We start from the raw sequence: 56,023 nt of genomic DNA, 5'->3' as shown, positions 1-56,023 counted from the left end.
GGATCCTGCGCCGGTGATGAGAATCGTCTTGGTATTGCTCATGGGACTTCCTTTCGTACTGGGGTGAAGAACTTCGTGATTCAGTCGCGGATGGCCGCCTCGAACGCGGCGAGGCCCGCTTGGGCGACCTCGACGTCCTGCGAGACGGCACCGCCGGAGATGCCGAGCGCGCCGATCAACCTGCCGTCTCGCGCCCGAAGGGGCATGCCGCCGCCGAACGGCGCCAGACCCGAGTTGGTGAGCTCCAGCGCGTGCGCCGGTGCGCCGGGCTTGCAGTACTCCCAAACCGATTCGCTGTCGGCTTCGAACAGCGCCGCAGTCTTTGCCTTGCGGACCGCGATGTCGATGGAACCGAGCACGGCTCCGTCCATCCGCTCGAAGGCCTTGAGATGCGTGCCGGCATCGATGATCGCGATAACGACAGGCAGGCCCATTTCGCGCGCCTTGGCCTGGGCGGCGGCGATGACGGACTGCGCATGTGCAGAGGTGAGGTGCATTTCATTGAGCTCCGGTGGTGATCAATGCGTCATCGTTGCAGGCCGCCTCACATGCTGCTCGGCCCCGCTTGCGCGCACCGGTGCCGATTGCGAGCCATTGCAATTTCACTAGGTACTCCTGCCTTGAAACTGGCGGCGGTAAGCCACAGGCGTGGTGCCGCGCCGCGCGCGGAACACTCGCAGCAACGGGTTCGGGTCGTCATAGCCCACGAAGGCAGCGATCTCCGTGACCGACTCACGCGTGGTACGCAGCAGCTCACACGCCTTCTCGACTCGCTGCCCGACCAGCCATTGGTGTGGAGCGAGGCCCATAGACGCCTTGAAGGCGTGGCAGAAGTGGTGGTACGAGAGCCCGACCGCGGCTGCGAGTTCGCTCAGGGGGACTTCCTCGGCCAGGTCCTGGGTCATCAGCTCGCATACGCGATGGAGCTGGTAAGGAGCCAAACCGCCGCTGCGGCGTACGCGACGGCCCTTCTGGGCCAGCGCCGAATGGCGCTTGAGCAGTTGAAGCATCACGAGGTGAGCGCGGCTGTCCATTTCCAGCCGAGTTGGCGGCTCCTCCTCGTCTAGTGCGCGCCGCAGGTAGTGGTCCAGCATGGGCTGGATCGATGCGTCGCTGCACATCACGCGCTCGATGCGCAGCAAGTCATCGCGATCCGCGGTGTCGCCCAGCCAGTCAACGGCCACAGTGCGAACGAACGTGTCACCAATGCAGAAGTGCACAAAGCGCGCAGGACCGCTGGCCACCAAGCCTAGCTGGGCGTGCGCTGGCCGCACAATGAAGCCACTGGGCGGCAGGGTCTCCATGACCTGGCCCGAGGGGAGGAGCCGACGCACTTTGGCGGGGGCAAGATGCCATTCGACGATGTGCGTCTGCGCCGCATAGGCCTGCGCGGTGTTGTCGTAGCCGTGAGGGGCATCACACACCTGCACGCCCATGAGCCAACGCGGAGACGCCGCGGGCATCCGGATACCGACGACGCCCGGCATGGCCGAGGTGGCGCCACGGGCTCCAGCGCCGATACAGCATTCCGACCCATGACCTGAAGCCTCCACTGGTGGCGCGGTCCCCGGCAGCCGAAATCTCGTGTGCGAGGCGTTGGGCGACAGGTGTGAGGGCAGACAGGCGTTCATGGCGTGCAAGCGGGTGATTGGGATCGATGACACGGATTCTTCGAGTCCCATCGAGGCAATGCGAGTTAAGACTTGCGAAGGCTCGCAAGGGTGCGGCCCTTAACAAGCCATAACTTGCGGTCCGGCATGCCGCTGAGCACGATGACGTCAGGCCCCAACCCAACCCAACCCAGCGCATCGCGGCGCGTTCCCATGCACTCGACCCCTGTCCGCAACCTGTTCACCCGGTTAAAGCTGGGCGCCCTGCAGCTCGGTCACGGGATTGTTCTGATCGGCCAACCCGGACTGGCCGGTACAGGCCAGCCCGGCGAAGCTCTCCGCTCGCTGGCCGACCACTATCGGACTCATACCCTCGAAGCCAGCCTCGTGATCTGCACCATTGCGCCGGTTCACGACTGTGCGAGTGGTCCCGTGCTGGGTATCCGATCTGCGCACGAAGTCAACGGCTGGCGCACCGTAGTCGAGGCCATTCACGCTGGCGGCGCCATCGCGGTCGCCCGCATTGGCGACGCGCGGTCAGTTGGCGAGCAGCTGCCAAACACTGATCAGGTCGACGACGCGCTTCTTGCCTACCGTGCTGCCGCAGACAACGCGAGCGACGCCGGATTCGACGGCGTGGAATTGGTGGGCACGCACGGTTCCCTTCCAGAACGCTTGCTGAGCGCATCTCGCGATCTGGCGGGTAACGCTGGCTGGCCTTCCGACGATCTATCGGGTGCGAACTTCCTCACCGGAGCGCTCCAGACCCTGTTCGGAACCTGGCCTCCGGACCGGGTGGGCCTGAGCCTTTCGCTGCCGCAGAGCGCAGGCCTGCTCGGGCTCGTCAGCCGCGCGTTGCGTTCCCTTGATGGCATCGAGCTGGCCTACATCCACCTGACGGCGGGAAACCGTCAGCCCGGGCCGATCATGCAGTCCATCGCGATGCAGGTGCGGCCGATCTTCCCCAACGGGCTGATCGTGAGTGGATCATGGACGCCCCAGGACGCCGAGGCCGCGATCGCTGCGGGAGAGCTCGATGCTGTAGGCGTGGATGAGGAATTCCTGAAACAGATCGACGCGTCCGGTGCCGGCGCCGTGAGCTGAGCGCCTTCACGCCAGGCTCTTGAGCATGGTCGCAGCCGCCTTCAGGTCGGCCGTCTCCCACCCCTCGGAGAAGGATTCGTAGACCGGCGCAAGCACGGAACGGGCGGCCTTGGCCGACTTGCTGGTGTGCAGCATGTCGGCCAGATCCATGGCGCAGCGCAGCGACCATGAGAGCGCCTCATGCTCGGCGGCAATCTTCAGGCCCTCGTTGAGTAGCCGCTCGGCAGTTTTGATATCGCCAGACCGGCGAGCGCGCGCGGCGAGAACGCGCAGTACCTCGGGCTTGTTCCAAGGCACTCTGCCGCCGAGTCCGCGCTCGAGACTTGATGCGTCTGCCAGTTCCGGGTGCACAGTGCACAGCATGTCACGCAGCATGTTCGACCACTGGCTCGGAAGAACGACCGGGGAGGGCTCACCGCGCAGAAGGCCGAGCGCGAGGCCATAACCTTCGCCGTAGGTGCCCCAAAGGGTCAGCGAGTACTCCTTGGAGCGGCTCTGTAGCAAGTGCGTATAGCGCTGTGCGCGCTCCAGGTCACCGCACCAGTAGGCGACGGGGCAACAGCCTATCGACAGCGCGAAGCACAGCGATAGCGAGTGATTGATCGAACGCGCTCGTTCTATGGCGCACTCGGCCTGAGCTAAGGCTTGATCAGGAAATCCGTGCACCCACAGGATTCGCGCCATTGTCATGAATGCGGTCGTGCGCTGATCGAAGTGGTAAGAGCTGTTGCGCGCAGCTGAATGGGCGCTCAGCGGCCGATCGAGCACGGCCTGCGCGTGTCGACGTGCCTGCGCGTGCCTTCCTATGTAGTGCGTGCTCAGCGTCATCATGCGGTGGTGCACGATCTCGTTTGCCGGATCCTTCGAAAGCGAGGCCAAGGCACCAAACTGCTCGGCGCGATGCAGCGTCAACGGATAGTCACCGGCAGAATGACCAACCAGCCACAGGCCCCAGAGTGCACGCATCTGGTCAGGCATGACATTGGCGCGCTCGGCTGCGTGGAGGGCCTTCTGGAATGCAGCGATGGCTCCGGTGCTGGCGCCACGAGTGTTCCATAAGGCGTGCCCGACTGATTCGTAGAGTGCGAATTCGCGCTGCGGCTCGAGCGGCCCCGCATCTTCCAGACGCTCGATGAAGCTTTCAACTAGACCGAGGTACTCGGCCATTCGTGAAAGTGCAAACCATAGCGGCGCCGAGGCGCCTGCGAGCGCCACGCCCAAGCGGATGTCACGCGCGGAGATGCTCCATTGCAACGCGGCGCGCACGTCCTCGATCAGGTGGGCGTGCAGGCCCAGCCAATCGCCGTCCGCAAGTTGCGCCCGGCGCTGCAGAGCAGCGTCCGCCCAATCCAGCATGTGCTCGGCGTGGCGTTGCGCGACTCGGCCTGTCTCCCCACGGCTCTCGAGCAGTGCCGCCGCGTATTCACGCGTGGTTTCAAGCAACCAGTACTGCACCACCTCCCCACTGATGTCCGACGTCAGAAGCGACTTGCTGACCAAGTTGTAAAGCAGGTCGTCGACGTCGGCGAAACCCCAGTCCCGCATCACGTCGAGCGCACCCTCGCGGGTGAAGCGACCGCGGAAAATCGACAGCACGCACAGCAGCACCTGTTCCTCGGACGAGAGCAGCGCGTAGCTCCAATCCAGGGCGGCGCGAAGCGTCTGGTGGCGCGGCAACGCGGTGCGGCGCCCGCGAGTAAGCAGCGCCATCCGGTTGCCAAGATGCGCAGCCACTCCCCGCACGCCCAATCGCTCGACGCCGGCAGCCGCCAGTTCCAGCGCCAGTGGAATACCGTCAAGTGAGCGGCAGATCTCTACCACCGGCTGCAACTCCGCCTCACCCAGTTCAAAGCGATCCAGCCCAGCGCGCACCCGTTCGACGAACAGTTCGACGGCGGAGTAACGCATCATGTCGTGCGTGCTCAGGCGCTCCAGCGTCGGCGGGACCTTCAGTGCATCCAAGCGCTGTACCCACTCGCCCTGGATGCGCAGTGGCTCGCGGCTGGTAGCTAGCAGGTAAACGCCTGGCGCACCCGCAAGAAGGGCCTCGGCAAGTTCCGCAGCGGCGGCAATCACGTGCTCGCAGTTGTCCAGCACGATCAGCAACCGGCGTTCACGCAGGTAGGCCAGCAGCCCGCGAAGTGGGTCGACGGCCAGAGCTTCCACGCCCAGCGCGGAGATCACAGTGTCGATGACCAACCGCGTGTCGTTGAGGGGCGCCAGGGTGATGAACACCGCATGATGGGCGAATTCCGGCGCGATCTGCCGGGCCGCCGCCAAGGCCACCGTGGTCTTGCCCATGCCGGCCGGCCCCACCAAGGTGATGCAGCGGCGCAGCGGCAGTTCACGAAGCAAGTCGGCCACGACTTCCTCGCGGCCGATCAGCCGTGCCACCTGCGCCGGCAACGGCACTCCCATGGGCGCATCGGAGTCCACAGCGCTCACGAGCGCCGGTGCGGCAGCATCGCGCCGGGGCAGCTGCCCCACGGTATCGGATGCTCGGACGCGCGTGACGACCGCCACGAAACAGTAGCCTTGTAGCGGCACGTTGACGATGTAGCGCTGGCCCTCGCGGCCGTCGCCAAGCACCTTGCGCAGCCCGGCCAGGTGGACACGAAGCGCCCCGGGCTCTACGACCACGTTAGGCCACACGCGCGCGATCAATTCCGCGTTGGAAATGACTTCGCCGGCTCGTTCGACAAGCGTGGTCAGCAGGTCGAAGGCGCGGCTGCCCAAGCGTACCGGCAGCCCGTCTTCGAGCAGCATTCGCTGCTCGGGCAGTAGAGTGAAGGGGCCGAAACCAAGTGCTGTGTCACCGACCATCGGTGTTTCTTGCCGGCAAAGGGCGCCCGCGTCGGTGGTGTCTATGCATGCTGTGTCGCCTGGCCTCATCGGTCGCTCGTCGACGCCAGCCGCTCCATCAGCACACGCTCGCTGGCTACGGTTCCGACAGCGAAGCGTCTGTAGTCGGCCGGGCTCATGTAAATCAACTGCTGGTCGAAACGAGCGAGGGCCTCGAGATGATTTGTCTGTTCCATGGCTCGCTTGAATACCTCGTGGATGCGCTCCACGAGCTGGCTGTCCATGCCACGGGGGCCGATCAGGCCATAGCGTGATTTTTGCCCCATGGGCAGGCCCAGGTCGCGCAAGGTGGGCACACCGGGAAATCGGGCCATGGACGTTTCACCAGTACACAGCAGGCGCAGCTTTCCAGCCTCGACATGCGGGATGAACCCGGAGGAATCGGCGGCAGCCATGACGTGGCCACTCAGGACGGCTTGCATCAGGTCGGCGCTGCCCTTATAGGGAACGTGGTTGAATCGCAGACTCAGACGCAGCGCGATGTCTTCCATGGCCACGTGAGGGCCGGTCAATACGCCGGTGGACCCGTAGTTCAGCCGACCGGGGTTGGCGCGCGCCCAGTCGATGAGCTGCGTCGCGCTCGTGAACGGCGAATCCGCCCTTACCACCACACCGAGTAGGTAACCCGAAATGCCGGCGATAAAGCTCAGATCCTGCAATGGGTCCCATTTGAGTCGCTGCATGTAGCCCAAACGAAGTACGCCCGACGTTCCCTGGCCCAGGGTGTAGCCGTCGGGCTCGGCGTTCTGTAGAAGGAAGGCTGGCATCGCGCTGGCCACGCCTGGTCGGTTCTCAACAATGAGGGGCTGACCCGTCTGCTGCGCGACGTTGTCGGCCAACACACGCAGGGTGTAGTCAGTCGGCCCCCCGGGAGGGAAGCCGATAACGAGCTTCACTGGACGGGAAGGCCATGTCTGAGTCTCACTGGCTGCCCTAACGGGCGTCCACGCTGCCAAGCCGCCGCTTGCGATAGCGGTCAGTACCTGGCGTCGTCTGAGCATGGCAGTTCTCCTGTGATGCACTCTGCGTTGGCCATCATCCATAGAGCGGCAATGCTAAGGGGGCCCACGGCCGCGTGCAATTCGTCACGAGGGACCGGCACTCTCCCCCGCGTCAGACTGGGTGACATGGCTGAAGTTCGAGGAGTCCCCGTCCGAGGATCACTGCCTATTTAAAGGCGAAGAGAAGGTAAAGGCGAAGAGAAGGCTGGCGCAATGGCTTGGCTGGTCGCAAGCCCAGACCAAGATCAACCAGCTGAGTAGCTAGACATGGTCACTCGCGGTGAGCTTTGTGTGGCTCGAACGCTCGATCTACGGATTAAGCGTCCGTGATCAACTCAGGAAAGTTGCGCCGCTTGCTGCTTGTCGACCGTGCAGCCGCTTCGATTTTCGCCTTAACTTGGGTTGTTACGCGCGGGATGCCCTTGCTTGAGACATTGAAAACGCGACCAGGCGCTGCCTTCGCTGCCTTTGCGGGCTTCTTGAGGGCTGTGGGGCTAGTCATGCGGACCTCCGACAGAAAAATTTTCACCTGCGTAGGTTAGCAGTTTGTGCCAAGACCTGCTGCCAGACCGCAAATCGAAGGTCATCAGGCGCTGCGATCCTTCCGCTTCCCACCATGCCGGGTCGACGGCCAGAATATCCTGCACGCTTTCACAGTTCCTTAGATGCGGCGCGTTGAGTTGCTCGCCGGGTACCAGATCGGCATCAAAACCAAGCTTCGGCCAAACCTTGAAACCGACGTGCCTCTGGTCAAATCCTTTGCCGCCCGCCGCAATCAGTGAAATTTGATCCAAGCCGGCCAGATGTGCGGTGATGGCGCCCAGGGTGAACGCGATCGCCCCCAGTCCCCGAGGTGTCTTGTGCTTGTCCAGGAAATAGTGGTCGATGTGTACTCCCTCGATGAAGAGGCCAGCGGTGCCAGTCTCTTGACTAAAGATCCCCAGCTTGTTCTTGTGGCCAGGCTGAATGACGGTCGGGTTGATCACGGTGAAGTACATGCCAGGCGGTGCGTCGTCGTACCCAGGCCGTTTCTCGGCCTGTTGGTGCACGCGGCTGCCATCAAACACGGAAAACAGGTGGACGAACTCCAGAGTCGACAGCGTACCGAAAGTGAATTCAAAACTGTTTGTTGGCCCCAACTCAACTCCGTCAAACCTGACGCGCGTGCCAGTCAGGTAAGTCTGCGTGGTTTCATGGGCAAGCAGAAGTCGGTGTAAGTCGGCAAGATGAGACCGGTAGAAGGGCGTCTGTTGAAGTGGCACGATCCGAAATCAAACTAAATTGAAGAGCTCATGCTGAGCGCTTCATGTTCATGGTGAGGCTTTGCAACTCGCGAGGAGGGGGCCGGATTGGCCTGTTGTGCTCGGCGCTCCGAGCTGCCCCACGCGCCCAAAGCGATGTCTGCAGGCGTGGGGCCGGTGGGTAAATCGAGCGACGGTGGGATGTTCTTTGGCCTGACGCCGCGCAGATGCTCTGGCCTCAGATGGGTGTATCGCTTGAGCATCTTCCAGTCTTTATGCCCAGTCACAAGCGCAGCCTGCTCGATGGTGAACCCCGCCTCGAAGAGGCGGCTGGCGGCTTCGTGCCGTAGATCATGGAACTTGAGGTCCTTGATGCTCAATTCCTTGCAGGCCCGACGGAAAGCGGTCCCGACAGAGCGGCCGTTGTAGGGAAAGACCAGGCTGCTGTTCCCGGAGAACGGTTTCTGCTCCTCAACAATGGCCCAGGCATCGAATCCCGTGACATCAAGCAGCGGCACTTTCTGGTCATTGCCGTTCTTGTCTCGTGGATCTTTTCGGTCACGCACGATCACGGTGTAAGCCTTGGCATCGATGTCCTCCCAGCGGATGCGGCAGATCTCGTCCTGGCGCATCGCGGTGGCGAGCGCGAAACGCATGATTCGTCCCAGAGGGATGATCTGCCGCGAATTGCTGGCGAAGTAATCGGCAAGTGCCTGCAGCTCATCCAGGGTAGGGCGGCGGTCCCGTTCTCGACCTTTTCCGACCAGGCCCAGGCGCTTGAGCGCGATGCGGGCCAGATCAATGGGCTCTACCTGAACGCGAACCCCGTGGACGGCTGCCGCGTGAGAAACTACCAGCTTGATGTAGCCGATGTCCATGCTGATGGTGACAGGACCGGCGCCTTCCTTGGCTCGGTCCTTGCCAAACTGGATGAGCCGCTCGCGCGTGAGGTCCTTCAGCTTCAACTTGCCCAGCTTCGTCTTCAGCGCATCGAGGGTGAAGGCCTTCGAGCGCCGAGGAGCTCGCAGCACTTCCTTCATGTCGGTGACATGCAGGTCGATCAGATCGCCGAAGGTGGTCGGATCCTTGATCTTTGAACGGCTGGCTGGTTCGCCCAAATCGATGCGGCGCTCGGTGGCGAGAGCCCATTCCTGGGCGTCCTTGTGCCGCCGGAAGGTCTCGCTCGCATAGACACCTTTGCGGCGGACTTGCGCGCGCCAGTTGCCGGACGGAAGCTGCTTGAAGGTGGGCATTTCGTGTGCGCTGTGTGTGCACTGACAGGGCGAAATGGGGCGTATTCGGGCGTTTTGGAGTGCACACGAGCGTGCACACGAGGGGTTCTAAGTGTATGAATGATAACGCTAAGTTGTTGAATTTAAAAGAGAAAATCGTCTCCGTCGCTCCGATGATGGATTGGACCGACCGCCACTGCCGCTACTTTCACCGGCTGCTGACGCGCCGCGCCTTGCTCTACACCGAGATGGTGACCACGGGCGCGCTGGTGCACGGCGACGTGCCGCGGCATCTTCGCTTCAACGCCGAGGAACATCCGGTCGCGCTGCAACTCGGCGGCAGCGAGCCGGCCGAGCTCGCGCATTGCGCCAAGCTCGGCGAGGAATGGGGTTACGACGAGATCAACCTCAACTGCGGCTGCCCAAGCGAGCGCGTGCAGCGCGGCGCTTTCGGCGCCTGCCTGATGAACGAGCCGCAGCTGGTGGCCGACTGCGTGAAGGCGATGGTCGACGTGGTGAAGGTGCCGGTCACCGTCAAGCACCGCATTGGCATCGACAAGACCGAGAGCTACGAGTTCGTGCGCGATTTCGTCGGCGCGCTGAGCGAGGCGGGCTGCCGCACCTTCATCGTCCATGCGCGCAACGCCTGGCTCAAGGGCCTGTCGCCCAAGCAGAACCGCGAGGTGCCGCCGCTGCGCTACGAGCTGGTGCACCGGCTAAAGCACGACTTCCCCGAGCTCGTTTTTTCGATCAACGGCGGCTTCGACGACAACGCGCAGATGCATGCGCACCTGCGCCTGCTCGACGGCGTCATGATCGGGCGCGAGGCCTATCACAACCCCTGGTGGCTCAGCGAATGGGACGCGGTCTTCTACAAGGAAGCGCCTTCCACGCTCACGCGCGAAGAGGTCGAGCTAGCGATGTGCGACTACATGGTGCGCGAGGCCGCCGAGCACGGCACGCCGTGGTCGAACATCGCGCGCCACATGCTGGGCCTGCGCAACGGCCTCGCGGGGGCGCGCCGCTGGCGTCAGGTGTGGAGCGACCACAGGCTCAAGGCGCTGGCGCCGCACGACGTGATGGCGCTCGCGCACGAGCCGGTGGCGCAGGCGGCCTGATCAGGCCGCCATCAGCCGCGCTTCGGGCACGTCCTCGATGGTGGTGCGGCGCAGCTCGCGGCGCTCGGCGATGTCGTAGCGCCTGACGCGGTGCAGGGTGCTGCTGAGCGGCTTCAGGTCGCGGCTTCCAAACCGTTCTTGAAGTGCTGCTGCATGCGCGCCATGGCAGCAGCCGGATCGCGCGCCTGGATCGCGGCCATGATCGCGCGGTGCTCCTTGAGCGACTCGGCGATGCGGCCCGACTTCAAGAGCGAGTTGTGCCGGTTGAGCTTCATCACCTTGCGCAGGTCGGCCACCATCTGGTCGCGCCAGCGGTTGTCGGCGATGGCCAAGAGCCGCATATGGAAGCGCTCGTTGACCGCGAAGAAGTGGGCGCGGTCCACCTTGCCGGGGGCGGCAGCGGCTTCGAGCTCGGCGTGCAGCGCTTCCAGCTCGGCCAGCTGCGCCTCGGAAACGTGTTCAGCCACCACGCCGGCGGCATCGCTTTCGAGCAGGCTCAGCAGGTGATAGACGTCGGCCAGGTCTTTCTCGGACACCTCGGTCACATAGGCGCCGCGGCGCACTTTCATCGTGACCAGGCCCTCCGCCGCCAGCACCTTCAGCGCCTCGCGCAGCGGCGTGCGGCTGATGCCGTATTCCTCCGCCAGCTTGAGTTCGTCGATCCAGCTGCCGGGGTCGAGCTCGCGGTTGAAGATGCGCTGGCGCAGCAGCTCCGCCACCTCTTCATAGAGGGCACGCGGGGTCAGGGTGAGGGCGGACATGTACGGAATGTACCGCAAGTACGGACTCTGAATTAATAATTACAGATGGGTTAGACTCGCCTTGAACTGTCTCGCCCCTGCGTGGACACTCCTCGACACTTGCACGACCTTGCAAAGCGGCGCCCATGAGCAAATCCGAACCGAACTTCAAAACCGCGACCCTCGAAGCCTGGACCCAAGCCGCTGCCAAGTCTGCTCCGGGCGGAGACCTGTCGGCGCTGAACTGGATCACGCCCGACGGCATCACCGTCAAGCCGCTGTACACCGCCGCCGACCTGCAGGGCCTGAAGTACACCGACACGCTGCCGGGCTTCGAGCCCTACCTGCGCGGACCGCAAGCCACCATGTACGCGGTGCGCCCGTGGACCATCCGGCAGTACGCGGGCTTCTCGACCGCCGAGGAGTCGAACGCCTTCTATCGCAAGGCGCTGGCCGCGGGCGGGCAGGGCGTGAGCGTGGCCTTCGACCTGGCCACGCACCGCGGCTACGACAGCGACCATCCGCGCGTGACCGGCGACGTCGGCAAGGCCGGCGTGGCGATCGACAGCGTGGAGGACATGAAGATCCTGTTCGACCAGATCCCGCTCGACAAGGTCAGCGTCTCGATGACCATGAACGGAGCGGTGCTGCCGGTGCTCGCGGGCTACATCGTCGCGGCCGAGGAACAGGGGGTCGCGCAGGACCAGCTCTCGGGGACCATCCAGAACGACATCCTCAAGGAGTTCATGGTCCGCAACACCTACATCTTTCCGCCCGAGCCTTCGATGCGCATCATCGGGGACATCATCGAGTACACGGCCCAGAAGATGCCGAAGTTCAACTCGATCTCGATCAGCGGCTATCACATGCAGGAGGCCGGCGCCAACCAGGCGCTCGAGCTCGCCTTCACGCTGGCCGACGGCAAGGAGTACGTGAAGACCGCGCTGGCCAAGGGCCTGGACGTCGACGGCTTCGCCGGGCGCCTGAGCTTCTTCTGGGCCATCGGCATGAACTTCTACCTCGAGGTGGCCAAGATGCGCGCGGCGCGCCTGCTGTGGTGCCGGATCATGAAGGAGTTCAACCCCAAGAACCCCAAGAGCCTGATGCTGCGCACCCATTGCCAGACATCGGGCTGGAGCCTGACCGAGCAGGACCCGTACAACAACGTGGTGCGCACCACCATCGAGGCGATGGCGGCGGTGTTCGGCGGCACGCAGAGCCTGCACACCAACGCGCTCGACGAAGCCATCGCGCTGCCGACCGAGTTCAGCGCGCGCATCGCGCGCAACACGCAACTCATCATCCAGGAAGAGACGCACATCACGAACGTGATCGACCCGTGGGCCGGCAGCTACATGATGGAGAAACTCACGCAGGACATGGCCGACGCCGCCTGGGCGATCATCGAGGAGGTCGAGGCCATGGGCGGCATGACCAAGGCGGTGGACAGCGGTTGGGCCAAGCTCAAGATCGAGGCGGCCGCAGCCGACAAGCAGGCGCGCATCGATTCGGGCCGGGACGTGATCGTCGGCGTCAACAAGTACAAGCTCGAGTCCGAGGACACGCACGACATTCTTCAGATCGACAACGTCAAGGTGCGCGACGGCCAGATCGCCAGGCTCAAGGCGATCCGCGAGAAGCGCGACGGCGCTGCGGTGCAAGCGGCGCTCGATGCGCTCACGGCGGCTGCAGAAAGCGGCAAGGAAAATCTGCTCGACCTGAGCGTCCAGGCGGTGCGCCTGCGCGCCACGGTCGGCGAGATCAGCGACGCGCTCGAAAAGGTCTACGGCCGGCACCGCGCCGACACGCAGAAGGTGACGGGCGTCTATGCCGCCGCCTACGACTCGGCCGAAGGCTGGGAGGCGCTGCAGCACGAGATTGCGGCCTTCGCCGAAGAGCAGGGCCGGCGCCCGCGCGTGATGATCTCCAAGCTCGGCCAGGACGGCCACGACCGCGGCGCGAAGGTCGTCGCCACCGCCTTCGCCGACCTCGGCTTCGACGTCGACATGGGGCCGCTGTTTCAGACCCCCGAGGAGTGCGCGCGCCAGGCGATCGAGAACGATGTGCATGCGGTGGGTGTGAGCACCCTCGCGGCGGGCCACAAGACGCTGGTACCGGCGATCATCCAGGAGCTGAAGAAGCAGGGCGCCGACGACATCATCGTCTTCGTCGGCGGCGTGATTCCGCGGCAGGACTACGACTTTCTGTACGAGGCAGGCGTCAAGGGCATCTACGGTCCGGGCACGCCGATTCCGGCCAGCGCCAAGGACGTCCTGGAACAGATTCGCGCGGCGGTTGCCGCCTGAGCATGCCGGTTCGAACTCCGGTCACAGCCGAAGCACTGGTTGCAGCGGACGGCCCGCAGCAACGCCGCGCCATCGCCAAGGCCATCACGCTGCTCGAATCCACGCGCCCCGATCACCGCACCCAAGCCGACGAACTGCTCACGGCGTTGCTGCCGCACACCGGCAAGTCCTTCCGGCTCGGCATCTCCGGCGTGCCCGGTGTCGGCAAGTCGACCTTCATCGAGACGCTGGGCCTCCATCTGATCGGGCAGGGCCATCGCGTCGCGGTGCTCACGATCGACCCTTCGTCCACGGTGTCGGGCGGCTCGATCCTCGGGGACAAGACGCGCATGGAGAAGCTGTCGGTCCATGAACGCGCCTACATCCGGCCCAGCCCCTCGAGCGGCACGCTGGGCGGAGTGGCCGAGAAGACGCGCGAGGCGATGCTGGTGTGCGAAGCCGCGGGCTACGACATCGTGATCGTCGAAACCGTGGGTGTCGGCCAGAGCGAGACCGCGGTCTCCGGCATGACCGACATGTTTGTGCTGCTGCAACTGCCCAATGCCGGCGACGACCTGCAGGCGATCAAGAAGGGCGTGATGGAGCTGGCCGACCTGGTCGTCATCAACAAGGCCGACATCGACAAGGATGCGGCGACGCGCGCGCAGGCCCAGATCACTTCGGCGCTGCGGCTCTTCGGCCATCACGGCAATCCGGCGCACGCGCAGCACATGCACGCGGCCCATGCGGCGCCCGGTTCGCCGGAAGCGGAAGTGCGCTTCTGGCTGCCCAAGGTGATCCAGCTGAGCGCGCTGCTGGGCACCGGCATCGACGCCTTCTGGGCCGCGGTGCTGCAGTTCAAGGCGCTGCAAACCACCAACGGCAAGCTTGCCACGCGCCGCGAAAAACAGGCGCTCGCGTGGATGTGGGAACGCATCGACGCAGGGCTCAAGCAGGCTTTTCGCCAGCATCCGCAGGTGCGCGAGCTGCTGCCGCAGGCCAGCGCCCAGGTGGCGGCCGGCACGCTGCCGGCCTCGACCGCCGCACGCAATCTGCTCGCAGCCCAGGCGGGGCGGGCGCAGTTCAACACTTCCGACAGGACGACATGAAAGAAATCCTCGAACACCTCGAAAAACGGCGCGCGCAGGCGCGGCTCGGCGGTGGCCAGAAGCGCATCGATGCCCAGCATGCCAAGGGCAAGCTGACGGCGCGCGAACGCATCGAACTCCTGCTCGACGACAACACCTTCGAAGAGTGGGACATGTTCGTCGAGCACCGCTCCAGCGACTTCGGCATGGCCGACAACAAGATCCCCGGCGACGGCGTGGTCACCGGCTACGGCATGATCAACGGCCGCCTGGTCTTCGTCTTCAGCCAGGACTTCACCGTCTTCGGCGGCGCGCTCAGCGAAGCGCATGCCGAGAAGATCTGCAAGGTGATGGACCAGGCGATGAAGGTCGGCGCACCGGTCATCGGCCTCAACGACTCGGGCGGCGCCCGCATCCAGGAAGGCGTGGCCTCGCTCGGCGGCTATGCCGAGGTGTTCCAGCGCAACGTGATGGCTTCCGGCGTGGTGCCGCAGATCAGCATGATCATGGGCCCGTGCGCGGGCGGCGCGGTGTATTCGCCGGCCATGACCGACTTCATCTTCATGGTGCGCGACAGCTCCTACATGTTCGTCACGGGCCCCGACGTGGTGAAGACCGTGACCCACGAGGACGTGACGGCCGAGGAGCTCGGTGGCGCCACCACGCACACCACCAAGAGCGGCGTGGCCGACATGGCTTTCGAGAACGACGTCGAGGCGCTGATGATGCTGCGCCGGCTCTACAACTACCTGCCGCTCAACAACCGCGAGAAGGCGCCGGTGCGCCCGAGCGGCGACCCGGCCGATCGCGCCGACCTGTCGCTCGACACCCTGGTGCCCGACAACCCGAACAAGCCCTACGACATGAAGGAGCTGATCGTGAAGGTGGTCGACGACGGCGAGTTCTTCGAGCTGCAGCCCGACTACGCGAAGAACATCGTGATCGGCTTCGCGCGCATGGAGGGGCAGAGCGTCGGCGTCGTCGCCAACCAGCCGCTGGTGCTGGCCGGTTGCCTGGACATCAAGTCCTCGATCAAGGCTGCACGCTTCGTGCGCTTCTGCGATGCCTTCAACATCCCGGTCGTCACCTTTGTCGATGTGCCCGGCTTCATGCCCGGCACCAGCCAGGAGTACGGCGGCATCATCAAGCACGGCGCGAAGCTGCTCTACGCCTATGCCGAGTGCACGGTGCCGAAGATCACGGTGATCACGCGCAAGGCCTACGGCGGCGCCTACGACGTGATGGCCTCCAAGCATTTGCGCGGCGACGTCAATCTCGCCTGGCCGCGTGCCGAGATCGCGGTGATGGGCGCCAAGGGCGCGGTGGAGATCATCTTCCGCGAGGACAAGAACGATCCCGAGAAGCTGGCCGCGCGCGAGGCCGAATACAAGGCGCGCTTCGCCAATCCCTACGTGGCGGGCACGCGCGGCTACATCGACGATGTGATCCTGCCGAGCGAAACGCGCAAGCGCATCTGCCGCAGCCTGGTGATGTTGCGCGAGAAGAAGCTCGACAACCCGTGGCGCAAGCACGGAAACATCCCGCTCTGAGCCGGAGACAACAACATGTTCAAGAAAATCCTGATTGCGAATCGCGGCGAGATCGCTTGCCGCGTTATCAAGACCGCGAAGAAGATGGGCATCCTCACGGTCGCGGTGTATTCCGATGCCGACAAGGACGCGCGCCATGTCGAGCTGGCCGATGAGGCCGTGCACATCGGCGCCTCGCCGAGCCGCGAGAGCTACCTGCAGGCCGAGCGCATCATCGCCGCCTGCAAGAAGACCGGCGCCCAAGCCGTGCACCCGGGCTACGGCTTCCTGTCCGAGAACGAAGGCTTCGCGAAGAAGGTCGAGGAAGAGGGCATCGTCTTCATCGGCCCCAAGCACTACTCGATCGCGGCCATGGGCGACAAGATCGCCTCGAAGAAGCTTGCGAACGAGGCCAAGGTCAACACCATCCCGGGTTGGAACGACGCGATCGAAACGGCCGAGCGCGCGGTGGAGATCGCGCGCGGGGTCGGCTATCCGGTGATGATCAAGGCCTCGGCCGGCGGCGGCGGCAAGGGCCTGCGCGTGGCCTTCAACGACAAGGACGCCTTCGAGGGCTTCACCTCCTGCCGCAACGAGGCGCGCAACAGCTTCGGCGACGACCGCGTGTTCATCGAAAAGTTCGTCGAGGAGCCGCGCCACATCGAGATCCAGGTGCTCGGCGACGCGCACGGCAACGTGATCTACCTCAACGAGCGCGAGTGCTCGATCCAGCGGCGCCACCAGAAGGTGATCGAAGAGGCGCCGTCGCCTTTCATCAGCGAGGCCACGCGCAAGGCCATGGGCGAGCAGGCGGTGGCACTCGCCAAGGCGGTGAACTACCAGAGCACAGGCACGGTGGAGTTCGTGGTCGGCAAGGACCAGAGCTTCTACTTCCTCGAGATGAACACGCGGCTGCAGGTGGAGCATCCGGTGACGGAGGCGATCACCGGGCTGGACCTGGTCGAGCTCATGATCCGCGTGGCCGCGGGCGAGAAGCTGCCGCTGGCGCAGGAAGAGGTACAGCGCAACGGCTGGGCCATCGAGTGCCGCATCAACGCCGAAGATCCGTTCCGCAATTTCCTGCCGTCGACCGGACGGCTGGTGCGCTTCCAGCCGCCGAAGGAGACGCTGTTCGCCGCGGAGCGCCCGGCTTCGAGCGCCTACGGCGGCGTGCGGGTCGACACCGGCGTCTACGACGGCGGCGAGATCCCGATGTTCTACGACTCGATGATCGCCAAGCTGATCGTGCACGGGCGCGACCGCAACCATGCGATCGCGCTGATGCGCGAGGCGCTCAACGGCTTCGTGATCCGCGGCATCGGCAGCAACATCCCGTTCCAGGCCGCGCTGCTCGCGCATCCCAAGTTCGTGAGCGGCGAATTCAACACCGGCTTCATCGCCGAGCACTACGGCAAGGGTTTCCATGCCGAGGACGTGCCGCACGACGATCCGGATTTCCTGGTCGCGCTGGCAGCCTACATGCACCGGCGCTACCGCGCGCGCGCCTCGGGCATCAGCGGGCAGCTCGAGGGGCACAGTGTGAAAGTGGGCGAGCAGTTCGTGGCGGTCGTGCTCGATGCGAAGGGCCAGCATGTGCACACGCCCGTCACGGTCAACGACTTCCACGGGCAGACGGGTTCCAGCGCGGTCGTGGTGGGTGCCCACAGCTACAAGATCGACAGCCATGCGCCGCTCGGCAGCGTCCGTGTCGAGGGCACGGTGAACGGCCGCGCCTTTACCGCGCAGGTCGAGCGGGGTGCCGGCAAGAATCCGCTGGCGCTGCGCGTTTCGCACAACGGCACACAGATCGAAGCGATCGTGCTCTCGCCGCTGGGGTCGCGCTTGTCGAAGCTCATGCCCTACAAGGCGCCGCCGGACCTCAGCAAGTTCCTGATGTCGCCGATGCCGGGCCTTTTGGTCGAGGTCTCGGTGCAGCCGGGCCAGCAGGTGCAGGCCGGCGAGAAGCTTGCGGTGATCGAGGCAATGAAGATGGAAAACGTGCTCTTCGCCACGCACGATGGCGTGGTCGGCAGCATCTCGGCCGCCAAGGGCGAATCGCTCGCGGTCGATCAAGTGATCCTGGAGTTTGCATGATGGGTGTCAACGATCTGCTTCCGGCTGCTAAAGCCGTTACCCTGCATCGGCCGGCCGCCAAGCCGGCGGCGCCGCGCGGTCCCTGGCCGGTCGAGGCCGTGCAGGCCTTGCTCGACAAGCCCTTCAACGACCTGCTGTTCGAAGCCCAGACCGTGCATCGTGCGCACTTCCCCGAGGGCGACATCGAGCTGGCCACACTGCTGTCGGTCAAGACCGGCGGCTGCCCCGAGAACTGCGGCTACTGTCCGCAGTCCGCCGAATTCGACACCGGCGTGAAGGCGCAGAAGCTGATGGAAGTCGACGAGGTCGTGCGCGCTGCTCAGGCGGCCAAGGACGCCGGCGCCACGCGCTTCTGCATGGGTGCGGCCTGGCGCGCGCCCAAGGACCGCGACGTCGAGAAGGTGGCGGTGCTGGTGGAAGCAGTCAAGGGCCTGGGCCTGCAGACCTGCGCCACGCTGGGCATGCTCGAGCCGCAGCATGCGAAGCAGCTCAAGGCCGCGGGCCTGGACTACTACAACCACAACCTCGACACCGCGCCCGAGTATTACGGCGACATCGTCGACACGCGCACCTATCAGGACCGGCTCGACACGCTGGCCCACGTGCGCGCCGCCGGCATCAGCGTGTGCTGCGGGGGCATCGTCGGCATGGGCGAGACGCCGGTGCACCGCGCGGGCCTGATCGCGCAGCTGGCCAATCTCGATCCTTATCCGGAGTCCGTGCCCATCAACAGCCTGGTGCGCGTGCCGGGCACGCCGCTGGCCGATGCCGACCCGATCGACCCATTGGACTTCGTGCGCATGATCGCCGTGGCGCGTATCACGATGCCCAAGGCGCGTGTGCGGCTGTCTGCCGGCCGGCAGCAGTTGGGCGAAGCGGTGCAGGCGCTGTGCTTCCTGGCCGGCGCCAACTCGATCTTCTATGGCGACAAGCTGCTGGTGACCGGCAACCCGGACGTGGAAGCCGACGTGCAACTGCTGCGCAAGCTGGGGCTCGAGGCGCGGCGGACCAGCGAACAAGGAGCATGTGCATGAACCGTCCTTTCAAGGTGCTCGGCGTCCAGCAGATCGCGATCGGCGGGCCCGACAAGACGCGCCTGAAGAAGCTCTGGGTCGAAATGCTCGGCCTCGAAGTGACCGGCACCTTCAAGAGCGAGCGCGAGAACGTCGACGAGGACATCTGCGTGATCGGCAGCGGACCTTTCAAGGTCGAGGTCGACCTGATGCAGCCGCTCGATCCCGAGAAGAAGCCGGCCGTCCATACCACGCCGCTCAATCACGTGGGCCTGTGGATCGACGATCTGCCTGCCGCCGTCGGATGGCTCGGCGCCCAGGGCGTGCGCTTCGCGCCGGGCGGCATCCGCAAGGGCGCGGCCGGTTTCGACATCTGTTTTCTGCACCCCAAGGGCAACGAGGAGTTCCCGATCGCGGGCGAAGGCGTGCTGATCGAACTCGTGCAGGCGCCGCCGGAAGTGGTAGCGGCTTTCTCGGCCCTGGCGGCAGGCTGAGCGCTCAAGCGCCCATGCAGGGCAGCAGGGCGTCGAGGATCAGGTTTTCTTGCCGTCGGCACGCGAAGCGGCCGCAGCGCGCGCGCGTGCCAGGGCGGCTTCGATCACGGCACGCTTGCGGTCCGGCGCAACTTCGGGCGCCTTGGCGACCCGGGGTTCGTCGTGCTTCTCGCGCCGCTTGCCGTGCGCCTCATAGCGCTTGCGTGCCTGATCGGCTTGGGCCTGCGACCAGGCTTGCCAGCCGCTCTTGCCCGGCGTCGCCACTTCGAGCGAAATGCAGTCGACCGGGCAGGCCGGAATGCAGAGTTCGCAGCCCGTGCAGTGTGTTTCGATCACGGTGTGCATGCGCTTGTGGATGCCGAGGATCGCGTCGGTCGGGCAGGCGTCGAGGCACAGCGTGCAGCCGATGCACCAGGCCTCGTCGATCACGGCCAGGGCGCGTGGGCCTTCGGCGCCGAATTGCGGGTCGATCGGCCGCACCGGCTGGCCGGTGAGCTGCGACAGGCGCGCCACGCCTTCGGCGCCTCCCGGCGGGCATTGGTGGATGCCGGCACTGCCTTCTGCAATGGCTTGTGCGTACCCGGCGCAATCGGGATAGCCGCAGCGCGTGCACTGCGTTTGGGGCAGTGCGTCGAGGATGCGTGCAGCCAGCGCGTACACGGCCCTGGATCGTCAACGCGCAGCGCCGCGCGTCCGCCGCGCAGGGGCGGACTTGCGCGCCACGGCAGGGCGCTTGGCCGCCGCAGCGGCCTTGACCGTGTCTTCGGCCGTCACGCTGGAGCGCTCGGCGCGCTTTTGCGGCTGGTCGTGCGCGGCGATGAAGGCCTTCACCTCGGGGTAGACCCGTTCGCGCCAGCGGCGACCGCTGAAGATGCCGTAGTGGCCGGCGCCCTTGACTTCGTAGTGCTGCTGATGGGCGGCGCTGACGCCGGTGCACAGTTCGTGCGCGGCGCGGGTCTGGCCGGAGCCCGAGATGTCGTCCAGCTCGCCCTCGATCGTCAGCAGGCCGGTCGAATGGATGTCCTGCGGACGTACGCGCTCGAGCACGCCTTCGGGGCTCTTCACTTCCCAGGTGCCGTTGACAAGCTCGAAGTCCTGGAACACGGTGCGAATGGTGTCGAGGTAGTAGTCCGCATCCATGTCGAGCACGGCGTTGTACTCGTCATAGAACTTGCGGTGTGCCTCGGCGCTCGCGTCGTCGCCCTTGATCAGGTCCTTGAAGTAGTCGTAGTGGCTGCTTGCATGGCGATCCGGATTCATTGCGACGAAACCGGTGTGCTGCAGAAAGCCCGGGTACACGCGGCGGCCGACGCCCGGAAAGCCCTCCGGCACCCGATAGATCACGTTGTTCTCGAACCACTCGTAGCTCTTGTTCATCGCCAGGTTGTTGACGGCGGTGGGCGACTTGCGGGCATCGATGGGGCCGCCCATCATGGTCAGCGACAGCGGAATCTTCTCGCCGCGGCTGGCCATCAGCGACACCGCAGCCAGCACCGGCACCGTGGGCTGGCAGACGCTGATCACGTGGCAGTGTCCGTACTCGGCCTGCAGGTGGCGGATGAACTCCTGAACATAGTTGATGTAGTCGTCGAGGTGGAACTCGCCTTCGGACAGCGGGACGAGGCGCGCATTGACCCAGTCGGTGATGTAGACCTTGTGGTCCTGCAGCAAGGTGCGCACGGTGTCGCGCAGCAGTGTTGCGTAGTGCCCCGACAAGGGCGCCACGATCAGCACCACGGGCTGGCTCTTGAGCGTCTGCAGGGTGTGCGGCTCGTCGGTGAAACGCTTGAAGCGCCGCAGCTGGCAGAAGGGCTTCTCGATCTCGACGACTTCCTGGATCACCACATCATCGCCGTCGACCTTGACAGTCTTGATGTCGAACTCCGGTTTCTCATAGTCCTTGCCCAGGCGGTAGAGGAGGTCGTACCCGGCCGCCATGCGCTGCGCCAGCGGTGTCTGGCCGAAGACGGCGCCTTGACCGTAGAGCTTGGAGGCAGCCTGCGCGAAGTCGGCGAACGGCTCCATCAGGGAGCGTTGTGCTTCGTAGAGTTGATAGAGCATGAGGTCTGCGCGTTATGGGGATGTTGCGATGCAATATATCAGCGGCGCAGACCAAATGTGCTAGGCAAAAACACCCAATTGGTCTGGCCAATTTGTATCAGATGACCTTGGCGATGCTCTGGCAGACGTAGTCGATGTTCTTGCTGTTGAGCGCGGCCACGCACATGCGTCCGGTGTCGGTGCCGTAGACCCCGAACTCTTCGCGCAGGCGCACCATCTGGTCCTTGCTGAGGCCCGAATAGCTGAACATGCCGATCTGCGTGGTGATGAAGCTCATGTCTTCCTTGACGCCGGCGGCCTTGAGGCCGTCGACCAGCTTCTGGCGCATCGCCTTGATGCGCACGCGCATCTCGCCGAGCTCTTGTTCCCACAGCGCGCGCAGTTCGGGCGTGCCGAGCACGGTTGCGACCACGGCGCCCCCGTGCGTCGGCGGGTTGCTGTAGTTGGTGCGGATCGCGACCTTGAGCTGGCTCAGCACGCGCGCGGCTTCTTCCTTGCTTTCGCACAGCACCGAGAGGGCGCCGACGCGTTCGCCGTAGAGGCTGAAGCTCTTGGAGAAGGAGGTCGAGACGAAGAAGTCCAGGCCGGCAGCGACGAACTTGCCGATGGCCGCGCCGTCCTCCTGGATGCCGTAGCCGAAGCCCTGATAGGCCATGTCGAGGAAGGCCACAAGCTTCTTTGACTTGACGGCCGCGACGACTTGGTCCCACTGGGCCGACGTGATGTCGTAGCCGGTCGGGTTGTGGCAGCAGGCGTGCAGCACGACGATGGTGCCGGCCGGGGCGGCGTTCAACGCGGCCAGCATGCCCTCGAAGTCGATGCCGCGCTTGGCAGCGTCGTAGTAGGGATAGCTTTCGACCGGGAAGCCGGCGTTGGTGAACAGGGCGCGGTGGTTTTCCCAGCTCGGGTCGCTGATCAGCACCTTGGCGTCGGGGTTGAGCTTCTTGAGGAAGTCGGCGCCGACCTTGAGGCCACCGGTTCCGCCGATGCCCTGGATGGTCGCGACGCGGCCGGACTTCACGGGCTCGCTGTCGGCGCCGAACACCAGGCCCTTCACGGCGTTGTCATAGGCCGCGATGCCGTCGATCGGCAGATAGCCGCGCGCGGTGGGCGTCTTGGTCATGCTCTGTTCGACCGCCTGTACGCACTGCAAGAGCGGCAGCTTGCCGTTGTCGTCGTAGTAGACGCCGACGCCGAGATTGACCTTGTTGGGGTTGCTGTCGGCGGCGAATTGCTCGTTGAGGCCCAGGATCGGGTCGCGCGGCGCCATCTCGACGGCGGTGAACATTGACATGGAAAAGTCCTTTGGGGGGTGATCGATGCACGGAACACCGGATCAGCGTTTAAGCTTTCCGGTTGCCTTGAATTTTACCGGCCGCGCCACCAACTCCCAGGGTCCACGCCATGCCAGAAATCACTGAAGCCATTCCCGAGCCGCAACACGCCGACCCCGTCGGTCCTGCAAAGCAGGGCGAATTCATCAAGTTCCCCGGTTCGCCGTTCGAGCTCTACCAGCCTTATCCGCCTGCAGGCGATCAGCCGAACGCGATTGCCGGCCTGGTCGAGGGTGTGCAGGACGGAGAGGTGTTCCAGACCCTGCTCGGCGTCACCGGCTCGGGCAAGACCTTCACCATGGCCAACGTGATCGCGCGGCTGGGCCGGCCGGCCATCGTGTTCGCGCCCAACAAGACGCTGGCCGCGCAGCTTTACAGCGAGTTCCGCGAGTTCTTTCCGAAGAACGCGGTCGAGTACTTCGTGAGCTACTACGACTACTACCAGCCCGAGGCCTACGTGCCGCAGCGCGACCTGTTCATCGAGAAAGACAGCTCGATCAACGAGCACATCGAGCAGATGCGGTTGTCGGCGACCAAGAGCGTGCTGGAGCGGCGCGACACCGTCATCGTGGCCACGGTGAGCGCGATTTACGGCATCGGCACGCCCGAGGACTACACGCAGATGCGCTTCATCATGCGCACCGGCGACAAGATCGGCCAGCGCGACGTGATCGGCCGGCTGATTCGCATGCAGTACACGCGCAACGAGCAGGATTTTTCGCGCGGCACCTTCCGCGTGCGCGGCGACACGATCGACGTGTTTCCGGCCGAGCACAGCGAGCTGGCGATCCGCATCGAGCTGTTCGACGACGAGATCGAGACGCTGCAGCTCTTCGATCCGCTCACGGGGCGCATCCGGCAGAAGATCCCGCGCTTCACGGTGTACCCCTCGAGCCACTACGTGACGCCGCGCGACAAGGTGCTGAGCGCGGTCGAGACCATCAAGATCGAGCTCGACGGCCGGCTCAAGGAGTTCGTGAGCCAGGGCAAGCTGGTCGAGGCGCAGCGGCTGGAGCAGCGCACGCGCTTCGATCTCGAAATGCTGGCCGAGATCGGCCACTGCAAAGGCATCGAGAACTACACCCGCCATCTCTCGGGCGCCGCGCCGGGCGAACCGCCCGCGACGCTGACCGACTACCTGCCGAAGGACGCGCTGATGTTCCTCGACGAGAGCCACCAGATGATCGGCCAGCTGGGCGGCATGTACAACGGCGACCGCGCGCGCAAGACCACGCTGGTCGAATACGGCTTCCGGCTGCCGTCGGCGCTCGACAATCGGCCGCTCAAGTTCGACGAGTTCGAAACGCGCATGCGGCAGTGCATCTTCGTCTCCGCTACGCCTGCGCAATACGAAAAGGACAACGCCGGCAACGTGGTCGAGCAGCTGGTGCGGCCGACCGGGCTGATCGACCCGGAAGTCGAGGTCCGCCCCGCTACCCACCAGGTGGACGACGTGCTGCAGGAAATCCGGCTGCGCGTCGACAAGAACGAGCGCGTGCTGATCACCACGCTCACCAAGCGCATGGCCGAGCAGTTGACCGACTACCTGAGCGACAACGGCGTCAAGGTGCGCTACCTGCACAGCGATGTCGACACGGTAGAGCGCGTCGAGATCCTGCGCGATCTGCGGCTCGGGGCCTTCGACGTGCTGGTCGGCATCAACTTGCTGCGCGAAGGCCTCGATATTCCCGAGGTGTCGCTGGTGGCGATCCTCGATGCCGACAAGGAAGGTTTTCTTCGCGCCGAGCGTTCGCTGATCCAGACCATCGGCCGGGCGGCGCGCAATCTGAACGGCAAGGCCATCCTGTATGCCGACCGAATGACCGACTCGATGACCAAAGCCATCGGCGAGACCGAGCGGCGGCGCGCGCGGCAGATCGCCCACAACGAGGCCCACGGCATCACGCCGCGCAGCATCGTGAAACAGGTGCGCGACCTGATCGACGGCGTCTACAGCGAAAAATCGACCAAGGAAGCCGCCAAGCGCGATCTCGAGCGCGCGAAGGTCGAGGACATGTCCGAAAAGGATGTCGCGCGCGAGATCAAGCGGCTGGAAAAGCTCATGCTGGAACATGCGCGCAACCTCGAGTTCGAGAAAGCCGCCCGGGTGCGCGACCAACTGGCGTTGTTGCGCGAGCAGGCTTTCGGCGCGCCCGGCAGGGACAACATCACAATACCGTCCGCGGGCGAGGCGGGCTCCTGATCGTCATTTGGAGCTTTCAATCGGGTTTACCCGAGCAAGCCGAAGGGCCTTCTGCTATACTTGAGCGAATTACTCAAGCAAACGAACTTCGCGATGAAGAACCGGCTCCTACCGACTGGATCACCAGCGGAAAGTGGGTCGGGAAGGGCGGAGACGGCGTCACCGAAGCCCACAACGGCCGCGGTGTCATTTCAACGGTAAGCACTCAAAGGAGCTTGCGATGCGTCTCACTACCAAAGGCCGTTTTGCGGTCACAGCCATGATCGATCTGGCGCTGCGCCAGAACACCGGTCCGGTCACGCTGGCCGCGATCAGCCAGCGGCAGCAGATTTCCCTTTCGTACCTCGAACAGCTGTTCGGCAAGCTGCGCCGTCACGAGTTGGTCGAGTCGACCCGCGGCCCCGGCGGCGGCTATTCGCTCGGCCGCAAGGCAGCGGATATCACCGTGGCCGACATCATTGTTTCCGTCGATGAACCCATCGATGCCACGCAATGCGGCGGCAAGGAAAACTGCCTGGGTGAAGCCGGCCGTTGCATGACCCATGAGCTGTGGGCATCGCTGAACCAGCGCATGGTCGAGTTCCTCGATTCCGTCACGCTGCAGAAGCTGGTGGACGACCAGCTCGCCAAGGGCGTGCAGATCGAGAACAAGCCGGCAGTCAAGCGCGCGATTTCGAGCCAGCCGGTGGTCAAGCCGATCCGGGTCAACGCCCCGAATTCGGTGTTCGCACTGGGCAACGTCTTCGCCAAGTCGTGATCGGGGGCGCCTCGCGGCGCCGCTCGATCCGCTTTGACCCCGTTTCGACAAAGATAAACCCCCGCCAGCCTGAGCCAGCCATGGACGTCACTCCTCATTTTCCGATCTATCTCGACTACGGCGCGACGACGCCGGTCGATCCGCGCGTCGTCGACGCGATGGTTCCCTGGTTGCGAGAGCACTTCGGCAACCCGGCATCGCGCAGCCACGCCTGGGGCTGGGAAGCGGAGGAGGTCGTCGAGAAGGCGCGTGCCGACGTGGCCGACCTGATCGGCGCCGACCCGCGCGAAATCGTCTGGACTTCGGGCGCCACCGAGTCGAACAACCTCGCGCTCAAGGGCGCGGCGCAGTTCTACAAGGGCAAGGGCAAGCACCTGATCACGGTCAAGACCGAGCACAAGGCCGTGCTCGACACCATGCGTGAGCTCGAGCGCCAGGGCTTCGAAGTGAGCTACCTGGACGTGCAGGAAAACGGCCTGCTCGATCTCGAGGTCTTCAAGGCCGCGATTCGCCCCGACACCGTCCTCGCGAGCGTGATGTTCGTGAACAACGAGATCGGCGTGATCCAGGACGTGGTGACGCTCGGCAACATCTGCCGCGAAAAGGGCGTGATCTTCCACGTCGATGCGGCGCAGGCCACCGGCAAGGTCGAGATCGACGTCAAGAACCTGCCGATCGACCTCATGAGCCTGGCTTCGCACAAGACCTACGGCCCCAAGGGCATCGGCGCGCTGTACGTGCGTCGCAAGCCGCGCGTGCGGCTGGAAGCCCAGATGCACGGCGGCGGCCATGAGCGCGGCATGCGCTCGGGCACTCTGCCCACCCACCAGATCGTCGGCATGGGCGAGGCTTTCCGCCTTGCCAAGCTCGAGATGAAGGAAGACATTGTCAAGGCGCGTGCCTTGCAGCAGCGCCTGCTCAACGGCCTGAAGGACGTCGAGCAGGTCTTCATCAACGGCGACCTCGAACACCGCGTGCCGCACAACCTCAACATGAGCTTCAACTATGTCGAGGGCGAGTCGCTGATCATGGGCATCAAGGGCCTGGCGGTGTCGAGCGGTTCGGCCTGCACCTCGGCCAGCCTGGAGCCCAGCTATGTGCTGCGCGCGCTCGGCCGTAGCGACGAGCTCGCGCACAGCAGCCTGCGCATGACGATCGGCCGCTTCACGACCGCGGAAGAAATCGACTACGCGATCTCCACCATCAAGCACAACGTCGCCAAGCTCCGCGAGCTGAGCCCCCTGTGGGAAATGTTCCAGGACGGCATCGACATCAGCACGATCCAGTGGTCGGCGCATTGAACAAAGACTGAGAGGTACACCCATGGCATATTCATCCAAGGTCATCGACCACTATGAAAACCCCCGCAACGTCGGCTCCTTCGAAAAGGGCGACGACTCGGTGGGCACGGGCATGGTCGGCGCACCGGCGTGCGGCGACGTCATGAAGCTGCAGATCAAGGTCAACCCGGAAACCGGTGTGATCGAAGACGCGCGCTTCAAGACCTATGGTTGCGGCTCGGCGATCGCGTCCTCTTCCCTCGTGACCGAATGGGTCAAGGGTAAGACCCTCGACCAAGCGGCCGCGCTGAAGAATGCGCAGATCGCCGAAGAACTGGCGCTGCCGCCGGTCAAGATCCACTGCTCGATCCTCGCGGAAGACGCGATCAAGGCGGCCGTCAGCGACTACAAGGCCAAGCACGGCGCTGCCGTGGCAAGCACGGAAGCTGCTCACTGACATGGCTGTGACCCTCACCGAATCGGCCGCGCGCCACGTCACCCGCTACCTCGGGAAGCGGGGCAAGGGCGTGGGCGTGCGGCTGGGCGTCAAGACCACGGGCTGCTCGGGCCTGGCCTACAAGCTCGAGTACGTGGACGAACTGGCGCCCGAAGATGTCGTGTTCGAAGACCATGGCGTGAAAGTGCTGGTCGACCCCAAGAGCCTGGCGTACATCGACGGCACGCAGCTGGATTTCGTGCGGGAAGGCCTCAACGAGGGCTTCAAGTTCAACAACCCGAACGAACGCGACCGCTGCGGCTGCGGCGAAAGCTTCCGCATCTGATTTCCGATCGGCTTCGCGCCCGAGCCGCCACCATGTCATGTGCTGGCGGCTTTTTATCGCCATGAACCTGAACGACACCGACTTCGAACTTTTCGCCGTGCCTGCCCGCTTTGCGCAGGACCGTGCCGCGCTGGACGCGCGCTGGAAGGAACTGCAGCGCGAGGTGCACCCCGATCGCTTTGCGGCCCAGGGCGCTGCGGCACAGCGTGTCGCGATGCAGTGGTCGGTGCGCATCAATGAGGCCTATCAGCGGCTCAAGGACCCGATCAAGCGGGCGAGCTATTTGTGCGCGCTGAACGGCTCCCCCATCGATGCCGAGAAAAACACGGCGATGCCCCCGGATTTCCTCCATCAGCAGATGGAATGGCGGGAGGAGCTCGATGACGCGCGCGACGCCGCCGCGCTCGACAAGCTGCGCGCGGAGGTCGAGGTCGGCCGCGCTCGTGCGCTGTCCTCGCTCGACTGGCTGATCGACGAGAAAGGCGATTACCCCGGCGCGGCGCGCAAGGTGAGAGCCCTCATGTTCATAGAGCGCTTTGCACAGGACATCGAAGCCAAGTCCGAGCAGTGGGGACAATAGCGGGATGAATTGCCCCCACGTTCATCACTTCGTGTATTCGCTGCCCCCCGAGGGGGCGCAGGCCCCCCTTGGGGCGGCCCGGCGGGAGGCCTGATGCCATTGCTCCAGATTTCAGAACCCGGCCAGGCGCCGGATCCGCACCAGCGCCGCATCGCGGTCGGCATCGACCTCGGCACCACGCATTCGCTGGTGGCGGCGGTGCGCAGCGGCGTGGCCGAATGCCTGCCCGACGCCGAAGGCCGCGTGGTGCTGCCGTCGGCCGTGCGCTACCTCGACAAGGATCGCCGCCAGATCGGCTTCGATGCGCTGGCCGCGCGTGCCGTCGACCCGGCCAACGTCATCACCTCGGTCAAGCGCCTGATGGGGCGCGGCGTGCAGGACATCGTCAACCGCGATGCCATGGCCTACCGCCTGAGCGGCGATGCGGGTATGGCCAAGGTGCAGACCGCGGCCGGCGAGAAGTCGCCGGTCGAGGTGAGCGCCGAAATCCTCGCGACCTTGCGCTATCGGGCCGAGGACACCTTCGACGACGAGCTCTACGGCGCCGTGATCACCGTGCCCGCGTACTTCGACGAAGGCCAGCGCCAAGCCACCAAGGATGCGGCCCAGCTTGCCGGGCTCAACGTGCTGCGCCTGATCAGCGAACCGACGGCGGCCGCGATCGCCTACGGCCTGGACAACGCGAGCGAGGGCGTCTACGCGGTCTACGACCTCGGCGGCGGCACCTTCGACATCTCGATCCTGAGGCTCACGCAGGGCGTGTTCGAAGTCATCGCCACCGGCGGCGACTCGGCGCTCGGCGGCGACGACTACGACCATGCGCTCGCCGATCTCGTGCTGGCGCAAGCCGGTCTCGAGGCGCAAAGCGACACCGACAAGGCCATGCTGCTGGTGGCCGCGCGGGCCGCCAAGGAGGCGCTGACGGCTGCCGAATCCGCCACTTTCGCGGCGGACGTGGCAGACACCCCGCTGCGCGTCGAAATCCGGCGCGAGCAGTTCGAGGCCGCCACCGCCAGCCTCACCGCACGCACCATCGCGGCCGTGCGCAAGGCGCTGCGCGATGCCCGGCTCCAGCCGGGCGAGCTGCAGGGCATCGTGCTGGTCGGCGGTGCCACGCGCATGCCGCAGATTCGGCATGCCGTCGCCGCATTCTTCGGCCGCGAGCCGCTGATCAACCTGAACCCCGACGAGGTCGTCGCGCTCGGCGCCGCGATCCAGGCCAACCAGCTCGCCGGCAACGGCGGCGCCGACGACCTGCTGCTGCTCGACGTGATTCCACTCTCGCTCGGCATTGAGACCATGGGCGGACTGGTCGAGCGCATCGTGCCACGCAACCAGACCATCCCGACGGCCATGGCGCAGGACTTCACGACCTACCAGGACGGCCAGACCGCATTGGCACTGCACGTGGTGCAGGGCGAGCGCGACCTGGTCGCCGATTGCCGCAGCCTCGCGCGTTTCGAGCTGCGCGGGATTCCGCCGATGGCTGCGGGCGCCGCGCGCATCCGCGTCACCTTCACAGTCGATGCCGATGGGCTGCTCAGCGTGAGCGCGAAGGAGCAAGGCAGCGGCGTGGAAGCGAGCGTTACGGTGAAGCCGTCCTACGGCCTTTCCGACGACCAGATCGCGGCCATGCTGCAGGAAAGCTTCTCGACCGCGGAGCAGGATATGCAGGCGCGTGCGCTGGTCGAGGCGCGCGTGGACGCCGATCGCATGCTGCTGGCCACGCAGAGCGCGCTGGATGCCGACGGCGAGCTCCTGAGCGCCGAGGAGCGCGGGGCGATCGAGGCGCTGATGGCCGCGCTGCGCGAGGCGCGAACAGCCAACGACGCAGCGGTCGTCGAAGCCGCGACCAAGGCATTGGCGGATGGCACCGAAGCCTTTGCCGCCGAGCGAATGAATGCGGGCATCGCGCGTGCGCTCTCGGGCCGCCAGATCGAATCTCTCTAGAACCCTCAATGCCCACGATCAAGATCCTTCCTCATTCCGAGTATTGCCCGCAGGGCGCCGAGATCAGCGCGCCGGCCGGCACCTCGATCTGCGAGGCGCTGCTCGAGAACCACATCCATATCGAACACGCCTGCGAGATGAGCTGCGCCTGCACCACCTGCCACGTCGTGGTGCGCAAGGGGCTCGAATCGTTGAACGAGGCGGAAGAGGGCGAGGAAGACCTGCTCGACCGCGCCTGGGGACTCGAGCCGCAGTCACGGCTGAGCTGTCAAGCGATACTGGGGCAGACCGATCTGACGGTCGAGATTCCGAAATATTCGATCAACCACGCCAAGGAAAACCACTGATGACGCGCCAGATCGTCCTGGACACCGAAACCACAGGACTTTCGGCAGAGAACGGCGACCGCGTCATCGAGCTCGGCTGCGTCGAGCTGTTCAATCGCAAGCTCACCGGCAACGACCTGCACATCTATTTCAATCCGGAGCGCGAGAGCCACGAAGACGCGCTCAAGGTCCACGGACTGACGACCGATTTCCTGCGCGACAAGCCGAAGTTCGTCACGCTCGCGAACGACATCGTCGAGTACTTGCGCGATGCCGAGCTGATCATCCACAACGCGGCCTTCGACGTCGGCTTCCTCAACAAGGAATTCGAGCTTGCCGGCCTGCCGCCGCTGCGCAGTTTCGTCGGCGAAGTCACCGATACGCTGGCGATGGCGAAGGCGGTCTACCCCGGCAAGCGCAATTCGCTGGACGCGCTGTGCGACCGCTTCGGCGTCGACCGCTCGAACCGCACCTTCCACGGCGCCAAGCTGGATGCGCAGTTGCTGGCCGACGTCTACATCAACCTGACGCGCGGCCAGGATGCGCTCCTGATCGACGTCGCATCGAACGAGCCGACCACGGGCACAGTGGTGATGATCGATCTGCGCAGCATCGAACTGCCCGTGCTGGTGGCGACCGAGCACGAACTCGCCGCCCACGAAGAACTGCTGCTGCAGCTCGACAAATCCAGCAAAGGCCAAACGCTTTTCCGGCAAATCGACGGAAACGCTGTGGCATAATTGCGGGCTTCGCGCCACACGGCACGAAAATCCATCTGGCGCACCGAGCGTCGGACATCATTTGATTCGACGCCGATGGCGTCGAGGGGCGGTTAGCTCAGGGGTAGAGCACAGCATTCACACTGCTGGGGTCGGAGGTTCGAAGCCTCCACCGCCCACCAATTTCCTTTTTCCTTATCCTGCTGTTTGTTGTGTCGGCTGGTGCCGACGCCAACTGCGGCAGTGCGCTGCTTGTCGCGCGCCGCAAAGCGCGTAGAACGCTAGGGAAAGGAGAAGCGACCATGGCCACGAGTCCCGATCTTCCAACGCCCATCACCTCCGATCCGCCTGACGTGCCGGAGCTTCCGGTCGAGCCGGACGAAGGTCCCGCCACCCCGCCGGGCGGTCCTTCGGATCCCGAAAACCCGTTCCCCGCCCAGCCGGAGTGAACCTGGCGGGCGCGGGCCCGCTAAGCTCGCCGGATGGATGAATTCGATTGCGCTGTCATCGGCGCCGGTGTCGTGGGCCTGGCCGTTGCCCGAGCGCTTGCGCTCAAAGGCCGCGAGGTGGTCGTGCTCGAGGCCGAAGGCGCCATCGGCACCGGCACCAGCTCCCGCAACAGCGAGGTGATCCACGCGGGCATCTACTACCCCGAGGGTTCGCTCAAGGCGCGTCTGTGCGTCGAAGGCAAGCAGTTGCTCTACGGCTACGCGGCCGAGCGCGGCCTGCCGCACCGGCGCTGCGGCAAGCTGATCGTGGCCACGGCGCCGACGCAGGTCGCGCAATTGGACGCGATCGCCGCCAAGGCGCGGGCCAATGACGTCGACGATCTCGTGCTGCTCACGCGGGAGCAGGCGCGCGCGATGGAGCCGCAGCTCGAATGCCTGGCCGCTCTGCATTCGCCGAGCACCGGCATCGTCGACAGCCATGCGCTGATGCTGAGCCTGCAGGGCGATCTCGAGCATGCGGGCGGCGTCCTCGCCCTCAAGTCAGCGGTCGTGCGCGCAGAGTGCGCGCACGGCGTCGTCGTCTTGATGGCCCAGGACGGCACCGCCCTGCGTTGCAACAGCGTCGTGAACGCGGCCGGTCTCGCCGCGCCCGCACTCGCACGGCGCTTCGACGGTTTGCCTGCGAGCGCAGTGCCGTCGGCCCATTTCGCCAAGGGCAGCTACTTCACGCTGGCGGGCCGCGCGCCTTTCAGTCGTTTGATCTACCCGGTGCCCGAAGCGGCAGGCCTGGGCGTGCACTTGACGCTCGATCTGGGCGGCCAGGCCAAGTTCGGCCCCGACGTTCAGTGGGTCGATTCACCCGACGACCTGGTGGTCGATCCGAAGCGCGGCGACGGCTTCTATGCCGAGGTGCGCAAGTACTGGCCGGCGTTGCCGGACGGCGCGCTCATCCCCGGGTACGCCGGCATCCGGCCGAAGGTGTCCGGCCCGGGCGAGGCGGCGCGCGATTTTCTGATCGAGGGCCCGGCCACGCACGGCGTTCCGGGGCTGGTCAATCTGTTCGGCATCGAGTCGCCGGGGCTCACCAGCAGCCTCGCGATCGGCCGGCATGTGGCCGCATTGCTGCCGTAGACCCGCGCGGCCATGTACCATGGAACGCCACGCCGCTTGCCGGCGTGAAGCCGCCGGCGCGGTGCCGGTGCAATCCACTGAGGGAAGATTTCAATGACTGCATCCTCAAATCTCGAAGCGGCTGCCAACGCCGTGGCCGAAGACATCGCCAGCGACGTTCGCGGTGTGCTCGCCAGCAAGGATCTCGACACCTTGCCGCACATCAAGGCCCTGCGCCAGCGCATCGACAGCAAACTGGCGATCGCACGCGAGCTCGCGGCCGAGAAGAGCAAGCTCGCCGCCAAGAAGGCGCGTGAAGCGGCCAACACCGCCAATGCCTACGCCCATGACGAGCCGTGGCAAATCGCCGGTGCCGCCTTGGCGGTGGGTGTGCTGGTGGGTTTGCTGCTTGGTCGCCGCTGAGCCTCGCCGATTCGGCCGGCGCGAGGTCCTCGGGGGCCTCGCATGAGGCTGTTGTCCCTGTTCGGGCTGGACTCGCGCCTTCGCCGGCTGCGCATCGCAGCCAGCGAAGGCGCCCTGGCAGCCGAAGACCGTGTCCAGCTGCTGCAGCTGGCATGGGAAGAAGAAAAGCAGCGCCTGCAGCTGATGCTGGTCCTGGTGATCGCGGTGATCGGGCTCACGACGGTCGCCGTCGCCTTGCTGTCGGTGGCGGTGGTCGTGCATTTCTGGGAGACGCCGAACCGCGTTGCGGCCGCCTGGGCAGTGGCGGCGATATGGATCGCGCTCTGGCTGGTTGCGGCCGTGGCGTTGATGAGCACCTTGCGCAAGACCTCGGAAGCCTTCGGCCCCGCACGCCACGAGTTCGAGCGCGATTGGGAATGGGTTCAAGACCGCTTCGGTCTCGGCGACGAGGCCGAAGCGCCACCGCGTGAACCCAGGCCCCAGAGCCGCGAAGAACTGCTCGAGCGCATCGCGCGCCAGCGCGAGCGCATCGCGACGCTGCAGGGCGCGTCGTCGAAGAAGGCCGACGTGCCGCCTGACGACGAGTCCCCCGGCGCCGCAGCGCTGCGGATCGCGCGCGAGCATCCGGTGGCGACCGGCGTCGTGACCGCGGCGGCCGTGGCGGTGCTCGGTCCGCGCCGCCTGCTGCGCTGGGCGGCCATCGTCGTGCCGGTGCTGTGGCGGATGCGCTGATCCGGGAAGACGCTCAGGCGCTGCGCTTGCGCAGTGCCTGAGCTGCCTGGCGCACCAGCGCCGGGCCCCGGTAGATCAGCCCGGTGTAGATCTGCACGAGATCGGCGCCGGCGGCGATCTTGGCCTCGGCATCGGCGGCGCTCAGGATGCCGCCGACGCCGATGATCGGAAAATCACTGCCCAGTGCCGATCGCAGCTGGCGGATCACGCGATTGCTCGCTTCCCTGACCGGCGCACCCGAGAGGCCGCCGGCTTCGTTCGCATGCGGCAGGCCCGCCACCGCGTCACGCGCCAGCGTGGTGTTGGTGGCGACCACGCCGTCCATGCCGTGGCGGCGCAGCGTGGCCGCGATCACCCGAACCTGGGCCTCGTCGAGATCCGGTGCGATCTTCACGAACAGCGGAACCCGCTTGCCATGCCGTGCGGCGAGCGCAGCGCGCTTGTCCGCCACCGCCCCGAGCAGCGCATCGAGCGCCTCGTCGCTCTGGAGCGAACGCAGATTGGCGGTGTTGGGGCTGGAGATGTTGATCGTCACGTAGTCGGCATGCGGGTAGACGCCGTCGAGGCAGACAAGGTAGTCGTCGACTGCACGCTCGATCGGCGTCGCGGCGTTCTTGCCGATGTTGAGCCCCAGCAGCATCGGCCGCTTGGAGCCGTTGCGGCGAAAGCGCGCGCGCTGCACGTTGGCCAGGAAGGCCTCGAGCCCTTCGTTGTTGAAGCCGAGCCGGTTGATCAGCGCGTCACGCTGCGGCAGGCGGAACAAGCGCGGCTTCGGATTGCCCGGCTGCGCCTTCGGCGTGACCGTGCCGACTTCGACGAAGCCGAAGCCCATGGCGGCAAAGGCATCGATGCAGCGGGCGTTCTTGTCGAGTCCGGCAGCGAGCCCGACCCGGTTCGGGAACGAGAGGCCGGCCAGCGTGCGCCGGTCCTCGATGCGGGGCGCCGCATAGACGCAGGCCAGCGGCGTGTTCTGCGTGCGCGCCAGCGCGTCGAGCGTCAGCTCATGGGCGTGCTCGGGATCGAAGCCGAAGAGGAAAGGTCGGGCAAGACCGTAAAGAGAGGAGGGGAGCAGCAGGGACATCGGATAATTCTGGACTTCGTAGCCCCAAGGATTCTCTCCGATGACTTCCCCCGCTCCCGCATCGGCCCTGACCCAGGACGAACTCAAGGCGCAGGTCGGCCGCGCCGCGCTCGCCCACGTGGTGAAGGGAGAGATCGTCGGCGTCGGCACCGGCTCGACGGTGAACAAGTTCATCGACGCGCTGGCGACGATCAAGGGCGACATCCGCGGCGCGGTGTCCAGCTCGGTGGCGTCGACCGAACGCCTGCATGCGCTGGGCATCCCGGTGTTCGACAGCAACGAGGTCGAGGAACTGGCTGTGTACATCGACGGCGCCGACGAGATCGACGGCCGCGGCTACATGATCAAGGGCGGTGGCGCCGCGCTCACGCGCGAAAAGATCGTCGCCGCCCAGTCCAGGCGCTTCGTCTGCATTGCAGATTCTTCCAAGCGCGTGAACACCCTCGGCGCATTCCCGCTGCCGGTCGAGGTGATCCCGATGGCGGCGCAGCGCGTGATACGGCAGTTCGCGCGGCTCGGCGGCATGGCCCAGGTGCGCGAGAAGGACGGCGTGGCGCTGGTCACCGACAACGGCCAGCACATCATCGACGTGACGGGCCTCCGGATCACCGACCCCCTGGGCTTCGAGAGCGAAGTGAATCAATGGCCCGGCGTGGTCACCGTGGGGGTTTTCGCCCACCAACGGGCCAACGTGTGTCTGCTGGGCACGCCGTCCGGCGTGCAGACGCTTCGCTTCGACTGAGCGAGGGTCAGGCCGGCGCCGGGCCGCCCCAAGGCGGCCTGCGGCCCCCTCGGGGGGGCAACGAGTACGCGAAGCGACGGAGCGTGGGGGCTATTGATTCAGAACTTGATGCCGGCCGGATTGCTCGGTGTCGGGCCGGTCGCAGCAGGCGGCGGCGGGGTAGATGGCGCAGGCGCAGCACGCTGGGGCTGCGCCGCAGGCGCTGGCTGGGCAGCCACAAGGGGCTGCGCCGGCGGATTGCGGTAGCTCGCCGGCAACTGGGCGCTCTTGGGATAGCCGGCCGCGTCGAGATACTGCGACCACTCGGCATCCGAAAAACCCTTGAGCTGCTGCGTGCCGATGGACAGCAGCGGCAGCGAGGCCTGGCCGCTCAAGCGCTGCAGCGCCTCCACGTCCTCGTTGCTCTTGATGGTCCGTTCGTCGAAGGGGATTCCGCGTGTCACCAGCAGCGAGCGGCCCGCGCCGCAGGGCCCGCACTCGTCGCTGGTGTAGAGCGTGACCGGGTATCGCTGCGCAACCTGCCGCAGCTCGTAGGGCAGGCCGGCGCTGGCACCCGCCGCGCTGCCGCCGCGCGGCGTCGCGGGTTGCGCATTGGCGGCAGGCGGCTGGTCCGAGAAGGTGACCTTGCCGTTCTTGTCGACATGGCGGTAGACCGGCTGCGCCAGGGCGGCGCCGGCGGCGAGCAGCAGGGCGAGGCCTGAGAGATGTGCGTTGAGCTTCATCGATGACTTTCGTGATCCGATGGAGCGGAGTATCTCAGGCCGCGCGGGCGCCGCGCCATCTCAGGCCGGCTGCGCCTCGGTCATTCCCTGGTGTCGCAGCAGCGCATCGAGCTGCGGCTCGCGGCCCCGGAAGGCCTTGAAGGACTCCATCGCGCTGCGGCTGCCGCCGGCCTCGAGGATGGCCTGGCGGTATTTGCGGCCGGTCTCGATGCTCGGCTCTCCATTGGCGCCGGCGGTTTCCTCGAAGGCCGCGTAGGCGTCGGCGCTCAGCACCTCGGCCCACTTGTAGCTGTAGTAGCCGGCCGCGTAGCCGCCCGAGAAGATGTGGCTGAAGGTGTTGGGCGTGCGGCTGAAGGGTGGCGAAGGCATCACCGCGACCTCGTCGCGCACCTTGCCGAGCAGCGCCATCACGTCGCCCGGCTGGGCGCCGGCGGCGTCGTATTCAGTGTGCAGCAGCATGTCGAACAGCGAGAACTCGATCTGGCGCAGCGTCTGCAGGCCGCTCTGGAAGTTCTTGGCCGCGGTCATCTTGTCGAACAGCGCGCGCGGCAGCGGTTCGCCGGTGTCGACGTGCGAGGTCATGTGCGCCAGAACATCCCACTCCCAGCAGAAGTTCTCCATGAACTGGCTCGGCAGCTCGACGGCGTCCCACTCGACCCCGCTGATGCCCGAGACGTCGCGCTCGTTGACCTGCGTGAGCATGTGGTGCAGCCCGTGGCCGAACTCGTGGAACAGCGTCGTCACGTCGTCGTGCGTAAGCAGCGGCGGCTTGCCGTCGACGCCCTCGGCGAAGTTGCAGACCAGTTGCGCGACCGGCGTCTGCAGCGCGCCGGTGTCGGGCCTGAGCCAGCGGGCGCGCACATCATCCATCCAGGCGCCGCCGCGCTTGGCGGCACGGGCCGCCGGATCGAGATAGAACTGGCCGACCTTCTGCCCCGCGCGTTCGATGCGGTAGACCTGGACGCTCGGATGCCACACGGGCGCACTGTCGCGATGGATCGACACCTCGAATAGCGTCTCGACGATCTTGAACAGGCCGGCCATGACCTTCGGCGCGGTGAAGTACTGCTTGACCTCCTGCTCGCTGAAGGCGTAGCGCGCTTCCTTGAGCTTCTCGCCGATGTAGCTCCAGTCCCAGGGTTGCGGGTCGACGATGCCGAGTTGCTGCGCCGCGAACACGCGCAGGTCGGCCAGGTCGCGCTCGCCGTAGGGTTTGGCCTTGGCCGCGAGATCGCGCAGGAACTTGATGACCTGTCCGGCCGATTCCGCCATCTTGGGCACGATGGAAAGCTCGCCGAAGTTGGGATAGCCCAGGAGCTTCGCTTCCTCCTGGCGCAGCGCGAGGATCTCGCGGATCAGTTCGGTGTTGTCGAAGGCGGGGTCGCCGAATTCGCTGGCGCGCGTGACGTAGGCGCGATAGAGCTTCTCGCGCAGGGCGCTGCTCCTGGCGAACTGCATGACCGGCAGGTAGGAGGGCATCTTCAGCGTGAGCTTGTAGCCTTCCTTGCCCTCGGCTTCGGCCGCCGCGCGCGCCGCGCTGACCACGTCTTCCGGCAGGCCCTCGAGTTCGCCGAGTTGGGTGTAGTACGCGAACGCATCGGTCGCGTCGAGCGCGTTCTCGCTGAACTTCTGGCTCAGCTCGGCCTGGCGTTCCTGGATTTCCGCAAAGCGCTTCTTCGCCTCGCCCTGCAATTCGGCGCCGCCGAGCACGAAGTTGCGCACGGCGTAGAGGTGCGCCTGGCGCTGCTCGGGATTCAGGGTCGCCGGATCGATCGCCTTGTATTTGGCATAGAGCCGCTCGTCGGAGCCGAGGCGGGTCCAGAAGGCGGTGACGCGGGGCATCGCTTCGTTGTAGGCGGCGCGCAGCTCCGGCGTGTCGGCGACCGCGTTGAGATGGCCCACGGCGCCCCAGGCGCGGCTGAAACGCTCCGAGGCGACGTCGAGCACCTTGGCGATCGCGGTCCAGTCGGCCGGGAATTCGGGCGTGGTCGCTGCCTGCAATGCGGCCTCGGCGTCGGCGAGCAGCACATCGACGGCGGGCGCGACATGCTCGGGCCTGATCCGGTCGAACAGCGGGAGGTCGTTGAAGTCGAGGAGCGGATTGGTCATGGTCTTGTTCAGATGGCGGGCAGGGGGCTCGAGTTCAAGTGGCCTCGGCGGCGCGTTCGGCCGCCTCGATCGTGTTGACGAGCAGCATCGTGATGGTCATCGGGCCGACGCCGCCGGGCACCGGCGTGATCCAGCCGGCCACCTCGCGCACGCCGGCGAAATCCACGTCGCCGCAGAGCTTGCCTTCGTCGTTGCGGTTCATCCCGACATCGATCACCACGGCGCCGGGCTTGACCATGTTGGCCGTGAGCACATTGCGCTTGCCGACGGCCGCGACCACCACGTCGGCTTGGCGCGTGATGGCGCCGAGGTCCTGCGTCGCGCTGTGGCAGATGGTGACGGTCGCGTTCTTCGCGAGCAGCATCAGCGCCATGGGCTTGCCGACGATGTTGCTGCGGCCGATGACGACGGCGTGCTTGCCGCGCAGTTCATAGCCGATGGACTCGAACATCTTCATGCAGCCGTAGGGCGTGCAAGGCCAGAAGCCGGGCATGCCCGTCATGAGCGCACCGGCGCTTGCGACGTGGAAGCCGTCGACGTCCTTGGCGGGGGCGATGGCCTCGATGACCTTCTGCGCGTCGATGTGCGCGGGCAGCGGCAGCTGCACCAGGATGCCGTGGATCGCCGGATCCTTGTTGAGCGCCTCGACCCTCGCCAGCAGCTCGGCCTCGCTCAGCTCGGCCGGGTACTTCTCGAGCACCGAATGCAATCCGTTGTCTTCGCAGGCCTTGACCTTGTTGCGCACGTAGACCTGGCTGGCGGGGTTCTCCCCGACCAGGACCACGGCCAGCCCGGGCGCGACGCCGCGGGCCTTGAGCGCCGCGGCCCGCGTCGCCACTTCGGCGCGCAGCGTTCGGGAGAGGGCGTTGCCGTCGATCAGTTGAGCTGTCATCGGTTTTGGATTTTCCAAGTAAAAACGCCCGCTTGCGCAGGCGTCGAAGATCGGTATCGCTATCGGGACGATAGCCGCTAGGCTGCCTTGCCGGGCGCCGCCTGTCCCAAGGCGATCTTGAGCAGGTCGGCCACCGTGTTGGCGTTGAGCTTTTCCATGATGTTGGCGCGGTGCGCTTCCACCGTCTTGATGCTGATGCCGAGATCGTCGGCGATCTGCTTGTTGAGCCGGCCGGCGACGATGCGCTCGAGCACCTGCGCCTCGCGGCCGGTGAGCTTGGAAAGCAGTGCGTCGCGGCTGGCCGATTGCTGGTGCTGCGCGAAGGCGCCACGCGCGTGTTCGAGCATGCGTTCGACCAGCGCTACGAGCGCATCGTCGTTGAAGGGCTTCTGGATGAAATCCATGGCGCCTTTCTTCATGCTGTCGACTGCCATCGGCACGTCGCCGTGGCCGGTGATGACGACGATCGGCAGCGGCGAGCGGCGCTCGATCAGGCGGTCTTGAAGTTCGATGCCCGACATGCCGCCCATGCGGATGTCGACGATCAGGCAGGCGACCTCGCGCGGGTCGTAGCGGGACAAGAAGGATTCGGCCGAATCGAAGCAGCGAACCCGGTAGTCCTTGCCTTCGAGCAGCCATTGCAACGAATCGCGGACTGCCTCGTCGTCATCGACGACATAGACCGTGCCCTTCTTGGGAATCAAACTCATGCAGGTACCTTCGCCTCGTTGCTTGCTACGGAATCAATAGCGTCCAACACCGGAATCCAGAAGGAGAAACGGCATCCGACGACATCCGGGCCATTGTAGATGTTCTCTGCCTTCATCCGGCCGCGGTGCGACTCGACGATGGTGCGGCAGAGGTTGAGCCCGATGCCCATGCCTTCGGGCTTGGTCGAGAAGAAGGCTTCGTAGAGCCGATCCATCACTTCCGGCGCGAGGCCCATGCCGGTGTCCTGCACCGAGAACTCGACCGCGTTCTGGCCGTCGATGACCTTGGGCAGCACGCGCAGCTCGACGCTGCGACGCGCGAGCGGCCGGTCGGCCAGGTCGATCGACTCGGCCGCGTTCTTCATCAGGTTGACCATCACCTGCTCGATCAGGATCGGATCGACCCGCACCACCGGAAGGCGCGCGGCCACGTAGTGGTTGAGGCGCACGTTGCGGCGGCGGAGCTCGATGCCGGCGAGTTCGACCGCTTCGCTCACCATGGTCGAGACCTCGGCCGGCGTGCGGTTCGGCTCGCTGCGTTTCACGAAGGAGCGGATGCGCTGGATGATCTGGCCCGCGCGCTGCGCCTGCTTGGAGGTCTTGTCGAGCGCCGCGAGCAGGGCCTCGGAATCGATCTGCTGTCCGCGGATGCGCGACATCATGCCGTTGCAGTAGTTGGTGATCGCGGTCAGCGGCTGGTTGAGCTCGTGCGCGACGCTGGACGCCATCTCGCCCATGGTGATCAGCCGGCTGGCGGCCTGCGCGCGGTCGGCCTGCGCGGCCGACAGGTCTTCGGCATCGCGCCGCGGCGTGATGTCGGTGGCGATCACCAGTTGCGCGAGCCGGCCGTCGACCCAGGTCAGGTAGCGCGAACGCACCTCGAGCCACTTGCCGAGCTCGGGCACGAAGATCTCGTTGTTGGCAGGCTGCGCGGCGGTCAGCTGGTCGATCGGCAGGCCGGCGAAAGGATCGACGTCGTCGAGTGCGTCGTCGTGCGCGTGCGAGGCCGGTACGCCGGCCTGCGCCACCATGCCCAGGTGCCCCACGGTGTCGGAGCCGAACCAGAGCCGGTACAACTTGTTGGCGAACAGCAGTTCCTCGCTGCCGAGCGGCGCCACCGACACCGAGGCGTCCAGCGCCTCGAGCACCGTGGTGAAGCGCTCGTAGGAGGCCGAGAGCTGCTCGCGGATGCGGGTGGGCTCGGTGATGTCGGTCATCGAGGTCATCCAGCCGGTCTGATGGCCGCGCGCATCGATCAGCGGCGAGACGTAGAGGCGGGCGTTGAACACGCTGCCGTTGTTGCGCTTGACGCGCACCTGGAAGCCGCCCGGGAGCGCACGGCCATGCAACTCTTCCTCGAGCCGCTCGTTCATGATCTCGCGATCGGATTCCAGCCAGTAGGGGAAGGGCGGCGTCTGGCCCACGAGCTCGCTCTCGTCCCAGCCTGTCATCTGGCAGAAGGCCGCGTTGACGTAGGTGATGCGGCCCTCGAGATCGAGCACGCGCATGCCGGTGAGCATGGAGTTCTCCATCGCGCGCCGGAAGTTGGTTTCCGCCACCAGCGCCTGCTGGGCCTGAAGCCGGCGCCGCGTGTGGCGCCAGGTGCCGATCAGCATCCAGCTCGTGAGCACGCTGAGCGCGCCCACCAGCCAGAAGAGGCCGTTGCCGACCACGCCCTGCGAGGTGCGGTAGGCCTGCGCGCGCAGCACCAGTGCGTTGCCCACCGGCGAGACCGGGACTTCGTATTCGTTGGTCTGTTCGGACCAAGGCAGGAGGCGGGTCTCGGCCTCGCGCGGGCTGGCAACCGTGTTGCCGGCGATCAGGCCGCCCTTGGCATCCAGCAGCGACACCGCGTAGCGCGCCGACACCTCGGAGGGCATGCCGTAGCGCAGCAGGCCATCGATCGAAAACTCGCCCAGCACCATGCCCGCGAACAGGCCCTGGTCGAAGAAGGGGATGTGCAGCTGAAGCATCGACGGCGGGTCGCCGCCGGCCACCGGTTGCGAGAACACAGGCTGGCGCAGCTCGCGCGCCAGCGCGTAATTGCTCTCGATGTCGCCCGGCCGCAGCACGTCGCCCACGGCATGCTGTTGTGCCGGATGGACGCTGGGCGCGGCGTAGCCCGCCTTGAAGCGGCGCCGGTCGTCGATCCAGCTGATCGCCTGAAGCTCGGGAAACTGGCTCACGAGCGACTCCGAGCGGCTCGCGAATTCGGTGGCGTCGATCTCGCGGTTGGAGGCATCGCGCGCCAGGCGCATCAGCTGCTCCTGCCGCTCCAGAAGCCGCAGGCGCACGCGTTGCTGCGCGTACTCCACATCGCGCTTGACCGACTCCTGCTCGCGCTCCACCTCTTCTGCGCGCAGATACCAGAAGGCCGCGACGATGGCTGCAAGAAAAAGCAGCACCGCCGCCAGCGGCGCCAGCATCGCGACCGCATCCTGCAGCACCGGCGTCTGCCGGCGCCACCAGCGCCGCCACCAGGACAGCGGCGACGCGTTGACAGCGCTGCGCGCGACCGCGATCGGAGAGGAAAAGGGCATCGCGCGAGTTTAGGGGAAGGGCCCGCTGCGGGCCGTGGTTGTGTGCAGTGACATGACTTCGAACGAGGCCACCTTTACCTCTGACAGCATTCATGTATTTCATAATAAGAAATCGTCACGCACTATTTGAAATTTGGATATTTCTGTGCGAAACTCCCGCGCGCTGCCGGATACGGCACTAAATTACAGCCACAACCCCCCTCAAAAGGAGACAAGCATGTCGGCAAATCCCGAGAGCCTGTACGGCTCGGCCGCGAACGACCCGGACGCACAGGAAACCCGCGAATGGATGGACGCCCTGTCGGCCGTCATCGAAAGCGAAGGCCCCGAGCGTGCGCACTTCCTTCTCGAGCAACTGCTCGAACATGCACGCCAGAACAGCATCGACAAACCGTTCTCGGCCAACACCGCCTACGTGAATACGATCGAGACCGACCAGGAAGAACGCTGCCCCGGCAATCTTGAGATCGAAGAGCGGCTGCGCGCCTACATGCGCTGGAACGCGATGGCGATGGTCGTGAAGGCCAACCGCCACCATCCCGCCGAAGGCGGCGATCTGGGGGGGCACATCGGCTCCTTCGCCTCGCTGGCCAACATGTTCGGCGCCGGCTTCAACCACTTCTGGCACGCCGAGAGCGAAAACCACGGCGGCGACTGCCTCTACATCCAGGGACACGTTTCGCCCGGCATCTATGCACGCGCCTACCTCGAAGGCCGCCTGACCGAGGAGCAACTGCTCAACTTCCGCCAGGAAGTCGACGGCAAGGGCCTGTCGAGCTATCCGCACCCGAAGCTGATGCCCGAGTTCTGGCAGTTCCCCACCGTCTCGATGGGCCTGGGCCCGCTGATGGCGATCTACCAGGCGCGCTTCCTCAAGTACCTGCATGCCCGCGGCATCGCCAACACCGAGAACCGCAAGGTCTGGGTGTTCTGCGGCGACGGTGAAATGGACGAGGTCGAATCGCTGGGCGCCATCGGCCTGGCCGCGCGCGAGAAGCTCGACAACCTGATCTTCGTCATCAACTGCAACCTGCAGCGTCTGGACGGCCCGGTGCGCGGCAACGGCAAGATCATCCAGGAACTCGAAGGCGAATTCCGCGGCTCGGGCTGGAACGTGATCAAGCTGATCTGGGGCAGCAGCTGGGATCCGCTCTTGGCACGCGACAAGGACGGTGCGCTGCGCAAGATCATGATGGAGACGAACGACGGCGACTATCAGTCGTTCAAGGCCAATGACGGCGCCTACGTGCGCAAGCACTTCTTCGGCAAGGATCCGCGCACGCTCGAGATGGTCGCCAAGATGAGCGACGACGACATCTGGAACCTGCGCCGCGGCGGCCACGATTCGCAGAAGGTGTACGCGGCCTTCGATGCGGCCGTCAAGCACACGGGCCAACCCACGGTGCTGCTGGTCAAGACCGTCAAGGGCTTCGGCATGGGCAAGATCGGCGAGGGCAAGAACACGGTCCACCAGACCAAGAAGCTCGGCGACGAGGACATCAGGGCCTTCCGCGACCGCTTCAACATCCCGATCCCCGACAGCCAGATCCCCGAGCTGCCGTTCTACAAGCCGGCCGACGACACGCCCGAGATGAAGTACCTGCACGAGCGCCGCAAGGCCCTCGGCGGCTACCTGCCGCATCGCCGCACCAAGGCCGACGAGAGCTTCACCGTGCCGGCGCTCGACACCTTCAAGGCCGTGATGGAGCCCACAGCCGAGGGCCGTGAGATCTCGACCACGCAAGCCTACGTGCGCTTCCTCACGCAACTGCTGCGCGACAAGGCGCTGGGTCCGCGCGTGGTGCCGATCCTGGTTGACGAAGCGCGCACCTTCGGCATGGAAGGGTTGTTCCGCCAGATCGGCATCTACAACCCCGATGGCCAGCAGTACACCCCGGTCGACAAGGACCAGGTCATGTACTACAAGGAAGACAAGAGCGGCCAGATCCTGCAGGAAGGCATCAACGAGGCCGGCGGCATGTCGAGCTGGATCGCCGCGGCCACTTCGTACAGCACCAACAACCGCATCATGGTGCCGTTCTACGTGTACTACTCGATGTTCGGCTTCCAGCGCATCGGCGACCTGGCCTGGGCGGCGGGCGACATGCAGGCGCGCGGCTTCCTGCTGGGCGGCACCTCGGGGCGCACCACGCTCAACGGCGAAGGCTTGCAGCACGAAGACGGCCACAGCCACATCCTCGCGAACACCATCCCGAACTGCGTGAGCTACGACCCGACCTTCGCGCACGAGGTCGGCGTGATCCTGCACCACGGCCTGAAGCGCATGGTGGAGAAGCAGGACAACGTCTACTACTACTTGACGCTCTTGAACGAGAACTACCCGATGCCCGGCCTGCAACCCGGCACCGAGGAGCAGATCATCAAGGGCATGTACCTCTGCAAGCAGGCCCCGGTGGTCAAGGCCGCGAAGGGCAAGGATGCGCCGACGGTGCAACTGCTGGGCAGCGGCACGATCCTGCGCGAGAGCATCGCCGCGCAGGAACTGCTCGAGAAGGACTGGGGCGTGAGCGCCTCCGTGTGGAGCTGCCCGAGCTTCAACGAGCTCACGCGCGACGGCCAGGAAGCCGATCGCTGGAACCTGCTGCACCCGACCGACGAGCCGCGCCTGTCCTTCGTTGCCGAGCAGCTTTCGGCGAGCACCGGTCCGGTCGTGGCGTCGACCGACTACATGAAGGCCTACGCCGAACAGATCCGCCCCTTCATTCCGAAGGGCCGCACCTACCGGGTCCTGGGCACCGACGGCTTCGGCCGCAGCGACTTCCGCAACAAGCTGCGCGAGCACTTCGAGGTCAACCGCCACTTCATCGTGGTGGCGGCGCTCAAGGCGCTGGCCGACGAGGGCACGGTGCCGGCTGCCAAGGTGGCAGAGGCGATCAAGAAGTACGGCATCAACGCTGAAAAGATCAACCCGCTCTACGCGTAAACAACAACCAACAATCAACTGCGCCTCTAGGGCGGGAGACACTTTATGGCAACAGTGGAAGTCAAGGTGCCGGACATCGGCGATTTCGATGAAGTCGCAGTGATCGAAGTGCTGGTAAAGGTGGGCGATTCGGTAAAGGCCGAGCAATCGCTCATCACGGTGGAGTCGGACAAGGCCTCGATGGAAATTCCGTCGAGCCAGGCCGGCGTCGTGAAGGAACTCAAGGTCCAGGTCGGCAGCAAGGTCAAGGAAGGCTCGGTCGTGCTGGTGCTCGAAGGCGAGGGCGCAGCTGCGGCACCTGCTGCATCCGCGCCGCCGGCCGCGGCACCGGCGCCGGCAGCAGCTGCACCAGCGCCGGCTGCGGCTGCTCCGGCCGCTGCCGCGGCCACAGGCCCGGTCGAGGTCAAGGTGCCGGACATCGGCGACTTCAAGGATGTCGCGGTGATCGAGGTGCTGGTGAAGCCGGGCGACACCATCAAGGAAGAGCAGTCGCTGATCACGGTCGAGTCGGACAAGGCCTCGATGGAGATTCCGTCGTCCGCGGCCGGCGTGCTGAAGGAACTCAAGGTCAAGGTCGGTGACACGGTCAACATCGGGGACCTGATCGCGGTGGTCGAAGGTTCGGGCGGCGGCGCTGCCGCCGCTCCGGCGCAGGCGGCCGCGGCGCCTGCGCCGGCGAGCGCATCGGCGCCTGCGCCGGCAGCCGCTCCGGCGGTATCCGCTGTCCCGGCTGCCGCGCCGCCCGCGCACGATCCGACGGTCGCCCCCAGCGGCAAGCTGCCGCATGCATCGCCCTCGGTACGCAAGTTCGCACGCGAAATCGGCGTGCCGCTCGAGGAAGTCAAGGGCAGCGGGCCCAAGGGCCGCGTCACGCAGGAAGATGTCCAGAACTTCACCCGCGCGGTGATGAGCGGCGCGGCCAGCACCAAGGCCTCGGCGGCCAAGGCGCCCGCGGGCGGCGGCGGTGAAGCGCTCGGCCTGCTGCCCTGGCCCAAGGTCGACTTCACCAAGTTCGGCACTGTCGAGCGCAAGGACCTGTCGCGCATCAAGAAGATCAGCGGTGCCAACCTGCACCGCAACTGGGTGATGATCCCGCACGTCACCAACAACGACGAAGCCGACATCACCGAGCTCGAAGCTTTCCGCGTTTCGACCAACAAGGAAAACGAGAAGTCCGGCGTCAAGGTGACGATGCTGGCTTTCGTGATCAAGGCAGTGGTTTCGGCGCTGAAGAAGTACCCCGAGTTCAACACCAGCCTGGACGGCGACCAGCTCGTCTACAAGCAGTACTTCCACATCGGCTTCGCGGCCGACACGCCCAACGGGCTCGTGGTGCCGGTGCTCAAGGATGCCGACAAGAAGGGCGTTCTGCAGATCAGCCAGGAAATGGGCGAGCTCGCCAAGAAGGCGCGCGACGGCAAGCTCGGCTCGGCCGACATGCAGGGCGGCTGCTTCTCGATCAGCTCGCTCGGCGGCATCGGCGGCACGCACTTCACGCCCATCATCAACGCGCCCGAAGTCGCGATCCTCGGCCTGTCCAAGAGCGCGACGAAGCCGGTGTGGGACGGCAAGGCCTTCCAGCCGCGCCTGCTCCTGCCGCTGTCGCTGTCGTACGACCATCGCGTCATCGATGGCGCTTCGGCCGCCCGGTTCAACGCTTACCTGGGCCAGGTCCTCGCCGACTTCCGCCGCGTTCTCCTATGACCACGGTGGTGGCCGTCCGTAAAGGCGGTCAAGTGGTGATGGCGGCCGATGCGCTCGTGACCTTCGGAGACACGCGGCTGTCGTCCAACGCCGAGGCGAACCAGAAGCTCTTCCGGGTCGCCGACGCGGAGGGCGAGAGCGTCTTCGCCGTCGCCGGCGCGGCCGCGCACTTCCTGGTGCTGCAGCAGGCGCTGGCAGCCCAGCCGGCGGATGCGCTGCGCTTCGGCAGCAAGGACCAGATCTTTCGCACCTTCACGCTGCTGCATCCGGTGTTGAAGGAGTCCTTCTTCCTGCAGACCAAGGAAGACGAGCACGATCCCTACGAATCGAGCCAGTTCACGATGCTGCTCGCCAACCCGAGCGGCATCTACGGGATCTACAGCTACCGCGAGGTCTTCGAGTTCAAGCAGTTCTGGAGCATCGGCTCGGGACGCAGCTTTGCGCTCGGCGCCATGCATGCGGCCTACGACAAGGCGCGCTCGGCGCGCGAGATCGCGGAAGCCGGCGTCGCCGCGGCCTGCGAATTCGATCGCAATTCGGCGGGCCCCATCGACGTTCTCACACTCAAACTGAAGGTGTCCAAATGAGCGAACAGCAAATCAAGGTGCCGGACATCGGCGATTTCGACGAAGTCGCGGTGATCGAGGTGCTAGTGAAAGTGGGCGACACGGTGAAGGCCGAGCAGTCGCTGATCACGGTGGAGTCGGACAAGGCTTCGATGGAGATCCCGTCGTCGCATGCCGGTGTCGTCAAGGCGCTGGCCGTGAAGGTGGGCGACAAGGTGAGCGAAGGCTCGGTGGTGCTGACGCTGGATGTGGCCGAAGGCGCCGCTGCGCCGGCACCCGCGCCGGCAGCGCCGGCCCCGGCACCCGCCGCAGCGGCACCGAAGCAGGCCCCAGCGCCCGCACAAGCTCCCGCCGTGGCGTCGGGCTACACCGGCTCGGTCGATCTCGAATGCGATCTGTTGGTGCTGGGCGCCGGCCCCGGCGGCTATTCCGCTGCCTTCCGCGCGGCCGACCTCGGCCTCAAGGTGGTGCTGGTCGAGCGCTACGCGACGCTGGGCGGCGTCTGCCTCAACGTCGGCTGCATTCCTTCGAAGGCCTTGCTGCACGTGGCCGCGGTGATCGACGAGGTCAAGCATTTCGCCGACCTCGGCATCAGCTACGGCGAACCCAAGGTCGACCGCGCCAAGCTGCTCGGCCGCAAGAACAAGGTGGTGGGCAAGCTCACCGGCGGCCTCTCCGCGATGGCGAAGATGCGCAAGGTGACGACGGTGCGCGGCATCGGCGAGTTCGTCGATCCGTACCACGTCAAGGTGCAGGAAACCACGGGCGACGGCAAGGCCACCACCGACAAGGCACAGACGGTCAAGTTCCGCCACTGCGTCATCGCCGCCGGTTCGCAGGCCGTGCATCTGCCCTTCATGCCCAAGGACCCGCGGGTGGTGGATTCGACCGGCGCGCTGGAGCTCGGCGTCGATCCCAAGCGCATGCTGATCCTGGGCGGCGGCATCATCGGCCTCGAGATGGGCTCGGTCTACTCCACGCTGGGCGCGCGGCTCGACGTGGTCGAGATGCTCGACGGCCTGATGCAGGGCGCCGACCGCGACCTGGTCAAGGTCTGGCAGAAACTCAACGCGCCGCGCTTCGACAACATCATGCTGAAGACCAAGACGGTCGGCGCCGAAGCCACCAAGGACGGCATCCGCGTCAGCTTCGAAGGCGAGCAGGCACCCAAGGAGCCGCAGCTCTACGACCTGGTGCTGCAGGCCGTGGGCCGCAGCCCCAACGGCAAGAAGATCGGTGCCGAGAAGGCCGGCGTGAACGTCAGCGACCGCGGCTTCATTCCGGTCGACATCCAGATGCGCACCAACGTGCCGCACATCTTCGCCGTCGGCGACATCGTCGGCCAGCCGATGCTGGAGCACAAGGCGGTGCACGAGGCGCACGTGGCGGCCGAGGTGATCGCCGGCGAGCAGAAGGGCGACAAGGAACTCGCGAGCGCGGCCTTCAACGCCCGCGTGATCCCCAGCGTGGCCTACACCGACCCCGAGATCGCCTGGGTGGGGCTTACCGAAGACCAGGCCAAGGCCGAAGGCGTGAAGATCGAGAAGGGCCTGTTCCCGTGGACGGCTTCGGGTCGCGCGATCGCCAACGGCCGCGATGAGGGCTTCACCAAGCTGCTGTTCGACGCCGAATCGCATCGCATCGTCGGCGGCGGCATCGTCGGCACGCATGCCGGCGACATGATCGGCGAGATCGCGCTGGCGATCGAGATGGGCGCTGACGCGATCGACATCGGCAAGACGATCCACCCGCATCCGACGCTCGGCGAGAGCATCGGCTTGGCAGCGGAGGCCGTGCATGGCCACTGCACGGATTTGCCGCCGGTCAAACGCTGAAGGCATCCGCCAAAAAAAAAGAACCCGCCGACGGCGGGTTTTTTTGGGTGAACTCTCCGACTCAGTCGCCCGTATTGGCGTTGATCTCGCCCTGCGCCGCCTGCACGCGACGGGCACCGCTGAAGCGGCGCTGCCAGTAGCTTCCACTCATGTCCTCGACGCGGACCTGCGCGCCGGGCTTGGGAGAGTGAATGAACTTGCCTTCGCCGACGTAGATGCCGACATGGCTGAACGCGCGGCGCATGGTGTTGAAGAACACGAGGTCGCCGGGCTTGAGTTCGCTGCGATCGATTTTCTGGGTGGCGGCGGCCTGTTCTTCGGCGCGGCGCGGGAGCAGGTGGCCGACCGTCTGGTTGTACATCGCGCGCACGAAGCCGCTGCAGTCGAAGCCGGTTTCCACCGTGTTGCCGCCGCGGCGGTAGGGGACGCCCAGAAAACCGATGGCGGTAACGACCAGATCGGAGGTGCGATCGACGACGGTTTGGCGAACCTGCTGAAGCTGATTGATCAGCCCCTTGTCGGCAAGCAGGGAATCCAGTTCTTCGGTACGGTCTTGTTGCGGTGCGGCATGGGCGGCAAATGCAATCAAGAGGCAGGCGGGTAGGAGAAATCGCATGGCACGTAGGATATGGATGACAAATAGCGATGTCAATTTCATGCGGATTCGGGATTCTGCACGCAACCCATTGTCCTGGCTACGTTTTTTACATTCGCTGATTTTATGAAATGTAAAGCTCTCCGTTATCAGCCATAAGTTGTTCCGTGATGTAAAGCGAAAGTTTTTAGTTATGGGTGATACTTTTTCGCCTGGTGCGCTTTCACTCATTTCGAAGGATCTCTCATGAATTCATCGAAAGTATTCAAGATGGTTCGGTTTCGGATTGCGTTGCTCTCGGGTCTGGCGATCGCCGCAATGGGTGTCGCGATGGCGGCGCCGCGGCCGGAGGTGGTCGCTTCGGGTCTCGAAAATCCCTGGGGCGTGGGCTTTCTTCCCGACGGCCGCTTCCTGGTGACCGAGAAGTCCGGCCGCATTCGCGTCGTCGGTGCTGACGGCAAGCTGGGTGCGCCCGTGGCCGGGCTGCCCGCCATCGCCACCGGCGGCCAGGGCGGGCTGCTGGATGTGCTGGTGGACTCGGCCTTCGCCAGGAACAGGACCTTCTATTTCTGCTTCTCCGAACCCGAGGCGGGTGGCTCGGCCAACAGTACGGCCCTGGCGCGTGCGCAGCTGTCGGCCGACGGCAGCCGTCTCGAAGGCCTGAAGGTGATCTTCAGCCAGCGCCCCAAGGTCGCCAGCCGCCACCATTTCGGCTGCCGCATTGTCGAGGCCAAGGACGGCAGCCTGTTCCTGACGCTGGGCGATCGCTTCAGCCGCAAGGAAGACGCGCAGAAGCTCGACAACCACCTGGGCAAGCTCGTGCGCATCGCCAAGGACGGCAGCGTGCCCGCGGACAACCCCTTCGTCGGTCGAGCCGGTGCGCTGCCCGAGATCTGGAGCTATGGCCATCGCAACGGCCAGGGCGCCGCGCTGGCGCCCGACGGAAAGCTCTGGATGCACGAGCACGGTCCGCAGGGCGGCGACGAGATCAACATCCCCGAGGCCGGCCGCAACCACGGCTGGCCGGTGATCACCTATGGCGAGAACTACGGCGGCGGCAGGATCGGCGACGGCATCACGCGCAAGGACGGGCTGGAGCAGCCGCTGCACTACTGGGTGCCTTCGATCGCGCCCTCAGGCATGGCCTTCCTGACCAGCGATCGCTACGGCACGGGCTGGAAGGGGAATCTCTTCGTGGGATCGCTCAAGTTCGGCTACCTGGATCGCATCGAGCTCAAGGACGGCAAGGTCGTCGCCGAGCACAAGCTGCTGGAGGACGGCAGGGCGCGCATCCGCGATGTGAAGCAGGGGCCCGACGGGCTGCTCTATGTGCTGACGGACGAGTCCGACGGCAAGCTGCTGCGCTTGCGGCCGAACTGAGCGGCCCGATCGGGCCGCTCAGTTCGGTGGTACGGTCTAGCCCCCTCGCTTTTTCGTGAAAGACTCCGCCTCATGCTGCTCGATGCATCGCAATCCCAACTGGTCCTGGTCGACTACCAGGCGCGCCTGATGCCGGCGATCTTCGAAGCGGAGGCCGTGGTCGAGAACGCGGTGCGGCTCGGCCGGATGGCCCGCCTGCTCGAGGTGCCGGTCTGGGGCACCGAAGAAAACCCCTCGAAGCTCGGCGAGAACCTGGCCGACATCCGCGCGCTGTGCCAGCGCACGCTGGCCAAGATGCATTTCAGCGCGGCGGAAGAGGGGCTGGGCGAATGGCTGCGCGCGCCTGCCAAGGCCCCCCAGGGCAATGCACGCAGTCTACCCAAGCACTTGCAGAAGGCGGCGGCCGCCGAAGAGCGCAACACCATCGTGATCGCGGGCTGCGAAGCCCACGTGTGCCTGCTGCAGACCGCCCTCGATCTGCTCGAGGACGAGTTCGAAGTCTGGGTGGTGACCGATGCCTGCAGTTCGCGCACGGAGCGCAATCGCGATGCGGCCTTCGACCGCCTGGCCGGCGCCGGTGCGGAACTCGTCACCACGGAGATGGTCGGCTTCGAGTGGCTGCGAACGGCCGAGCATCCGCGCTTCGATGAAGTGCTGGCGCTGATTCGCTAGCGAAGCGCGGCCGCGTCAGGCCGCGAAGCCCGCCGCGAAGGCCTCTCGCAGATGGGAGACGAAAGCCTCCACCGCGCGCGGCACATGGGCGGAATAGGGGCGAATCGCATACAGGCGCTCGCCGAAAGCGCCCACCGGCCGCCATTGCGGCAACACCTCTACCAGCCTGCCCGCCTGCAGGCCGGATTGCGCGCTGAAGTCCGGCAGCAGCGCGATGCCTAGACCTGTCGCCGCCCCATCGCGCAGCGCCTCGCTGTTGTTGGCGGCGAACGGGCCGCTGACCGGCACCGTCGCCTGTTCGCCATCGGCGTCGCGCACGAAGCTCCAGGCGGGCGTGTCCTGCGTCCGCGGGTAGTGCAGGCAGTCGTGCTTCGCCAGGTCCTGCGGCAGTTCCGGCACGCCGCGGCGGCGCAGGTAGGCGCGACTCGCGACCAGCACCGAGCGGGTGGGCGCCAGCATCCACGCCACGTGCGTCTCCGGCGGCGCGGCGGTGTGCCGCACGGCGAGATCGAAGCCTTCCATCGCGAGCGAGCGCAGGCGATCCGACATGTCCAGCTCCAGGCGCACTTCCGGGTAGGCACGCAGGAAGTCTGCAAGGCGCGGCACCAGCTGCTGGCGCGCGAACGCCACCGGCGCCGTCACCCGCAGCAGGCCGCGCGGCGCGCTGGCCAGGTCGCGTACGCTGGCGAAGCTGTGCGCGATCCGCTCGAAAGGCGCGCGCATGTCGTCGACCAGGCGCTGGCCGGCCTCGGTGAGGCGCACGCTGCGCGTGGTGCGGCGCACCAGCGGCACGCCGGCGGCGCGCTCCAGCTCGGCGATGCGCTGGCTCATGGCCGCCTTGCTGACGCCCAAGCGGGCCGCCGCCGCCGTGTAGCTGCCTTGCTGCTCCAGGACGATCAGCCAGTGCAGATGGGTCCAGAGCAGTTCAACTTTTTTGTCATCCATGGCTCTATTGTTCACTAAGGCAAACAATCAATTCAGCGCCAGCGCCTAGGCAACAGCGGCGCGGCTTTCTAGACTGGCCGCCATTCCCTCCACTACCGGCCCGGCCATGACCACCAAGATCTCCGTTCCCACCCCGATCGCGCACTACATCGCGGGCCGCCGTGCCGGCGGAGCTTCGTCGCGTACCCAGGACGTCTTCAATCCCGCCACCGGTGCCGTGACCGGCAATGTCGCGCTGGCCAACCGCGCCGACGTCGATGCGGCGGTGGCCGCCGCGCAGGCCGCCTTTCCGGCCTGGGCCGACACGCCGCCGATCCGCCGCGCGCGCGTGATGTTCAAGTTCCTCGAGCTGCTCAACCGCCATCGCGACGAGCTCGCTCATCTGATCACGGCCGAGCACGGCAAGGTCTTCACCGACGCGCAGGGCGAAGTCACGCGCGGCATCGACATCGTCGAGTTCGCCTGCGGCATCCCGCAATTGCTCAAGGGCGACTACACCGACCAGGTCTCCACCGGCATCGACAACTGGACGCTGCGCCAGCCGCTCGGCGTGGTGGCCGGCATCACGCCCTTCAACTTCCCGGTGATGGTGCCGATGTGGATGTTCCCGGTCGCGATCGCGGCCGGCAACACCTTCGTGCTCAAGCCCAGCCCGACCGACCCCAGCGCCTCGCTGCGCATGGCCGAGCTGCTCAAGGAAGCGGGCCTGCCCGACGGCGTGTTCAACGTCGTTCAGGGCGACAAGGAGGCGGTCGACGCGCTGATCGAGCATCCCGATGTCAAGGCGATCAGCTTCGTCGGCTCGACGCCGATCGCGAACTACATCTACGAGACCGGCGCGCGCCACGGCAAGCGCGTGCAGGCGCTGGGCGGTGCCAAGAACCACATGGTGGTGATGCCCGACGCCGACATCGACCAGACGGTGGACGCGTTGATCGGCGCGGGCTACGGCTCGGCCGGCGAGCGCTGCATGGCGATCAGCGTCGCGGTGCTGGTGGGCGACGCGGCGGACAAGATCATGCCGAAGCTGATCGAACGCGCGAAGACGCTCAAGGTGCTCGACGGCGAGAACCTCGCGGCCGAGATGGGCCCGATCGTCACGCGCGCGGCGCATGAGCGCATCACCGGCTACATCGCGCAGGGCGAGAAGGAAGGCGCGAAGCTGGTGGTCGACGGCCGCCGCTTCGATGCCGCGCAGGCAGGCGAGGGTTGCGCCAACGGCTTCTGGATGGGCGGCACGTTGTTCGACCACGTCACGCCCGAGATGCGCATCTACAAGGAAGAGATCTTCGGCCCGGTGCTTTCCTGCGTGCGGGTCCACGACCTGAAGGAGGCCGTGGACCTGATCAATGCCCACGAGTTCGGCAACGGCGTCGCCTGCTTTACGCGCGACGGCAACGTGGCGCGCGAGTTCTCGCGCCGCGTCCAGGTCGGCATGGTGGGCATCAACGTGCCGATCCCGGTGCCGATGGCCTGGCACGGCTTCGGCGGCTGGAAGAAGAGCCTGTTCGGCGACATGCACGCCTATGGCGAGGAAGGCGTGCGCTTCTACACCAAGCAGAAGTCGATCATGCAGCGCTGGCCCGAGAGCACGCCCAAGGGCGCCGAGTTCGTGATGCCGACGGCGAAGTAAGCGGCACTCCGCCGTTTCGGATCCTCAGGCAAGCAGGCAGGCCGCGACCCTGCCCAGCAGCTCGTCCACGTTCTCGGCGGGCACAGCGCCGGGCAGCGGGACGTCGCCGTACATCACGAACACCGCCTTGCCCCATTTGAGGCCGAGCGCCATTTCCGACAGCGTTCCCATGCCGCCGCCGATCGCCACCAGGCACACGCCGCTGCGCGCGATGATGGCGTTGCGCATCTCGCCCATGCCGGTCGGCACGGCCACGCTGAGCCATTCGTTGGCGGCGCGGTCGTCCTCTTCAGGCAGGATGCCGAGCGCGATGCCGCCCGCCTCGACGGCGCCGCGCGAGGCGGCAGCCATCACGCCGCCGCGCCCGCCGCAGATCACGGCCATGCCCGCGCGTGCAAGATGCCAGGCCACCGCGTAGGCGGCATCGCATTCGCGCAGGCCGCCATCGCCGGGCCCGATCACGGCCACCGGCTGCCGGTGGTGCGCCGGTCCCCGCTGCCTTTGCGCCAGGCGCTCGAGCGCCTCAATGACCGGCACCGACAGCACCGCGTTCGCGTCTGCGCGTAACGACATCACCTGCTCCCATCACGATCACACACACCACCATCAGCACCAGCGACAAGGCTGCTGCCATCGAGAAGTCCGACCCGCCGTCGCTGACCTGGGCCAGCAGCATCAGCGGAAGAATGTTCAATTGCGTTCCCACCAGCGCCAGCGCGGTACCGTAGGTGCCCATCGCCAGCGCCGCCACCAGGCAGGCATTGGAGAGCACCGAAGGCGCGACCTCCGGCACCACGGTATCCCGGAACGCTCGCGCGCGCGAGGCGCCCAGCGTG

The 56,023-nt window shown here is 65.8% G+C and carries 50 protein-coding genes and 1 tRNA gene (2 of these 51 cut by a window edge); 30 read left to right on the top strand and 21 right to left on the bottom strand.

Annotation, left to right across the window (positions count from 1 at the left end):
* From ACSQ89_RS18005 to ACSQ89_RS17995, 3 genes are all read right to left on the bottom strand, one after another.
* Positions 1-42 carry the start of an SDR family oxidoreductase gene (locus ACSQ89_RS18005; RefSeq protein ID WP_436292693.1) on the bottom strand. The gene continues 768 nt to the left of window position 1, outside the view, so the window shows 42 of its 810 coding nt (coding positions 1-42); the start codon lies at positions 40-42; its stop codon lies beyond the left edge, outside the window.
* A 38-nt stretch (positions 43-80) separates the two neighbouring features.
* Positions 81-497, bottom strand: a complete 417-nt coding sequence (locus ACSQ89_RS18000; protein ID WP_436292694.1) for a GlcG/HbpS family heme-binding protein — start codon at positions 495-497, stop codon at positions 81-83.
* Between the two features lie 108 nt (positions 498-605).
* Positions 606-1,487, bottom strand: coding sequence for a helix-turn-helix domain-containing protein (locus ACSQ89_RS17995; RefSeq protein WP_436296315.1), 882 nt, complete (start codon positions 1,485-1,487; stop codon positions 606-608).
* A 336-nt stretch (positions 1,488-1,823) separates the two neighbouring features.
* On the opposite strand from ACSQ89_RS17995, the gene ACSQ89_RS17990 reads away from it, so the two are divergent.
* Complete coding sequence (locus ACSQ89_RS17990; protein ID WP_436292696.1) at positions 1,824-2,714, top strand: hypothetical protein; 891 nt, start codon at positions 1,824-1,826, stop codon at positions 2,712-2,714.
* A gap of 6 nt (positions 2,715-2,720) precedes the next feature.
* Here the strand turns inward: ACSQ89_RS17990 and ACSQ89_RS17985 are convergent, their stop codons facing one another.
* From ACSQ89_RS17985 to ACSQ89_RS17970, 4 genes are all read right to left on the bottom strand, one after another.
* On the bottom strand, positions 2,721-5,480 hold the full coding sequence (locus ACSQ89_RS17985) for an ATP-binding protein (protein ID WP_436292697.1): 2,760 nt from the start codon (positions 5,478-5,480) through the stop codon (positions 2,721-2,723).
* A gap of 122 nt (positions 5,481-5,602) precedes the next feature.
* A complete protein-coding gene (locus ACSQ89_RS17980) occupies positions 5,603-6,418 on the bottom strand; it encodes a tripartite tricarboxylate transporter substrate binding protein (protein ID WP_436296314.1) in 816 nt (271 codons plus the stop codon).
* A 653-nt stretch (positions 6,419-7,071) separates the two neighbouring features.
* Positions 7,072-7,839, bottom strand: a complete 768-nt coding sequence (locus tag ACSQ89_RS17975) for a hypothetical protein (RefSeq protein WP_436292699.1) — start codon at positions 7,837-7,839, stop codon at positions 7,072-7,074.
* A 14-nt stretch (positions 7,840-7,853) separates the two neighbouring features.
* Positions 7,854-9,071 carry a site-specific integrase gene (locus ACSQ89_RS17970; RefSeq protein ID WP_436296313.1) on the bottom strand — a complete coding sequence of 406 codons (1,218 nt, stop codon included), beginning with the start codon at positions 9,069-9,071 and terminating at the stop codon, positions 7,854-7,856.
* 95 nt (positions 9,072-9,166) lie between these two features.
* On the opposite strand from ACSQ89_RS17970, the gene dusA reads away from it, so the two are divergent.
* Positions 9,167-10,168, top strand: a complete 1,002-nt coding sequence (gene dusA / locus ACSQ89_RS17965; RefSeq protein ID WP_436292700.1) for a tRNA dihydrouridine(20/20a) synthase DusA — start codon at positions 9,167-9,169, stop codon at positions 10,166-10,168.
* Between the two features lie 113 nt (positions 10,169-10,281).
* Here the strand turns inward: dusA and ACSQ89_RS17960 are convergent, their stop codons facing one another.
* A complete protein-coding gene (locus ACSQ89_RS17960) occupies positions 10,282-10,929 on the bottom strand; it encodes a GntR family transcriptional regulator (protein ID WP_436296312.1) in 648 nt (215 codons plus the stop codon).
* Between the two features lie 125 nt (positions 10,930-11,054).
* Between ACSQ89_RS17960 and scpA the strand changes: the two genes are divergently transcribed.
* Genes scpA through ACSQ89_RS17930 form a run of 6 tightly spaced genes read left to right on the top strand, consistent with a single transcriptional unit; the run spans position 11,055 to position 19,411 of the window.
* Positions 11,055-13,214, top strand: a complete 2,160-nt coding sequence (gene scpA, locus ACSQ89_RS17955) for a methylmalonyl-CoA mutase (protein WP_093108202.1) — start codon at positions 11,055-11,057, stop codon at positions 13,212-13,214.
* 2 nt (positions 13,215-13,216) lie between these two features.
* Positions 13,217-14,302: a methylmalonyl Co-A mutase-associated GTPase MeaB gene (meaB, locus tag ACSQ89_RS17950; RefSeq protein WP_436292701.1), complete on the top strand. Its 1,086-nt coding sequence runs from the start codon at positions 13,217-13,219 to the stop codon at positions 14,300-14,302.
* On the top strand, positions 14,299-15,831 hold the full coding sequence (locus tag ACSQ89_RS17945; protein WP_093108198.1) for an acyl-CoA carboxylase subunit beta: 1,533 nt from the start codon (positions 14,299-14,301) through the stop codon (positions 15,829-15,831). The genes meaB and ACSQ89_RS17945 overlap by 4 nt, the downstream gene beginning before the upstream one ends.
* 15 nt (positions 15,832-15,846) lie before the next feature.
* On the top strand, positions 15,847-17,904 hold the full coding sequence (locus ACSQ89_RS17940; protein ID WP_436292702.1) for an acetyl-CoA carboxylase biotin carboxylase subunit: 2,058 nt from the start codon (positions 15,847-15,849) through the stop codon (positions 17,902-17,904).
* Positions 17,904-18,938 carry a biotin synthase BioB gene (gene bioB, locus ACSQ89_RS17935; RefSeq protein WP_436292845.1) on the top strand — a complete coding sequence of 345 codons (1,035 nt, stop codon included), beginning with the start codon at positions 17,904-17,906 and terminating at the stop codon, positions 18,936-18,938. Before ACSQ89_RS17940 ends, bioB begins: the two co-directional genes overlap by 1 nt.
* Complete coding sequence (locus tag ACSQ89_RS17930; RefSeq protein ID WP_093108192.1) at positions 18,935-19,411, top strand: VOC family protein; 477 nt, start codon at positions 18,935-18,937, stop codon at positions 19,409-19,411. The genes bioB and ACSQ89_RS17930 overlap by 4 nt, the downstream gene beginning before the upstream one ends.
* Positions 19,412-19,450: 39 nt before the next feature.
* Here the strand turns inward: ACSQ89_RS17930 and ACSQ89_RS17925 are convergent, their stop codons facing one another.
* The 3 genes from ACSQ89_RS17925 to ACSQ89_RS17915 all read right to left on the bottom strand — a co-directional run bounded on the left by ACSQ89_RS17925 (position 19,451) and on the right by ACSQ89_RS17915 (position 22,766).
* Positions 19,451-20,071 carry an RnfABCDGE type electron transport complex subunit B gene (locus ACSQ89_RS17925; protein ID WP_436292703.1) on the bottom strand — a complete coding sequence of 207 codons (621 nt, stop codon included), beginning with the start codon at positions 20,069-20,071 and terminating at the stop codon, positions 19,451-19,453.
* Between the two features lie 12 nt (positions 20,072-20,083).
* Complete coding sequence (locus ACSQ89_RS17920; RefSeq protein WP_436292704.1) at positions 20,084-21,472, bottom strand: polyhydroxyalkanoate depolymerase; 1,389 nt, start codon at positions 21,470-21,472, stop codon at positions 20,084-20,086.
* A 97-nt stretch (positions 21,473-21,569) separates the two neighbouring features.
* Entirely contained in the window at positions 21,570-22,766 is a 1,197-nt protein-coding gene (locus ACSQ89_RS17915; RefSeq protein WP_436292705.1) for an amino acid aminotransferase, read from the bottom strand.
* Positions 22,767-22,876: 110 nt separating this feature from the next.
* Between ACSQ89_RS17915 and uvrB the strand changes: the two genes are divergently transcribed.
* From uvrB to ACSQ89_RS17845, 14 genes are all read left to right on the top strand, one after another.
* Entirely contained in the window at positions 22,877-25,009 is a 2,133-nt protein-coding gene (gene uvrB, locus ACSQ89_RS17910; RefSeq protein WP_436292706.1) for an excinuclease ABC subunit UvrB, read from the top strand.
* 220 nt (positions 25,010-25,229) lie between these two features.
* Positions 25,230-25,766, top strand: a complete 537-nt coding sequence (gene iscR, locus ACSQ89_RS17905; RefSeq protein ID WP_093108182.1) for a Fe-S cluster assembly transcriptional regulator IscR — start codon at positions 25,230-25,232, stop codon at positions 25,764-25,766.
* Positions 25,767-25,846: 80 nt separating this feature from the next.
* The gene (locus ACSQ89_RS17900) at positions 25,847-27,067 is read left to right on the top strand and encodes an IscS subfamily cysteine desulfurase (RefSeq protein WP_436296311.1); all 1,221 of its coding nucleotides are present in this window, start codon (positions 25,847-25,849) and stop codon (positions 27,065-27,067) included.
* Positions 27,068-27,089: 22 nt separating this feature from the next.
* Positions 27,090-27,503 (top strand): Fe-S cluster assembly scaffold IscU, encoded by a 414-nt coding sequence (gene iscU / locus ACSQ89_RS17895; protein WP_436292707.1) that lies wholly within the window; start codon positions 27,090-27,092, stop codon positions 27,501-27,503.
* A gap of 1 nt (position 27,504) precedes the next feature.
* Positions 27,505-27,828 carry an iron-sulfur cluster assembly protein IscA gene (gene iscA, locus ACSQ89_RS17890; RefSeq protein WP_093108176.1) on the top strand — a complete coding sequence of 108 codons (324 nt, stop codon included), beginning with the start codon at positions 27,505-27,507 and terminating at the stop codon, positions 27,826-27,828.
* A gap of 61 nt (positions 27,829-27,889) precedes the next feature.
* Positions 27,890-28,408 carry a Fe-S protein assembly co-chaperone HscB gene (gene hscB / locus ACSQ89_RS17885; RefSeq protein ID WP_436296310.1) on the top strand — a complete coding sequence of 173 codons (519 nt, stop codon included), beginning with the start codon at positions 27,890-27,892 and terminating at the stop codon, positions 28,406-28,408.
* Between the two features lie 93 nt (positions 28,409-28,501).
* Positions 28,502-30,358, top strand: a complete 1,857-nt coding sequence (hscA, locus tag ACSQ89_RS17880) for a Fe-S protein assembly chaperone HscA (RefSeq protein ID WP_436296309.1) — start codon at positions 28,502-28,504, stop codon at positions 30,356-30,358.
* A gap of 8 nt (positions 30,359-30,366) precedes the next feature.
* Complete coding sequence (gene fdx, locus ACSQ89_RS17875) at positions 30,367-30,705, top strand: ISC system 2Fe-2S type ferredoxin (protein ID WP_093108170.1); 339 nt, start codon at positions 30,367-30,369, stop codon at positions 30,703-30,705.
* Positions 30,705-31,424, top strand: a complete 720-nt coding sequence (dnaQ, locus tag ACSQ89_RS17870; RefSeq protein WP_436292710.1) for a DNA polymerase III subunit epsilon — start codon at positions 30,705-30,707, stop codon at positions 31,422-31,424. The genes fdx and dnaQ overlap by 1 nt, the downstream gene beginning before the upstream one ends.
* Before the next feature lie 86 nt (positions 31,425-31,510).
* Positions 31,511-31,585 (top strand) — tRNA-Val (locus tag ACSQ89_RS17865).
* Positions 31,586-31,705: 120 nt separating this feature from the next.
* Positions 31,706-31,852 carry a stereocilin gene (locus ACSQ89_RS17860; protein ID WP_093108166.1) on the top strand — a complete coding sequence of 49 codons (147 nt, stop codon included), beginning with the start codon at positions 31,706-31,708 and terminating at the stop codon, positions 31,850-31,852.
* Between the two features lie 33 nt (positions 31,853-31,885).
* Positions 31,886-32,983, top strand: coding sequence for an NAD(P)/FAD-dependent oxidoreductase (locus tag ACSQ89_RS17855; protein ID WP_436292711.1), 1,098 nt, complete (start codon positions 31,886-31,888; stop codon positions 32,981-32,983).
* 93 nt (positions 32,984-33,076) lie between these two features.
* Positions 33,077-33,385 carry a glycine zipper domain-containing protein gene (locus ACSQ89_RS17850; protein ID WP_126837873.1) on the top strand — a complete coding sequence of 103 codons (309 nt, stop codon included), beginning with the start codon at positions 33,077-33,079 and terminating at the stop codon, positions 33,383-33,385.
* A gap of 42 nt (positions 33,386-33,427) precedes the next feature.
* Positions 33,428-34,117, top strand: a complete 690-nt coding sequence (locus tag ACSQ89_RS17845; RefSeq protein ID WP_436296308.1) for a phage holin family protein — start codon at positions 33,428-33,430, stop codon at positions 34,115-34,117.
* Between the two features lie 13 nt (positions 34,118-34,130).
* Here ACSQ89_RS17845 and ACSQ89_RS17840 read toward each other — a convergent pair whose 3' ends face one another.
* A complete protein-coding gene (locus ACSQ89_RS17840) occupies positions 34,131-35,198 on the bottom strand; it encodes a quinone-dependent dihydroorotate dehydrogenase (RefSeq protein ID WP_436296307.1) in 1,068 nt (355 codons plus the stop codon).
* A 40-nt stretch (positions 35,199-35,238) separates the two neighbouring features.
* Between ACSQ89_RS17840 and rpiA the strand changes: the two genes are divergently transcribed.
* A complete protein-coding gene (rpiA, locus tag ACSQ89_RS17835) occupies positions 35,239-35,940 on the top strand; it encodes a ribose-5-phosphate isomerase RpiA (protein ID WP_093108156.1) in 702 nt (233 codons plus the stop codon).
* 98 nt (positions 35,941-36,038) lie between these two features.
* On the opposite strand, the gene ACSQ89_RS17830 is transcribed toward rpiA, so the two are convergent.
* The 5 genes from ACSQ89_RS17830 to ACSQ89_RS17810 all read right to left on the bottom strand — a co-directional run bounded on the left by ACSQ89_RS17830 (position 36,039) and on the right by ACSQ89_RS17810 (position 42,913).
* Positions 36,039-36,662: a DUF4124 domain-containing protein gene (locus ACSQ89_RS17830; RefSeq protein ID WP_093108154.1), complete on the bottom strand. Its 624-nt coding sequence runs from the start codon at positions 36,660-36,662 to the stop codon at positions 36,039-36,041.
* Positions 36,663-36,722: 60 nt separating this feature from the next.
* Positions 36,723-38,771 (bottom strand): M3 family metallopeptidase, encoded by a 2,049-nt coding sequence (locus ACSQ89_RS17825; protein ID WP_436292715.1) that lies wholly within the window; start codon positions 38,769-38,771, stop codon positions 36,723-36,725.
* Between the two features lie 34 nt (positions 38,772-38,805).
* Positions 38,806-39,663, bottom strand: a complete 858-nt coding sequence (gene folD / locus ACSQ89_RS17820; protein ID WP_436292716.1) for a bifunctional methylenetetrahydrofolate dehydrogenase/methenyltetrahydrofolate cyclohydrolase FolD — start codon at positions 39,661-39,663, stop codon at positions 38,806-38,808.
* Between the two features lie 77 nt (positions 39,664-39,740).
* Positions 39,741-40,373 (bottom strand): response regulator transcription factor, encoded by a 633-nt coding sequence (locus ACSQ89_RS17815; RefSeq protein WP_093108148.1) that lies wholly within the window; start codon positions 40,371-40,373, stop codon positions 39,741-39,743.
* Positions 40,370-42,913, bottom strand: coding sequence for a PAS domain S-box protein (locus tag ACSQ89_RS17810; RefSeq protein WP_436292717.1), 2,544 nt, complete (start codon positions 42,911-42,913; stop codon positions 40,370-40,372). Before ACSQ89_RS17810 ends, ACSQ89_RS17815 begins: the two co-directional genes overlap by 4 nt.
* 217 nt (positions 42,914-43,130) lie before the next feature.
* Here ACSQ89_RS17810 and aceE point away from each other — a divergent pair, with 217 nt between their 5' ends.
* From aceE to lpdA, 4 genes are read left to right on the top strand one after another with little or no spacing between them, the layout of a single operon-like run.
* Entirely contained in the window at positions 43,131-45,857 is a 2,727-nt protein-coding gene (aceE, locus tag ACSQ89_RS17805; RefSeq protein WP_436292718.1) for a pyruvate dehydrogenase (acetyl-transferring), homodimeric type, read from the top strand.
* A gap of 45 nt (positions 45,858-45,902) precedes the next feature.
* The gene (aceF, locus tag ACSQ89_RS17800) at positions 45,903-47,561 is read left to right on the top strand and encodes a dihydrolipoyllysine-residue acetyltransferase (RefSeq protein WP_436296306.1); all 1,659 of its coding nucleotides are present in this window, start codon (positions 45,903-45,905) and stop codon (positions 47,559-47,561) included.
* On the top strand, positions 47,558-48,148 hold the full coding sequence (locus ACSQ89_RS17795) for an MFS transporter (protein ID WP_436292720.1): 591 nt from the start codon (positions 47,558-47,560) through the stop codon (positions 48,146-48,148). Before aceF ends, ACSQ89_RS17795 begins: the two co-directional genes overlap by 4 nt.
* On the top strand, positions 48,145-49,962 hold the full coding sequence (gene lpdA, locus ACSQ89_RS17790) for a dihydrolipoyl dehydrogenase (RefSeq protein WP_436292721.1): 1,818 nt from the start codon (positions 48,145-48,147) through the stop codon (positions 49,960-49,962). Before ACSQ89_RS17795 ends, lpdA begins: the two co-directional genes overlap by 4 nt.
* Positions 49,963-50,023: 61 nt before the next feature.
* On the opposite strand, the gene ACSQ89_RS17785 is transcribed toward lpdA, so the two are convergent.
* Positions 50,024-50,620 (bottom strand): C40 family peptidase, encoded by a 597-nt coding sequence (locus tag ACSQ89_RS17785; protein ID WP_436292722.1) that lies wholly within the window; start codon positions 50,618-50,620, stop codon positions 50,024-50,026.
* 255 nt (positions 50,621-50,875) lie between these two features.
* On the opposite strand from ACSQ89_RS17785, the gene ACSQ89_RS17780 reads away from it, so the two are divergent.
* Together ACSQ89_RS17780 and ACSQ89_RS17775 are read left to right on the top strand one after the other, a co-directional pair.
* Entirely contained in the window at positions 50,876-51,937 is a 1,062-nt protein-coding gene (locus ACSQ89_RS17780) for a PQQ-dependent sugar dehydrogenase (protein ID WP_436292846.1), read from the top strand.
* A 72-nt stretch (positions 51,938-52,009) separates the two neighbouring features.
* Positions 52,010-52,609 (top strand): isochorismatase family protein, encoded by a 600-nt coding sequence (locus tag ACSQ89_RS17775; RefSeq protein WP_093108134.1) that lies wholly within the window; start codon positions 52,010-52,012, stop codon positions 52,607-52,609.
* Between the two features lie 15 nt (positions 52,610-52,624).
* Here the strand turns inward: ACSQ89_RS17775 and ACSQ89_RS17770 are convergent, their stop codons facing one another.
* Positions 52,625-53,554, bottom strand: a complete 930-nt coding sequence (locus ACSQ89_RS17770; protein ID WP_436292723.1) for a LysR family transcriptional regulator — start codon at positions 53,552-53,554, stop codon at positions 52,625-52,627.
* A gap of 106 nt (positions 53,555-53,660) precedes the next feature.
* Here ACSQ89_RS17770 and ACSQ89_RS17765 point away from each other — a divergent pair, with 106 nt between their 5' ends.
* On the top strand, positions 53,661-55,187 hold the full coding sequence (locus ACSQ89_RS17765; RefSeq protein ID WP_093108130.1) for a CoA-acylating methylmalonate-semialdehyde dehydrogenase: 1,527 nt from the start codon (positions 53,661-53,663) through the stop codon (positions 55,185-55,187).
* A 24-nt stretch (positions 55,188-55,211) separates the two neighbouring features.
* On the opposite strand, the gene ACSQ89_RS17760 is transcribed toward ACSQ89_RS17765, so the two are convergent.
* Together ACSQ89_RS17760 and ACSQ89_RS17755 are read right to left on the bottom strand one after the other, a co-directional pair.
* Positions 55,212-55,760, bottom strand: a complete 549-nt coding sequence (locus ACSQ89_RS17760; protein WP_436292724.1) for a TIGR00725 family protein — start codon at positions 55,758-55,760, stop codon at positions 55,212-55,214.
* On the bottom strand, positions 55,711-56,023 hold the 3' end of the coding sequence (locus tag ACSQ89_RS17755) for an ABC transporter permease (protein WP_436292725.1). Its footprint extends 512 nt past the window's final position; 313 of the gene's 825 nt are visible here — the last part of the coding sequence; its start codon lies off the right edge, out of view; its stop codon occupies positions 55,711-55,713. The genes ACSQ89_RS17760 and ACSQ89_RS17755 overlap by 50 nt, the downstream gene beginning before the upstream one ends.

The sequence above is a fragment of the Variovorax sp. LjRoot175 genome, assembly GCF_964253805.1.
GTDB lineage: Bacteria > Pseudomonadota > Gammaproteobacteria > Burkholderiales > Burkholderiaceae_C > Variovorax.
The sequence above is the reverse complement of the archived record's forward strand: the minus strand, read 5'-3'. Positions and strand labels throughout refer to the sequence as shown.

What these genes read in the sequence shown, in the direction of transcription:
- ACSQ89_RS18000 (WP_436292694.1), bottom strand. Translation starts at nt 497, where the DNA reads ATGCACCTCACCTCTGCACATGCGCAGTCCGTCATCGCCGCCGCCCAG.
- ACSQ89_RS17995 (WP_436296315.1), bottom strand. Translation starts at nt 1,487, where the DNA reads ATGCCGGGCGTCGTCGGTATCCGGATGCCCGCGGCGTCTCCGCGTTGG.
- ACSQ89_RS17990 (WP_436292696.1), top strand. Translation starts at nt 1,824, where the DNA reads ATGCACTCGACCCCTGTCCGCAACCTGTTCACCCGGTTAAAGCTGGGC.
- ACSQ89_RS17985 (WP_436292697.1), bottom strand. Translation starts at nt 5,480, where the DNA reads ATGCTGCTCGAAGACGGGCTGCCGGTACGCTTGGGCAGCCGCGCCTTC.
- ACSQ89_RS17970 (WP_436296313.1), bottom strand. Translation starts at nt 9,071, where the DNA reads ATGCCCACCTTCAAGCAGCTTCCGTCCGGCAACTGGCGCGCGCAAGTC.
- dusA (WP_436292700.1), top strand. Translation starts at nt 9,167, where the DNA reads ATGAATGATAACGCTAAGTTGTTGAATTTAAAAGAGAAAATCGTCTCC.
- ACSQ89_RS17960 (WP_436296312.1), bottom strand. Translation starts at nt 10,929, where the DNA reads ATGTCCGCCCTCACCCTGACCCCGCGTGCCCTCTATGAAGAGGTGGCG.
- scpA (WP_093108202.1), top strand. Translation starts at nt 11,055, where the DNA reads ATGAGCAAATCCGAACCGAACTTCAAAACCGCGACCCTCGAAGCCTGG.
- meaB (WP_436292701.1), top strand. Translation starts at nt 13,217, where the DNA reads ATGCCGGTTCGAACTCCGGTCACAGCCGAAGCACTGGTTGCAGCGGAC.
- ACSQ89_RS17945 (WP_093108198.1), top strand. Translation starts at nt 14,299, where the DNA reads ATGAAAGAAATCCTCGAACACCTCGAAAAACGGCGCGCGCAGGCGCGG.
- ACSQ89_RS17940 (WP_436292702.1), top strand. Translation starts at nt 15,847, where the DNA reads ATGTTCAAGAAAATCCTGATTGCGAATCGCGGCGAGATCGCTTGCCGC.
- bioB (WP_436292845.1), top strand. Translation starts at nt 17,904, where the DNA reads ATGGGTGTCAACGATCTGCTTCCGGCTGCTAAAGCCGTTACCCTGCAT.
- ACSQ89_RS17930 (WP_093108192.1), top strand. Translation starts at nt 18,935, where the DNA reads ATGAACCGTCCTTTCAAGGTGCTCGGCGTCCAGCAGATCGCGATCGGC.
- ACSQ89_RS17920 (WP_436292704.1), bottom strand. Translation starts at nt 21,472, where the DNA reads ATGCTCTATCAACTCTACGAAGCACAACGCTCCCTGATGGAGCCGTTC.
- ACSQ89_RS17915 (WP_436292705.1), bottom strand. Translation starts at nt 22,766, where the DNA reads ATGTCAATGTTCACCGCCGTCGAGATGGCGCCGCGCGACCCGATCCTG.
- uvrB (WP_436292706.1), top strand. Translation starts at nt 22,877, where the DNA reads ATGCCAGAAATCACTGAAGCCATTCCCGAGCCGCAACACGCCGACCCC.
- iscR (WP_093108182.1), top strand. Translation starts at nt 25,230, where the DNA reads ATGCGTCTCACTACCAAAGGCCGTTTTGCGGTCACAGCCATGATCGAT.
- ACSQ89_RS17900 (WP_436296311.1), top strand. Translation starts at nt 25,847, where the DNA reads ATGGACGTCACTCCTCATTTTCCGATCTATCTCGACTACGGCGCGACG.
- iscU (WP_436292707.1), top strand. Translation starts at nt 27,090, where the DNA reads ATGGCATATTCATCCAAGGTCATCGACCACTATGAAAACCCCCGCAAC.
- iscA (WP_093108176.1), top strand. Translation starts at nt 27,505, where the DNA reads ATGGCTGTGACCCTCACCGAATCGGCCGCGCGCCACGTCACCCGCTAC.
- hscB (WP_436296310.1), top strand. Translation starts at nt 27,890, where the DNA reads ATGAACCTGAACGACACCGACTTCGAACTTTTCGCCGTGCCTGCCCGC.
- hscA (WP_436296309.1), top strand. Translation starts at nt 28,502, where the DNA reads ATGCCATTGCTCCAGATTTCAGAACCCGGCCAGGCGCCGGATCCGCAC.
- fdx (WP_093108170.1), top strand. Translation starts at nt 30,367, where the DNA reads ATGCCCACGATCAAGATCCTTCCTCATTCCGAGTATTGCCCGCAGGGC.
- dnaQ (WP_436292710.1), top strand. Translation starts at nt 30,705, where the DNA reads ATGACGCGCCAGATCGTCCTGGACACCGAAACCACAGGACTTTCGGCA.
- ACSQ89_RS17860 (WP_093108166.1), top strand. Translation starts at nt 31,706, where the DNA reads ATGGCCACGAGTCCCGATCTTCCAACGCCCATCACCTCCGATCCGCCT.
- ACSQ89_RS17855 (WP_436292711.1), top strand. Translation starts at nt 31,886, where the DNA reads ATGGATGAATTCGATTGCGCTGTCATCGGCGCCGGTGTCGTGGGCCTG.
- ACSQ89_RS17850 (WP_126837873.1), top strand. Translation starts at nt 33,077, where the DNA reads ATGACTGCATCCTCAAATCTCGAAGCGGCTGCCAACGCCGTGGCCGAA.
- ACSQ89_RS17845 (WP_436296308.1), top strand. Translation starts at nt 33,428, where the DNA reads ATGAGGCTGTTGTCCCTGTTCGGGCTGGACTCGCGCCTTCGCCGGCTG.
- ACSQ89_RS17840 (WP_436296307.1), bottom strand. Translation starts at nt 35,198, where the DNA reads ATGTCCCTGCTGCTCCCCTCCTCTCTTTACGGTCTTGCCCGACCTTTC.
- rpiA (WP_093108156.1), top strand. Translation starts at nt 35,239, where the DNA reads ATGACTTCCCCCGCTCCCGCATCGGCCCTGACCCAGGACGAACTCAAG.
- ACSQ89_RS17830 (WP_093108154.1), bottom strand. Translation starts at nt 36,662, where the DNA reads ATGAAGCTCAACGCACATCTCTCAGGCCTCGCCCTGCTGCTCGCCGCC.
- ACSQ89_RS17825 (WP_436292715.1), bottom strand. Translation starts at nt 38,771, where the DNA reads ATGACCAATCCGCTCCTCGACTTCAACGACCTCCCGCTGTTCGACCGG.
- folD (WP_436292716.1), bottom strand. Translation starts at nt 39,663, where the DNA reads ATGACAGCTCAACTGATCGACGGCAACGCCCTCTCCCGAACGCTGCGC.
- ACSQ89_RS17815 (WP_093108148.1), bottom strand. Translation starts at nt 40,373, where the DNA reads ATGAGTTTGATTCCCAAGAAGGGCACGGTCTATGTCGTCGATGACGAC.
- ACSQ89_RS17810 (WP_436292717.1), bottom strand. Translation starts at nt 42,913, where the DNA reads ATGCCCTTTTCCTCTCCGATCGCGGTCGCGCGCAGCGCTGTCAACGCG.
- aceE (WP_436292718.1), top strand. Translation starts at nt 43,131, where the DNA reads ATGTCGGCAAATCCCGAGAGCCTGTACGGCTCGGCCGCGAACGACCCG.
- aceF (WP_436296306.1), top strand. Translation starts at nt 45,903, where the DNA reads ATGGCAACAGTGGAAGTCAAGGTGCCGGACATCGGCGATTTCGATGAA.
- ACSQ89_RS17795 (WP_436292720.1), top strand. Translation starts at nt 47,558, where the DNA reads ATGACCACGGTGGTGGCCGTCCGTAAAGGCGGTCAAGTGGTGATGGCG.
- lpdA (WP_436292721.1), top strand. Translation starts at nt 48,145, where the DNA reads ATGAGCGAACAGCAAATCAAGGTGCCGGACATCGGCGATTTCGACGAA.
- ACSQ89_RS17785 (WP_436292722.1), bottom strand. Translation starts at nt 50,620, where the DNA reads ATGAAATTGACATCGCTATTTGTCATCCATATCCTACGTGCCATGCGA.
- ACSQ89_RS17780 (WP_436292846.1), top strand. Translation starts at nt 50,876, where the DNA reads ATGGGTGTCGCGATGGCGGCGCCGCGGCCGGAGGTGGTCGCTTCGGGT.
- ACSQ89_RS17775 (WP_093108134.1), top strand. Translation starts at nt 52,010, where the DNA reads ATGCTGCTCGATGCATCGCAATCCCAACTGGTCCTGGTCGACTACCAG.
- ACSQ89_RS17770 (WP_436292723.1), bottom strand. Translation starts at nt 53,554, where the DNA reads ATGGATGACAAAAAAGTTGAACTGCTCTGGACCCATCTGCACTGGCTG.
- ACSQ89_RS17765 (WP_093108130.1), top strand. Translation starts at nt 53,661, where the DNA reads ATGACCACCAAGATCTCCGTTCCCACCCCGATCGCGCACTACATCGCG.
- ACSQ89_RS17760 (WP_436292724.1), bottom strand. Translation starts at nt 55,760, where the DNA reads ATGTCGTTACGCGCAGACGCGAACGCGGTGCTGTCGGTGCCGGTCATT.